Here is a 43,455-nt window from a genome sequence, read left to right as displayed (position 1 = left end):
CTCTACCGGTGGGCGACCCCGCGGACCGTGCACTCGTTAGGGGGGCCTGTGCCGTGGTTGCTCGCCCCCCTGTTCGGCGGGGTGGCGCCCCGGCGGCGGCCCCCCCGCCGCCGGCTGATGTTCGCCCTGGCCGCCTCCGTGGTCGTCGCCCTGGCCGGACCCGCGATCGCGATGATGGCGGGCGGCGACGACGGCGACGACCCGGTCCGGGTCACCGCGACCGACGAGAAGTCGGGCGTGTGGGCCGAGGTCACCGTGGAGGACGCGGCCTGGGGCAGCCAGATCGAGCTGAAGGTGAAGGACGGCGCGGGTCCGCGCCCCTGCCGGCTGGTCGCCATCGGCCACGACGGCACCGAACAGACCGTGACCAGCTGGAACGTTCCCCTGCACGACGCCCGCCCCAACACGATGCACGGCGGTGCCGCCTGGCACCCGGACGAGATCGCCCGGTACGAGCTGCGCACCGCGGCCGGGGAGCACCTGGTGACGCTGCCGTCCGACTGACGCCGGAGCGGAGTGCGTTCAGGTCACTCCGCCCCGGCGGGAGGCTACTTCAGCAGGCGGGACATCCTCCGGTCCGCCAGCGGCTTCCCGCCCGTCTGACAGGTGGGGCAGTACTGGAGCGAGGAGTCGCTGAAGGAGACCTCGCGGATGGTGTCGCCGCACACCGGGCAGGATTCGCCCGTGCGGCCGTGGACCCGCAGACCGCTCTTCTTCTCGGCCTTCAGCCGCCCGGCGGCCAGCCCCCGGGACCGGTCGACCGCCTCGGTGAGCGTGGTGCGCAGAGCCTCGTAGAGGGTGTGGGTCTCGGCCGGGGTGAGGGAGGCGGCGAGCTTGAACGGGGACATCCGGGCCGCGTGCAGGATCTCGTCGCTGTAGGCGTTGCCGACGCCCGCGATCAGGCTCTGGTCGCGCAGGGCGCCCTTGAGCTGACGGCGTTCGCCCGACAGCAGTGCGGCCAGACGCGCCTCGTCGAAGTCGGCGGCCAGCGGGTCCGGGCCGAGCCGGGCGACGCCGGGCACCTCCCGAGGATCGTGGACGATGTACACCGCCAGCCGCTTCTGGGTGCCGGCCTCGGTGAGGTCGAAGCCCTCCCCCGTCTCCAGGGCGACCCGCAGGGCGAGGGGGCCCTTGCCGGGGCGGGGCGGGCCGTCGGGCAGCCGGTCCTTCCACTGGAGCCAGCCGGCCCGCGCGAGATGGGTGACGAGGTGCGGGCCGTCGCCGGTCGCCAGGTCCAGGAACTTGCCGTACCGGCGCACCGACGTGACCGCGTGGCCCTCGACGGCGGTGAGGGGAGGGTCGTACGTCTTCAGGACGCTGATCGCCACCGGCAGGACGCGCACGATCTCACGGCCGACGACGTGCTCGGCCAGGAAGTCCTTGAGCGCTTCGACCTCGGGGAGTTCCGGCATACGTCCAGAGTGCCACGAGGGGTCAGTGGTCCTCGCGTACGACGAACTCGCACCACACGCACTTGCCGCCGCCCCGCGCCTCCACGCCCCAGACGTCCGTGAGCAGGTCCACCAGGAGCAGGCCGCGTCCGGAGACCCCCGACTCGCCCGCCTCGCGGCGGCGCGGCAGGGCGCTGGAGGAGTCCTCGACCTCGACCCGCAGCCGCCGGTCGCCACCGGTGAGCACCCGCAGGGTGACGATCGCGGCGCCCTCGGTGTGCATCAGGGCGTTGGTGATCAGTTCGTCGGCGACCAGCTCGATCTCGTCGGCGCGGTCCCGGGCGCCCCAGGCGCGCACGGCGGCGCGGATCATGTGCCGGGCCTCGGTGAGGGCCTCCGGGTCGCCGGGCGCCACGTGCTGCTGGAGCCGGCCGCCGGTCTGCGGGGTGTCCAGGCCCCGCCGGCGCATCAGGAGCAGCGCCACGTCGTCGTCCCCGCCGCGCTCCTCGGCGACGTCGATCAGCTGGTCGGCGAGTTTCCACACGTCGTCGGGGCCCGCGGTGATCAGGGCGGCGAGGCCGCGCATGCCGTCGTCGAGTTCGATGCCGGGCTGTTCGACCAGGCCGTCGGTGCACAGCAGCAGGGTGTGGCCGGGGTCCAGTTCGACGGTGCCGACCGGGTACTCGAGGCTGCCGAACTCGGCGGAGAGCCCGAGCGGCAGCCCGCCGGGGACGGGGACGCGCCGGCAGGTCCCGTCGGGGTCGCGCAGCAGCGGGTCGATGTGCCCGGCGCGGACCACCTGGACGACCCCGGTGGACAGGTCGGCCTCCGCGTACAGGCAGGTGGCGAAGCGGTCGGTGTCGAGTTCGTGCAGGAAGACGGAGGCGCGGGCCATCACCGTGGCCGGGGTGTGGCCCTCGGCCGCGTAGGCCTTCAGGACGATGCGCAGCTGGCCCATGACGGCGGCCGCGTGGGTGTCGTGGCCCTGGACGTCGCCGATGACCGCGCCGACCCGGCCGCCGGGCAGCGGGATGACGTCGTACCAGTCGCCGCCGATGTCCCGGCCGTGGGAGCCGCCGATGGTCGCGGCGCGGTAGCGGACGGCGATGTCGGCGCCGGGCACGCCGGGGATGGTGCGCGGCAGCATGGCCTGCTGGAGGCCCTGCGCGATGTCCTTCTCCTGCTCGTAGAACATGGCCCGCTGAAGGCTCTGGGCGATGCTGCTGCCGAGGGCGACGAGGATGTTGCGCTCCTCGGGGGTGAACCCCGCGCGGTTGCTGTAGAGCAGGCCCATCGCGCCGATCGGGCGGGCCTGGACGATGAGCGGCAGATAGGCGGCCGAGGTGATCCTCAGATCGGTGATGTGCGGCCACAGCACGGGGTAGCCGGCCGCGAACTCCTCGGGCGACTCGATGAACCGGGGGGTGAGGGTCCGTACGACCTCGCTCATCGGGTACGGCTCGTCGATCCGGGTGACGAGGGTGCCGGGGACGAAGCTGCCCTCGGGTCCCTCGGCGATCAGCCGGATCCGGCCCGCCTCGACCAGACCCATGACGAGACTGGTCGCGCCGAGGTGGGTGAGGCCCTGGGTGTCCTTGAGGACGTCGATGACGTCCTGCACGGTCCGGGCGTGCGCCAGGGCGGCCGTGGTGAGCTGGACGACGTTGGTCTGTTCGCGCCGGGCGTCGTCCTCGTCGGCCTCGTCGCGGCGGGCGGCGAGGTCGCTCAGCTCGTCGGTGGCGTCGCGGACGATGCCGACGATCCGGCGCGGGCGGCCGGTCCCGTCGCGCCGGATGTAGCCCTGCGTGTGGGTCCAGCGCAGGGTGCCGTCGCGCAGTCGCATGCGGAAGTAGGCCCCGTAGTTCTCGCTGCCGTCCTTGATGGCCTGGGCGACCAGCGCGTCCAGCCGGGTGCCCTCGGTCGCCGGGACCCGGATCCCCAGGGAGACAGGGTTGCCGTCGTACTCGTCGGGCCTGAGGTCGAAGATCTCGTGCGCCCGGGCATCCATGTGGAACAGCCCCGAGTCCAGGTCCCAGTCGAAGGTGCCCATGCGGTTGAGCGCCAGGATCGGATCCGGGCGGGCGGGCCAGTCGTCCGGGACTGACAGGGCGCTCGCTCCCCGATCAACCATGGGGCCACCTTGCCAGGGTTTGCCCGATTCTTCGACCGGGGAGCGACCTCGGGTCACCGGCCGCCGGTGAGGGCGTCGGCGGGACTGCCGAAGACGGTGTCGAAGGAGGCGGGGGCGCCGTCGTCGGCCTCCGCGGGCTCGCCGGGCGCCGCGGGTTCCCGCGGGGCGGCGTCGGGACCCTCCGGGACCCGCCCGTCGGCGTCGGCCGTGTCGGACTCGTCGGGCCCGTCCGGGATCAGACCGCCGCCGTCGGGCAGGTCCGGGATCTCCGGGACGGTCTCGGGGCCGAGACCGTCGGGGCCCAGGCCGTCGGGGCCGAGCCCGGATTCGAGGTCGGAGCCGAAGGGGTCGGCCAGGGCGTCGCGCGCCTCGCCCGCCGGGACGACGAGGCGGGTGCCCGGCGTCGGGTCCGTGCCCGCGTCGCCCCGTTCGGCGATGAGCAGCGTCGCCGCGAGCGCGCCGCCGGTGAGGAGGACTGTCGTGGGTAGTCGCACCGCGTTCTCCCATATCACCCGGTGTCAGTTCGTCCACTATTGTCTGCTTCACCCACCAGGGTTACGCAAACGGAGGACAGGAACACCCACGGTGACGGGGCCAGAATGGAACGAAGGAGCGCACGGCCGTGGAGTGGTTCACCGCACCCGATTACTGGCTGAGCCGGCTGGTCTTCCAGCGGGCGCTGGCCGCCGTGTACCTGGTGGCGTTCCTGACGGCGGCCCTCCAGTTCCGCGCGCTGCTCGGGGAGCGCGGGATGCTGCCGATCCCCCGCTTCACGGCGCGGGTCGACTTCCGGCGGGCGCCGAGCCTGTTCCAGCTGCGCTACTCCGACCGGCTGTTCGCGGGATGCGCCTGGACGGGGTGCGCGGTGTCGGCGGCGCTGCTGGCGGGGCTGGACGGCCTGCTGCCGCTGGGGGCCGGGATGCTGCTGTGGGTGGTGCCCTGGGTGCTGTACCTGTCGATCGTCAACGTCGGCCAGACCTGGTACGCGTTCGGCTGGGAGTCCCTGCTCCTGGAGACCGGTTTCCTCGCGGTCTTCCTCGGCAACGACGAGGTGGCCCCGCCGGTCCTGGTGCTCTTCCTGCTGCGCTGGATCCTGTTCCGGGTGGAGTTCGGCGCGGGTCTGATCAAGATGCGGGGCGACGAGTGCTGGCGGAAGCTGACCTGTCTGGACCACCACCACGAGACCCAGCCGATGCCGGGCCCGCTGAGCTGGTTCTTCCACCACCTGCCGAAGCCGCTGCACCGCGTCGAGGTGGCCGCCAACCACGTCACCCAGCTGGTCGTGCCGTTCCTGCTGTTCACCCCGCAGCCGGTGGCGACCGCCGCCGCGTCCCTGATGATCCTGACCCAGCTGTGGCTGGTGCTCTCGGGCAACTTCTCGTGGCTGAACTGGATCGCCATCGTCCTGGCCGTCCCCGCCCTGGCCCTGCCCTCAGGGGACCGCTCCTTCCCCTCGACCCCGCTCTGGTACGAGGTGGTGGTGCTCGCCGTGGCCGCGCTCCTCGTCCTGTTGAGCTACCACCCGGTGGTGAACATGCTCTCCCGCCGCCAGGTCATGAACCGCTCCTTCGACCCGCTCCACCTGGTCAACACCTACGGCGCGTTCGGCAGCGTCAGCCGGATCCGTTACGAGGTGGTCGTCGAGGGCACCCTCGACGACGTCCCGCGCGAGGACTCCGAGTGGCGGGAGTACGAGTTCAAGGGCAAGCCGGGCGATCCACGGCACTGGCCGCGCCAGTTCGCGCCCTACCATCTGCGGCTGGACTGGCTGATGTGGTTCGCCGCGCTCTCCCCCGCGTACGCCGGACCGTGGTTCGGGGCGCTGGTGGAGCGGCTGCTGGAGAACGACCGGGACACGCTGAGGCTGCTGCGCCGCTCGCCGTTCCCGCCGGACCGGCCGCCCCGTCATGTCCGCGCCCGGCTCTTCCGCTACCGCTACACCAGCTGGCGGGAGCTGCGGGAGACGGGCGCCTGCTGGGAGCGGACGTATGTGCGCGAGTACCTGCCGCCGACCCGGCTGGCGGCGACGGTGCAGAGGCCGTAGATCAGAGGCCACAGATCAGAGGCCGCAGATCAGAGGCCGTAGATCAGAGGCCGTAGACGCGGGTGGCCGTCCCGTCGAACACCTCGGCGCGCTCGGCCGCGTCCAGGCCGGACGTCAGCTCCCGGGCGGCGGCGGCCACCTCGCCGTAGGAGGCGGCGAGCGTGCACACCGGCCAGTCCGAGCCGAACATCAGACGCCCGGGGCCGAAGGCGTCCAGGACCGTGTCGGCGTACGGGCGCAGGTCGTCGACGGTCCAGGAGGCGGGGTCGGCCTCGGTGACCAGGCCGGAGAGCTTGCAGACGGTGTTGGGCAGGGCGGCCAGCGCGCGCAGGTCGGACGCCCAGGGTTCCAGGGCGCCGGAGGCGACGGGCGGCTTGCCCAGGTGGTCCAGGACGAAGGTGAGGCCGGGCAGGGCCGCGGCCGCCTCGGCGCACGCGGGCAGCTGGTGCGGAAGGACGACCAGGTCGTAGACCAGGCCCGCCTCGGCGACGGCGGCCAGGCCCCGGGTCACCTCCGGGAGCAGCAGCCACCCCGGATCGGGCTCGCCCTGGACCTGGTGCCGGACGCCCTTGAGATAGCGGCCGCCGGGGAGTGCGCGCAGACGGGCCAGTTCGCCGGCCACGTCCGGGCGGGTGAGGTCGGTCCAGCCGACGACGCCGGCGACCAGGTCGTGCGCGGCGGCCAGGGCGAGGAACTCCGGGGTCTCCTCGGGCACGGTGACCGTCTGGACGAGCACCGTGCGGTCGACTCCGGCCGCGCGGGCCTCGGGGGCGAGGTCCGCCGGGGTGAAGTCGCGCCGCAGCGGGCTGTCCGCGTCGATCCAGCCCTGGTCCCGGACCGAGAGGTCCCAGACGTGATGGTGGGCGTCGACGGTCACGGCAGCTCCCGGACGACGGGCAGGCCGGCGGCCGCGCCCTCGTCGGTGTAGTCGTGCACCACGTCGAGCAGGTCGGCCATACGAGCCTGACAGGCCACATTGACCGGCAGCTCCTCCAGCTCGGCGAGGAGCCGGGCGTAGTCCTCGCACTCCAGGACGGGGAACAGGTCGGTTCCTCCCCCTCGCTCAGCTGCGCTCGCGCGGGGGGACCCCCACCGCCAGATCGTCCAGGAGGTGGCGCCGACGGCCCGGATGGCGTCGGTGAGTTCCTCCGGGACCTCGCGGTGGGCGGCCTCGTAGGCGTCGATCCGGTCGGCGCGGACCGTGGTGTGCAGGGCGACTCTCATGACGGCTCCTCCGCCGGCAGCAGTCCGGCGTCCCTCAGCTCCGCCCAGAGGGCGGCGGGGACGGGGACGGCGAACTGTTCGGCGCAGTCCTCGGCCTCGGCCGCCGAGCGGGCGCCGACCAGGACGCTCGCGACCGCCGGATGGGCGGCGCAGAAGGCCAGCGCGGCGGCGCGCAGGGTGGTGCCGTGGCGTTCGGCGACCGCCTTCATGCGCAGAGCGGTCCGGAGCAGCTCGGCCGGCGCCTGGGCGTAGTTGTAGGTCGCCTCGGGCCCGGGGTCCGCCAGCAGACCCGAGTTGAAGGCACCGCCGATGACGACCGAGACGCCCCGCTCGACGGCCGCGGGCAGCAGGTCGGCGCGGGCGCGCTGGTCGAGGAGGGTGTAGCGGCCCGCGCAGAGCACCACGTCGACGTCCGTCTCGCGGACGAACCGGGTGAGCATCTCGGCCTGGTTCATCCCCGCGCCGATCGCGCCCACGACGCCTTCCGAGCGCAGCCGCTCCAGGGCGGGGTAGCCCTCCCGGAACGCCTGTTCGGCATGGTCGTCCGGGTCGTGCAGGAACACGACGTCCACGTGGTCGAGGCCGAGTCGTTCGAGGGATGCCTCCAGGGAGCGCCGTACGCCGTCGGCGCTGAAGTCCCACACCCGCCGGTGCGTGGCGGGCACCGCGAAGCCGTGGGCGAGGTCGTCGCCGCCGTCCGCGGAGGGTTCCAGGCGGCGGCCCAACTTGGTCGACACGGTGTACTCGGTGCGCGGGTGTTCCCGCAGGGCGGCGCCGAGGCGTTTCTCGGACAGGCCCAGCCCGTAGTGCGGCGCGGTGTCGAAGTAGCGCACGCCGCGTCGCCAGGCGGCGGCCACGGTGTCGTACGCCTGGTCGTCGGTGACCTCGGTGAAGAGGTTGCCGAGCGGGCCGGCGCCGAGGGCCAGGCCGGTGACCTCGACGCCGCTGCGGCCCAGGGCGGTCATCGGGTGGCCGCCGGGCGCAGGCGCAGGCCCTGCATGCCGCCGTCGACGGCGAGGGAGGTACCGGTGGTGGCGCCGGACAGGGGGCTCGCCAGGTAGGCGATGGCGCCCGCGACCTCGGCGGCGCTGACCAGCCGGCCGGTGGGCTGGCGGGCTTCGAGGGCGGCGCGTTCGGAGGCCGGGTCGTCGGCGGCGTCCAGCAGCCGGCCGACCCACGGGGTGTCGGCGGTGCCGGGGTTGACGCAGTTGACGCGGATGCCCTCGCGGACGTGGTCGGCGGCCATGGCGAGGGTCAGCGCGTACACCGCACCCTTGGTCGCGCTGTACAGGGCACGCCGGGGCAGGCCCGCGGTGGCGGCGATGGAGCAGGTGTTGACGACGGCCGCGTGGGCGGAGGCGCGCAGATGCGGCAGCGCGGCGCGGGCCACGCGGACCATGCCGACCACGTTGACGTCGAGGACGCGGTGCCACTCGGCGTCGTCGTTGTCCTCGACGGTGCCCTGGGCGCCGATGCCCGCGTTGTTGACCAGGACGTCCAGCCCGCCGAGGTCGGCGACGGCGGCCGCGACGGCGGCCCGTACGGAGGCGTCGTCGCTGACGTCGGCGCGGTGGCCGAGCAGGGGCTTGTCGACGCCCGAGGGGTCCAGGTCGAGGACGGCGACCCGGGCGCCGCGCGCGGCCAGCAGTTCCGCGGTGGCCCGGCCGATGCCGGAGGCACCCCCGGTCACCAGGGCCGTCAGCCCTTCGAAGTCGCTCACGCCGCCTTCTCCTTCCGGGGGTCCGGTCACGGGGTCGCGATTGCGGGGTCGCTGTTGCAGGATCGCGGTCGCCGCTTCGCATATTTATCAGACCACTTCCCTCCTCGAACACCCTCAGAGCGCCCACTGGCGTGTTTCCGGACCCAGTGGTGACCCAGTGGTCCGACCACCTCCGTGGTTAGACTGCCGCGCACCGGCGACAGGAGAGGCCACGTGGAAGAGACCCCGCGCAGCGCGCCCGCCCCCAGGGGCACGGTGACACAGCGCGCCATCGAGCAGATCAAGGCGATGATCGGCGAGGGGCTGCTGGAGCCGGGCCAGCGGCTGCCGACCGAGCGTGATCTCGCGGCCCAGCTGGGCATCTCCCGCAGTTCGATGCGCGAGGCGATCCGGGCGCTGACGGTGCTGGGGGTGCTGGAGGCCCGGCACGGCTCCGGGATCTATGTGACCGCGCTGGAGGCCGGGGACCTGCTGGAGACGTTCGGGGTGGTCGCCGACCTCTCGCGCGGGCCGCGTCTGGTGGAGCTGATGGAGGTCCGGCGGATCCTGGAGTCGACGGCGACCGCGCTGGCCGCCGCCCGGATCACCCCGGAGCAACTGGCGGACGTGGCGGAGCACTTGGCCGCGATGAACGCCACGGACGACCCGGAGGAGATCCTCGCCCACGACCTCGCCTTCCACCGGGCGATCGCCGCGGCGGCCGGCAACGAGACGGTGGCGGCGATCCTGGAGGGCCTGTCCTCGCGCACCTTCCGGGCCCGGGTCCGGCGTGGCTACCGCGAGGAGGGCGCGTTCGCCCGGACCCGGCGCGAGCACGCGGCGATCCACCGCGCCTTGGCCGCCCGTGACCCGGAGGCGGCCCGGGCGGCGGCGGCCGCGCACGTGGGCGAGGTGGAGGAGTGGCTCAGGGCGCAGGTAGGGATCTGAGCGCCGCGCGACGGCCTCTGGACGCGGTGCCTCCCGACGCGGCGGCCTCTCGACGCAGGGCGCCCGGCGGGGCACAGTTCTCCCTACGTACTCACGAGTAGTGCACGCACACCGAGGGAGCTGCCGTGACCAGCTGGGTCGGCCGGACCGCCGTCGAGATCGCCGCCGCCGTACGGGCGAAGGAGGCCACGCCCCGGGAGGTGGTCGCCGAGCACCTGGCGCGGATCGAGCGGCTGGACGGGCGGATCGGGGCGTTCCGGGCGGTGCGCGCGAACGCGGCGCTGGCCGAGGCCGACGAGGTGGCCGCCCGCGCCGACCTGGCCGAACTCCCGCTGGCCGGCGTGCCGGTGGCGGTCAAGGACAATCTCGCCGTACGGGGTGAGTCGACGCGGATGGGCTCGGCCGCGACCTCGGACACGCCCGCCGACGCCGACCATGTCACGGTGGCCCGGCTGCGGGCTGCGGGCGCGGTGGTCGTGGGGCTGACGAACGTGCCGGAGCTGTGTGTCTTCGGGACCACCGAGGGCGTGCACGGCACCGCCCGCAATCCGTGGGACACCTCGCGCACGGCGGGCGGCTCGTCCGGCGGCAGCGCGGCCGCGGTGGCCGCTGGGATGGTGCCGATCGCGCTGGGCAACGACGGCATGGGCTCGCTGCGCATACCGGCGGCCAACTGCGGTGTGGTGACGATCAAGCCGGGCCGGGGCGTGGTGCCCGCGGGGATCGGCGAGGGCGACTGGTTCGGGATGTCGGAGAACGGCCCGCTGGCCACGACGGTGGCGGACGCGCGGCTGATGCTGTCGGTCCTCGCGGCCACCGGCGCCCCGGGGCCCGAGGAGCCCGGCGCGCTGCGGATCGCCGTCTCCGCGCGGAGCCCGCTGGCCGGGGTCACGGTCAGTGCCCCGTACGCGGGCGCGGCGCGGGACGCGGCCGGGGTGCTGATGCGGGCGGGGCACCAGGTGCGGCGGGCCGAGCCGCCGTATCCGCTGTCGCTGGGGGTGACCTCGCTCGCGCACTGGACGGCGGGCACGGCGGTGGACGCGGCGCGTCTCGACGCGCGGCTGCTGACCCGGCGCACCCGGGTGCACGCGGCGCTCGGCCGGCGTTTCCTGAAGGGGGTGCGCGGCGGTTCGGCGCGGGAGGAGCTGGTGCGGCGGCTGGAGCCGTTCTTCGCGGAGTACGACGTGCTGCTCACCCCGGCGCTGGCGCGGCGTTCGCCCCGGTCGGAGCCGTGGCACGAGCGGGGCTGGCTGCGCAATGTCCTGGTGAACACGTACTACTCGCCGCTGACCCCGCCGTGGAACCTGACCGGCTGGCCGGCGATGGCGGTGCCGTTCGGCACGCTGCCGTCCGGGACGCCCGCCGCCGTGCAGCTGGTGGGGCGGCCGGGGTCGGAGGGCGAACTGCTGCGGCTGGCGGAGCAGTTGGAGGCGCTGCGGCCGTGGCGTCGGACGGCGCCGCTGGACTGAGCGAAGAGCGTCGGAGGTCTGCATGGGCGTGGCTTGCGCACGCGCACGCCCATGCGGTGGGCGATCGCGAGGGATCCCGCCGGCGGGATCAGTCCACGCTGGGGAGGATGTGGGGCTCGGCGAGGTCGTCCTCGTAGCCCGCCAGGCGGATCGGGGCGGAGCGGGCCCACACGTCGAGGCTGCGGATCTCGCCGGGCCTGCGGCCGGCCCGCTCCGGGCGTTCCTTGGGGCGTTGCTCGCGATTCGTCTTCTCCGGTGTCACCGCGCACTCCTTATGTGTCGGGTCACCCTCGGGGCGTGCCGGTCAGTCTGCGATCCGGCGCTGAACGCTCCCTGGGGTCTGGCTGGAGTCGGTGGCGACGCGGTCGTGCCCGGTGACTCCGAGGAGAGCTGGCCGTTGTGAACCGGCTTGTCCCAGACGGACGGTGGGTGTGGGTGGCACTCCGTCCTGCTGTCCGTCCGCTACAGAGTAACCAAATGAGCAGGGGGCCGCTCGATAGGGCTGAAAATTTGAGGTAACCATGACGCGTCACCCGCATGTCCCCGCAGGTGAATTGAACCTTTTTTCCCACGAAAGCACCCCTTGGGTTCACCCGTCCGGCGTACACGGGCGGCCGACGCCACGTTCGTCGCGCAGTTCAAGTCCCGTTCGCCCCGTCGCAAGCAGGCCATGATCTGCTGACGTACCGAACGGCTGTCTCGCGGGAGGACTGACGCATGGAGCTGCGCAGCGTCGAGGAGCTGATGGACCTGCTGTACGCCTGCCGGGGCGTGCGGGACACCCCGGAGGGCTCCGCCGTCCCCGGGATCGATCTTCACGACCACGCGCTCCAGACGGCCGCGCTGCTGCGCCGAAGTCGCCCCGCGGACAAAGAACTCCAGCTCACCGGGCTGGTCCACCCCATCGGGCAGCTGCTGTGCCCCACCGACCCCGCGGGTCGCGCCGAGCGCGCCGCCGAGGCCGTACGACCGCTGCTCGGTGCCCGGGTCGCCCACCTGGTCCGCCTCCACCCCTGGCTCGCCGCACCGGCCGACGACGATCTGCTCCGGCTGCGCCAGGCCGACCAGGACGGCCGGTCCGCCGGGTTCGACGCGGGGGTGCTGGAGGACTGGCGGACGGTCCTGGAACTGGTCGTCGAGCGCAACTCACGTCTCGGGGCTGTCGATTGAGGGTCCGCCGTGAGACCGTACGCCGATGACGTCGTCGTACGGACTGCGGGGCAGGGCCGCCGTCGTCACGGGGGCCACGCGGGGCATCGGCCGGGCGGTGGCCCGGGCGCTGGCCGACGCCGGGGCGCGGGTGTGCGTGAGCGCGCGGGACGCCGACGAGGTGCGGCGGACCGCCGGTGAGCTGGGCGGGGTCGGGCTGGCCGGGAACGTCGGCGATCCCTCCCACGCGCGGGCGCTGACCGACCTCTGCCTGGACGCGTTCGGACGGCTGGACGTGCTGGTCAGCAACGCGGCGACCAACCAGCCGTTCGGCCCGCTCATGGACGCCGACCCGGACGTGTGGCGGGAGGCGTTCACGGTGAACGTCGAGGCGCCGCTGCGGCTGGTGCAGTGCGCGTGGCGGGGCTGGATGCGCGAGCACGGCGGGGCCGTGGTCACCGTCTGCACGGAGGGCGCGGGTCACGTCGGCCCCGGCGTCGGCGCCTACGGCACCGCCAAGGCGGCCCTGCTCCACCTCACCCAGCAGCTCGCCGGAGAGCTGGGACCGGGCGTCCGGGTCAACTCCGTCTCCCCCGGCCTCGTACGCACCGAGATGGCCCGGTTCGTCTGGGAGCCCGGAGAGACGGAGATCGCGGCGGGGCTGCCGCTGGGCCGGATCGGCGAGCCGGAGGACGTGGCGCGGGCGGTGCTCTGGCTGTGCTCCGACGACGCGGCGTGGATCACCGGCGCCGACCTACTGGTCGACGGCGGGACGCGGGTGCGCGCGGCGCGCACCCCGGCCCGTCACCACTTGCCCGGCGCGTAGTCCTTCATGAAGACGCCGTACAGGTCCTCGCCGGCCTCGCCGCGCACCACGGGGTCGTAGACGCGGGCCGCGCCGTCGACCAGGTCGAGCGGGGCGTGGAAGCCCTCCTCGGCGAGGCGCAGCTTGTCGTAGTGCGGGCGCTCGTCGGTGATCCAGCCGGTGTCGACCGAGGTCATCAGGATGCCGTCGGTCTGGAACATCTCCTGTGCGCTGGTCCGCGTGACCATGTTCATGGCGGCCTTGGCGGCGTTGGTGTTCGGGTGACCCGCGCCCTTGTAGCCGCGCCCGAAGACGCCCTCCATGGCCGAGACGTTCACGACGTACGCGCGCCCGCTGCTCGCCCGCCTGGCCGCTTCGGCCATGACCGGGCGGAGCTTGCTGATCAGGATGAACGGCGCCGTGTAGTTGCACAGCTGGGTCTCCAGCAGCTCCACCGGGGAGATCTGCTCGATGGTCTGCACCCAGGTGTTGGTGTCGACGACGTCGGGGACCAGACCGCCCGCGTCGATGGCGGTGCCGTCGAGATGCCGGGCGACGCTGGCGTTGCCGGCGACCAGGGCGAGGTCGGCGACCTGCTGCGCGTCCAGGCCGCTGGTGCCGAGGGGCAGCGCGGCGAGTCCGTCGACCGCGCCGGAGCCGAAGGCGCCGATGACGTGGTGGGCGGGCAGCTCGCCGGCGGGCAGCGGGGCGCTCTCGCCGCCGACCAGGGCGGCGTAGGCGGAGGGCAGGCGGCGTACGGTCTGCGTCGCGTTGTTGATGAGGATGTCGAGCGGGCCCGCCTCGGCGACCTGGTCGGCGAGCGCCACGGCCTGGGCCGGGTCGCGCAGGTCGATGCCGACGACCTCCAGACGGTGGATCCAGTCCGCCGAGTCGTCCATGGCCTTGAAGCGGCGGATCGCGTCCTTCGGGAAGCGGGTCGTGATCGTGGTGTGCGCGCCGTCGCGCAGCAGCCGGAGCGCGATGTACATGCCGATCTTGGCGCGGCCGCCGGTGAGCAGTGCGCGCTTGCCGGTGAGGTCGGCGCGGGCGTCGCGGCGGGCGCGGTTCTCGGCGGCGCAGTTCTGGCAGAGCTGGTGGTAGAAGTAGTCGACCTCGACGTAGCGGGTCTTGCAGGTGTAGCAGGAGCGGGGCCGCTGGAGTATCCCGGCGATCCGGCCCTCCTCGGTGATCGACGACGGCAGGATGCCCTCGGTCTCGTCGTCGATGCGCTGGGCGGAGCCGGTCGCGGTGGCCTCGGTGACCGACTTGTCGTGGGCGGTCTTGGCGGCCCGGCGCTCCTGGCGGCGGCGCTGCTTCACCGTGCGGTAGACGCCCGCGGTGGCCCGGCGTACGGCGATCGCGTCGGGGTGGTCGACCTCGAGCTTGTCGAGTTCCTCGAGCACGCCGAGGCAGACGGCGAGCCGCTCGGGGTCGATGCCGGGCCCGTACACGACGTCGTCCACGACCTCGCTCGTGATCGCCGAGCCGTCCTCTGTCACCGTCATCGCGCTGCCGTTTCCTGATCGCCGTGCGGCGCTCCGACCGCGCCCGCTTTCGAACGGGGAAGTCTACGGAGCGCCGGGCCCCTCCTCCAAACCCGATCGGGTCAGGAACGGCAGGCCGTGATGAGTGTCTCCATCTCGGCGGTCAGGGCGTACGCGAAACGGTCGAGATCCGGTACGGCCGCGGCGTCGGCGACCAGCCCGTAGTGGACCCGGCCGCGGTACGTGGAGACGGCGACCGCCAGGGACTGGCCGCGGGCGAGCGGGGCATAGGGGAAGACCTCGGCGACCTGGTTCCCGCCGAGCTTCAGGCCGAGGCTGGGCAGGGGGACGCTGGTGACGAGGATGTCGAACCAGAGCCGGGCGGCCTGGCCGACCAGCGGTCCGCCGAGGCGGTGGCCCAGCGCCGGGACGTGGTCGGCGAGCAGGGCGACGGCGCCCGCGCCCCGGCCGGGTCCGGCGTCCTTGTTGCGGTCCATGGCGGTGCGGACCTGGGCGAGCCGGCCGAGCGGGTCGGGGTCGTCGACCGGAAGCCGTATCAGGTACCCGGAGAGCCGGTTGCCCTGCGGGTGGGCGGCGCGCGGGCGGCGCTTGGAGACGGGGATCAGGGCGCGCGGCCGTACCCCCTCGCTGCCGTCGCCGCGCTCGTCCAGCCAGCGGCGCAGGGCGCCGGCGACCACGGCGATCAGGACGTCGTTGACGGTGCCGCCGACGACCTTGCGGACCCGCTGCACGTCGTCGAGGTCGAGGACCACTCCGGCCGTGCGGCGGGTGCCGGTGGACTCGGCGGTGAGCGCGGCCGACGAGCGCACCCCCAGGCTCGACACGGCGACGGAGGCGCCGATGTCGAGGGCGCGGCCCACGTCGGAGACGGCGCCGCGCAGCAGACCGGGCAGTCGGCGCACATCGGGGAGGAGTCCGCGGGCGGGCTCGGCGGGACGGGGGCGGGGCGCGGGCATGTCCATGGGGTCCAGGACGGCCGCGGCCAGGGTCAGGGCCCGCAGCCCGTCGGCGAGGGCGTGGTGGAACTTGAAGAGCACGGCGAAGGAGACGCCGTCCTCGCCGGGGAGCACATGCGCCTCCCACGGCGGGCGGCCGCGCTCCAGCGGGCGTTCCATGAGCCGGCCGGCCTCGGCCTGGAAGTCCGCGGTGGGCGGGTGCAGACAGACGTGGTGGAGGGGGTCGAAGTCCGGGTCGGCTTCCCGCACCGCGCGCCCGAAGGCGAGCGGCTGCCACATGTCCCGGATCCGCATGCGCAGACCGGGGACGGCGGCCGCGCGGGCGGCGAGCAGGTCCGCGGCGTGGGCACCCGCGGTGGGCGAGAGCGCCGAGAACACCCCGAGGGCACCCAGGTGCATCGGATGCTCGGGTGAGTCGATGCTCCAGAACGCCAGGTCGAGGGGTGCCAGCAGATCATCAGCAGTCAAGGGCTTGCCTCGCGTCGACGACGGGTGAGACGTCAGTCAACCCCGTGCCGGCGATTACGGTCAAGTATGATCAGGCTACGCACAGTTAACAGCGCATTAAGTTCACGGCACCTGCTGGCCCTTGCCCAGGGCGATCACGCCGCCCTTGGACACGGAGTACAGCTCGGCATCGCGTTCAGGGTTCACACCAATGGTCGCACCCGGCGGGACCTCGACGTTCTTGTCCAGGACGGCCCCGCGCACCACCGCGCCCCGCCCGACGCGCACGTTGTCGTGCAGGATCGCCCCCTGCACGACCGCGCCCGGGTCGACCACGACCCCCGGCGACAGCACGGACCGGGTGACCTGCCCCCGGATCAGACAGCCCGCACTGATGATCGACTCACTGGCCATGCCGCCGGCGTTGAAGCGGGCCGGCGAGAGCTGGTTGGAGTGGGTGTAGATCGGCCAGCTGCGGTTGAACAGGTTGAACGCGGGGCGCTCGGCGATCAGGTCCATATGGGCGTCGTAGTAGGCGTCGAGGGTGCCGACGTCCCGCCAGTAGCCCCGGTCGCGGCTGGTCTCGCCGGGCACGTGGTTGGCGCTGAAGTCGTACAGCCGGGCCTCGCCGCGGCCGGTGAGCTGGGGCAGGATCGAGCCGCCCATGTCGTGCACGGAGTGTGCGTCCTCGGCGTCCCGCTGGAGGGCCTCGATGAGGGCCTTGGTGGTGAAGATGTAGTTGCCCATCGAGGCGAAGACGGTCTCCGGGTCGTCCGCGAGGCCGGGCGGGTCGGCGGGCTTCTCCAGGAAGCGCTCGACGCTCTGCCCGTCGGAGCCCGGGGTGATCACCCCGAAGGAGGAGGACTCCGCGCGCGGGACGCGTATCCCGGCGACCGTCACCCCGGCACCGCTGTCGATGTGCTGGGTGAGCATCTGGCGCGGGTCCATGCGGTACACGTGGTCGGCGCCGAACACCGCGACGTACTCGGGCCGTTCGTCGTAGATCAGATTCAGCGACTGGAGGATGGCGTCGGCGCTGCCCAGGTACCAGCGCGGGCCGAGCCGCTGCTGCGCCGGGACGGGGGTGATGTAGTTGCCCAGCAAGCTGGACATCCGCCAGGTGGTGGTGATGTGCCGGTCCAGCGAGTGCGACTTGTACTGCGTCAGCACACAGATGCGCAGGATGTCGGCGTTGACGAGGTTGGACAGCACGAAGTCGACGAGACGGTACGTGCCGCCGAAGGTCACCGCGGGCTTGGCGCGGTCCGCGGTCAGGGGCATCAGGCGTTTGCCCTCACCGCCCGCCAGCACGATTCCGAGCACCGAAGGTCCACCACGACGCATGGCCGCTCCCCTCACCCTGGTTGAACCATGCTTGCCCCCGCCCCGGGGAACTAAGCCTGTTTGAGGATCTCCTCGTAGAGCCCCACCGTGCGCCGGGCGACAGCGTCCCAGCCGAACTCCCCCACCGCGCGCGCCCGTCCGGCCTCACCCATCCGGCGTCCGGCCGCCGCGTCCCCGAGGATCGCGTCCAGCGCCCGCGCGAGGCCCGTCTCGAACCCCTCGTCCACGGGGACGAGCGTGCCGGTGACGCCGTCCTCGACGACCTCCGGGATCCCGCCGACCCGGGAGGCCACGACGGGCGTGCCGCAGGCCATCGCCTCCAGGTTGACGATGCCGAGCGGTTCGTACACCGACGGGCAGACGAACACGGCCGCGTGCGTGAGGAGTTGAATCACCTCGGGGCGCGGCAGCATGCGCGGGATCCAGTGCACGCCGTCGCGGGCCCGGCTCAGCTCGGCGAAGAGGTCGCGGAACTCCTGGTCGATCTCGGGGGTGTCGGGGGCGCCGGCGCAGAGCACGACCTGGGCGGCCGGGTCGATGTCCCGTGCGGCGCGCAGCAGATGGGGGACGCCCTTCTGCCGGGTGATGCGGCCGACGAACAGCACGAAGGGGCGGTCCGGGTCGAGGCCGATCCGGGTGAGGGCGTCGGTGCCGTGGTCGGGCCGGTAGAGCGCGGTGTCGATGCCGTTGTGCACGACGTGCACCCGGTCCGGCGCGAGCGTCGGGTAGCAGGCGAGGATGTCCGCGCGCATGGCGCCGGAGACGGCGATCACCGCGTCGGCGGCCTCCACGGCGGTCCGCTCGGCCCAGCTCGACAGGGCGTATCCGCCGCCGAGTTGCTCGGCCTTCCAGGGGCGCAGCGGCTCCAGCGAGTGCGCGGTGACGACGTGCGGGACGCCGTACAGCTCCTTGGCGAGATGGCCGGCGAGGTTGGCGTACCAGGTGTGGGAGTGGACGAGGTCGCGGCCTTCGAGGGCGGCGGCCATGGCGAGGTCCACGGAGAAGGTGCGCAGCGCGTCGTTGGCGCCGTCCAGCGCGGACCACGGGCGGTGGCGCCGCACGCCCTCGGCCCTTTCCTTGAGGGACCCCTCGCCCCAGCAGTGCACGTCGAGGTCGACGAGGCGCCGCAACTCACGGGCGAGGAACTCCACATGGACGCCCGCGCCGCCGTACACGTCCGGGGGGTACTCCCGGGTCAGCAGTCCCACACGCACCCGGAACCCCCCATTCTCAGCGGCTGGTTCTCCTCATGGTCACCCAGACCGGCCGTGGGCGGAAGAGCGCGGGGGTCGTGCGAAGCAACAGTCGCCGCAGACGCCTCCGCCGGGCACCCGGTAGTACAGGCAGCAGCTGCGGCGCCGGAAGGAGAAGGGGGAGGCGGTGGAGGAGGAGGGGGAGGCGGTGGAGGAGGAGGGGGAAGGGGAGGGGGAAGGGGAGGAGGGGCCGGCGCTGGTGCTCGTGCCGGTGATCGTGCCGGTGCCGGTGTTCGCGAGGAGGGGGTGGGTGAACAGTTCGGCGGTGAGGGCACGCGCGTGTGCGGCGGTCTCCGGGCGGCCCTGCGCGCGGGCCCACTCCTGAAGCTGCCGGGCCGCGCCGGCCAGCGCCGATCCCGCGTTGCCCCACAGCAGGCCGGGGGCGAGCCGGTGGCGGGCGCGCAGGGCCGCCGAGAGGGGCTCCAGATGGCCGTGCAGGACGGTCGCGGCCAGCGTCGCCGCATCGCCGGGCAGCGGCCGGATCTCGTCCGGCCACAGGTCGTCGGGGGCGCTGCCGTCCGGGTCCCAGCGCAGCAGCCGGGGGTCGAGGTCGGGGATCCGGCCGTACAGGACGGCGCAGCCCAGCGTCACCGACCAGAGCCGGGCGGCGAGCCCCTGCTGGGCGATCGAGGCGGCGACCCGCTCCTCGGGGGTGCGCAGGGCCCCGGCCACTTTCCGGATGCGGAAAGTCAGGGAATCCCGGTAAACATCCGATGTCCGGTTTTCGTAGATCTGCGCGAGGGTCGGCAGCGGGTGCGGCGGATCTCCGGCCGGGCGTAGGACGAAGAAGCCGCCGAGCGGGCGGAGCGCCGAGAGTTCGGGGTCGAGGTCCACGACGGCCAGTAGTACCAAGGAGGGCAGGGTTCGTGATCAGGGGGATCCCTCAGAGGTCACCCCCCTAGGGGAGGACCGGGGGCCGGTCGTACTCCATCGGCAGTAGGACTCAATGCGTGCTCAGGTACGACGACGGGAACAGATCGACAGGGCATCGTGTTGGTTATGGAAGCCGACCGTTCGCCGCGCCGGGCCCTGCGTCCTGGCCTCACGCAGAGGAGCAGCTCATGAGCGCCCTCGCGTTGTCCGTGGTCCTGTCGCTGGTGTCCGCCGTCGCCTACGCCGCCGGCGCGATCGTCCAGGAGCAGGTCGCGGTCTCTTCCCCCGAGGGACAGTACGCGCCGCTGCGCCGTGCGAGCTGGTGGGCGGCGGTCGCGCTGAACGGCCTCGGCGGTCTGCTGCACGTGGTGGCGCTCGCCTACGGCCCCCTGAGTCTGGTCCAGCCGCTGGGCGCGCTGACCATCGTGTTCGCGCTGCCCATGGCCGCGCTGTTCGTCGGCCGCAGGGCCGGGGCGACGGCCTGGCGGGGCGCGATCATGGCAACGGTGGGTCTGGCCGGTCTGCTGTCGCTGGTCGGCGCCGCCGACGCGCAGTCCCTGAGCACCCCGCAGCGGGTGACGGTCGCCGTGGTCACCGCCGGCGCGGTGGTGGCACTGATGATCGCCGGGCGGGCCGCGCACCGGCACCCGGCGGTGCGCAGCGTGCTGCTGGCGACCGCGTCCGGCATAGCCTTCGGCATGTCCTCGGTGTTCACCAAGACCGTCGCGGTCGACTGGACCGGCGGCGTCTCGGCGGCCGACGTTCCCTCGCTCGCCGTGATCGGTGTGCTGGCCACGGCCGGCATCCTGCTGTCGCAGGCCGCCTACCGGGGCGCGGGCCTCGCGGCCCCGCTGGCCACGCTGACCGTGGTCAACCCGGTGGTCGCGGCCGCCGTGGGCATCACGATGTTCGGCGAGACGTTCCGCTACGGCACCACGGGCACCGTGCTCGCCCTGAGCTGCGGTGTCGTGGCGGCGGGCGGCCTGATCCTGCTGACTACCGAGCGCCTCCAAGGGACGCGCACGGAGCCCACGGAGTCGGGAACGGTGACGGCCGCCGACGCCTCGGAACCGGCGAACGGCACCCTCGAGACCGCCGATCCGGCCGTCCCGGCCCGCCTCGTCGACATGGTCGACCTCGTCGACCTGGTCGACCATGTCGACGCCCCGAGCGGCTCCGAACCGTCCGAACCGGTCCTTGTTCCGGGCGGCCTCCTGGGGGAGATCCCGGAGCAGCCGACCGCCGCGCGGGCGACGGACGCACGGGACGCGGACGCACGGAACGCGGACGTACGGAACGCGGAGCCGGCCGAGGCGGCGGAGACGGTGGCGGTGCGGGAGGACGTTCAGGCGGTGGTGCGGGAGGACGTCCCGGTCTTCTTCCACGGCTCGATCTACGGCGGTGCGTACGTCCCGATGCCGGTCGTCGTCGACCGGCATCGGGTGCGGGTCAAATCCTGACGCCGCCGCCCCGCAGGTACGCCAGCGGGTCGACATCCGTACCGAACCCGGGCCCCGTCCGCACCTCGAAGTGCAGATGCGGGCCCGTGCTGTTGCCGGTGGATCCGGACCGGCCGATGCGCTGGCCGCCGCTCACCGACTGGCCGTCCCGTACGGAGATCGCGGACAGGTGGGCGTACTGCGTGTAGCGGCCGTCGGAGTGCCGGATGACGACCTGGTACCCGAAGGAGCCCTCCCAGCCGGCGCTGACCACCGTGCCCGCGCCGACCGACTTCACGGAGGTGCCGGTGGGCACCGGGAAGTCGACGCCGGTGTGGTAGCCCTTCGACCAGGAGGAGCCGGTCGCGTGGTACGGCGTGCCGGTGGCGGCGCTGACCGGCGCGACCAGGGAGTGGCCGGTCTTCGTCCTCTCCTTGGTCTCCTTCTTCTCCTTGCTCTCCTTGCTCTCCTTCTTCGGAGAGCCGGAGGACGCCTTGCCGGGACGGGAGCCCGCGTCGCCCTTGGTGGCGGAGGTGCCGCCCGGGGCGTCCACGCGCAGCCGCTGGCCCGGGAGGATCAGGTCGGGATCGCCACCGATGGTCGTCCGGTTGGCGGCGTACAGGCCCCGCCAGCCGCCCCGGACGTCCTGCTCGTCGGCGATGCCGGAGAGGGTGTCGCCGCGGACGACGGTGTACATCTCCGCCGTGCCCGCGCGGGACTGGGGCGTGGACTGGGGCTGCACGTCCTCCAGGGAGGTCTTGGCGGACTTCCTGGCGCCCGTCGCCGCGCTCTTGGCGCCCGTGGCCGACTTCCCGGCGGACGCGGACGAGCCGTCAGGGTGGATGGCGGGCGCGTCGCCGCCCCGGGTGAGTCCGGCCCGTACCGAGCAGACCGGCCAGGCGCCGGGCCCCTGCCCCTCCAGGACCTTCTCGGCCACGGCGATCTGCTGGTCCCGGGTGGCCAGATCCGCGCGCTGCGCGTACTGCTTGCCGCCGTACGCCTCCCAGGTCGACTGGGAGAACTGGAGCCCGCCGTAGTAACCGTTGCCCGTGTTGATGTGCCAGTTGCTCGTGGACTCGCACGCGGCGACCTTGTTCCAGGTGTCCACGTCGGCCGCGTGGGCGACGCCGGTGCCGATCAGCGGTATCGCCATACCGGCGCCGCCCGCGGTGACGGTGAGCGAGGCCCGGTTGATCCTGTTCGGCTGATACCGGCGGTGCCGGCCGCGTACGGCCATGGAGATCCCCCTCGACATGCGTCAGGAGGGGCAAAAGTAAGGGCTGCTAACCGGCCAGGACAAGACGGCAACCAGCCGCTTGGGAGCCAACACGGCCGTGGGCGGACGGGGTTGTGCGCGGGGTGGGGCGAAGGGGACTTCTCCTGCGGTGGCGGGCCTGCGCGGGCACCATGGAGTACGGGATCCTTTTCCAGCCTTGAGGAGCCAGCCGTATGACCACGTCAGCCCAGATCGGCGTCACGGGACTCGCGGTGATGGGCCGCAATCTCGCCCGCAACTTCGCACGCAACGGCTACACGGTCGCGCTGCACAACCGGACGGCGGCGCGCACCCACGCCCTGGTCGAGGAGTTCGGCCACGAGGGCGCGTTCGTGCCCGCCGAGACGGCGAAGGAATTCGTGGCGGCGCTGGAGCGGCCCCGCCGACTGGTGATCATGGTGAAGGCGGGTGAGCCGACCGACGCGGTGATCCAGGAGTTCGCCCCGCTGCTCGAACCGGGCGACATGATCATCGACGGGGGCAACGCGCACTTCGCCGACACCCGGCGCCGGGAGCGCGACCTGCGCGAGCGGAACATCCACTTCGTCGGCACGGGCATCTCCGGCGGCGAGGAGGGCGCGCTGCACGGCCCGAGCATCATGCCGGGCGGCTCGTCCGAGTCGTACGGCTCGCTCGGGCCGATGCTCGAGCGGATCTCCGCGAAGGCGGAGGACGGCGCGCCGTGCGTGACGCATGTCGGCCCGGACGGCGCCGGTCACTTCGTGAAGATGGTGCACAACGGCATCGAGTACGCCGACATGCAGCTGATCGGTGAGGCGTACCAGTTGCTGCGGGACGTCGCCGGGTACGGGCCCGCGGAGATCGCGGACATCTTCCGCACCTGGAACACCGGGCGGCTGGACTCGTACCTGATCGAGATCACGGCCGAGGTGCTGTCGCACGTGGACGCGGCGACGGGCCGGCCGTTCGTGGACGTGGTGGTGGACGAGGCGGAGCAGAAGGGCACCGGCCGCTGGACCGTCCAGATCGCCCTCGACCTGGGCGTCCCGGTGTCGGGCATCGCGGAGGCGGTCTTCGCCCGGTCGCTGTCGGGCCACGCCGCGCTGCGGGAGGCCTCGCGCGAGCTGGCGGGGCCGACGCCGTCCCCGCTGGGCGGGGCGGAGCAGGGGGCCTTCGCGGACCGGGTGGAGCAGGCGCTGTACGCCTCGAAGATCGTGTCCTACACGCAGGGCTTCCACGAGATCGCGGCGGGCAGCGAGGAGTACGGCTGGGACATCGACCTCGGGGCCGTCTCGGCGATCTGGCGCGGCGGCTGCATCATCCGGGCCGCGTTCCTGGACCGGATCCGTGCGGCGTACGACGCCCGGCCGGACCTGCCGAGCCTGCTGTCCGACGAGACGTTCGCCTCGGAGATCGCGGCGGCGCAGGACGACTGGCGGGAGGTGCTGGTGTCCGCGACGCGTCAGGGTGTGCCGACGCCTGGCTTCGCGGCGGCGCTGGCGTACTACGACGCGCTGCGTGCGCAGCGGTTGCCCGCGGCGCTGACACAGGGACAGCGGGACTTCTTCGGGGCGCACACGTATCGGCGGGTGGACCGGGAGGGGGCGTTCCACACGCTGTGGGGTGGGGATCGGGCGGAGGTGGGGGCGTAGCGCCGGCCGCGGGGGGAGCGGGGTTGAGTACGGGTGCCGGGACGGGTCCGCGTGCGGGTGCGTGGGGCGCGCGGGCGTGAGTGCGGGTGCAGGTCCGAGTGCGAGTGCGGGTGCGTGGGGGTTGAGCGCGCAGTTCCCCGCGCCCCTGAGGGGGCTGCGGTGGGCGGTGGCTTCCAGGGGCCGCCCACCGGGCTTCACGTCAGGGGCGCATGCGGGTTGAGCGCGCAGGTCCCCGCGCCCCTGACAGGGCTGTCAGCGGGGGGCCGGGTTCCGGATTGGGGGTCGGTTCCGGGCCCGGGGGGATCGGGGACGGGGAGGGTTCCGGGGGCGGGCCGGGGACCGGAGGAGGCGGCGGGGACGGGTCCGGGCCCGGGGGCGGTGCGGGGGGCGGTACCGGGGTGGGGTACGGCTCCGGGGGGACAGGAGGTGGCGCGGGGTCGGGGTGCGGGGTGGTCATCGTGTCCTCCGGCCAGGGGTGGGTCTTGGCTCTGGACTACTCCCCCGCGTACCCGGCGGCGGACCGGCCACTCACTCGGGTCCCCCCGGGCGGCTCACCCCCGTGACGCCGCCCGTGCACCCGCAGCGAGGCCCGGGCGGGGGCTGGAGAGGACGGGGACCGGGGTCGTCGTCAGCTTTTGGGCGGGGGCCATGGAGGCCTGGGCGAGGACGATCACGTCGGCGTCGGCGTCGGCGACCGTGTCGGCGGCGGCCGCGACCAGACGGACGTACCCCTCGGTGTCACCGGCCGCGAAGCGGTCCCAGGCGCCGTCGACCAGCACGGTGCGGACCGTGACGGGGCGGCCCGCCCGGGCGGCCTCCTCCTCGATCAGCTCGGTGGTGGGCGCGAAGGTGCTCTCCACCGTCGCCAGGACGACGATCCGCTCCCCCGCGGCCACCGCGGCGGCGGCCATCGGGCGGTCGACGCGCAGGACGGGGACACCCGCCGACGACCCGGCCGCCTCCACCACCGCTCCGATGGTCGAGCAGGTGCAGAGCACCGCCCGGACGCCGCCGGCGGCCGCCCGGGCGAGGGCGGCGCGTACGTCGTCGGCGACCGCGTCGGGGCCCAGTTCACGTGTGCGGGACAACAGGTCCTCGTCGACGTGGTGCCGGAGTTCCAGGTCCGGGTGGGCCTCGTCGCGCAGGGCGTCGAAGACCGGGATGTGGACGGGTGAGGTGTGCAGCAGGGCGAGCATCGTCGGTCAGAACCGGCCCGGGTGCGCGCGCAGCCAGTCCTTGGCGGCGCTCAGCAGCTCGGGGTCGGCGACCGGGGCCTCCTCGGGGTGACGGGCGGCCCACTTCACGACGTACGGACAGAGCGGGGCGACCGGGACGCCCTCGCGCGCGGCGATGCCGTACAGCTCGCGCGCCAGGGACCCGGCGATGCCCTTTCCCTCGTGGGCCGGCTCGACGATGGTGTGCACCGGGACCAGGGCCGGGCGGGGCGACTCCAGAACGAAGTACGCGATGTGGCCCACGACCTCGCCGCCGTCCCCTACGGCTTCGAGGCGGCCCGCCGCCCGGTCGTCGCGGATCTCGATGTCGCTCATGGGCACTCCCGGTGCGATGCGTACGGTGTCCCGGTCAGGCGGTCACTGCCTGCGGGCTGCGCTCCTGGTCGGAGCCCGGCACCGGCTCCGAGGGGTCGGCACCCAGGGCCACGATCCGGTTGTCGCGGTCCACGTGCACGATCCGCGGCGCCAGCGTCCGCGCCTCGGCGTCGGTGACCTGAGCGTAACTGATGATGATCACCAGGTCTCCGGGATGCACGAGATGCGCGGCAGCCCCGTTGATCCCGACGACCCCCGACCCGCGCTCGCCCTCGATGACGTAGGTCTCCAACCGCGCGCCATTGGTGATGTCGACGATGTGCACCAGCTCCCCGGGGAGGAGATCGGCGGCGTCGAGGAGGTCCGCGTCGATGGTCACGGATCCCACATAGTGCAGGTCGGCCTGGGTGACGGTGGCGCGGTGGATCTTGGACTTGAACAGAGTACGCAGCACTTTGGACTCCTGGAAGACGGCTCCCTGCCTGCTTTCTGCAGGTCAAAGGCGTTCTTCACTCTACAACGGCACGCTAGGACTCGATGATTGTGAGAAACATCGCTCTACTCTGACGAGAAGGCTCCCTGCCTGCGGTTTCCGCGCGAACCGGGCTGGTGTGACGCCGCCGGTCAGACGCTGTTCGGACAACCGTCTCGGACTGCGCGGGAACTGATGCTGATGGGATGCCGACTTACCTGACGACTCATCAGGTGCGTGAAAGGCCCAGGACGAGTCGTTGCCCGGGAGTACCTAAGACCGAGTCCCATGTGGTGAGGTGTCGTTGTTCTGGTCATGGGGCGGGGCACGCGGAGTTGGATTCTTCCGGACGGACTGTGGGGGATCGCGAAGCCGCTGGTCCCTGCGCCGAGGGTGCGGCCGCAGGGCGGCGGAACGCAGGACACCCCTGATGAGACGCCATTCGCGGCCATCATCTCCGTCCTGGTCAGCGGCTGCGTCCGGCGTCAACCGCCGCCATGCTTCGGTATATCGAAGTCGACTGCCGACCTGCGGAAATGGTTACGCGGCAAGCGCATCGGAGTCCGGATCGCGCGCAAAGACATCGAGTCCAGCGAGCGATTGGGCTGCCGCCGCTGGGTGATCGAACGCACGATGTCGTGGCTGTCGGGCTACCGCAGACTCGGCCCCCTGCCACGAACGCAATCCCCGCAACTACCTGGCCTTTCTCGGACTCGCGCCGCCATCTGCTGCTACAAGCGCCTCGTCCGCCTCCCCTTGCGAAAATTAGCAATTCACCATCCGACTGCCGCCCTGAAAACCCTCCGCGGGCAGGTCAAGCCTTCTTGACCACAGTCGACTTCAGCTGCATGGCCCCGAAGCCGTCGACCCTGCAGTCGATGTCGTGGCCGTCGACCCCGTCGACGAGACGGATGCCACGCACCTGGGTGCCGGCCTTGATACCGGAGGGCTCCCCTTGACCTTGAGCGCCTTGACCACGACCACGGAGTCACCGTCCTGCAGAACGTTGCCGACAGCATCCCTGACAACGCGCTCGGCGGGAGCACCAGAATCCTGGGCACCCTCTGCGGGCACCCATTCATGGCCGCACTCCGGGCAGACCACGAGGGCGTTCATCTCGTAGGTGTACTCACAGGAGCACTTCGGACAGGGAGGAAGGTTCTAGATCACCCCGCCAGGAATTCCGGCCCCCTGCCTGCCCCGACCTGGCGAGAAACACCCCCGCAGCACCCGCCCGGATCCGCAGAGGCCCGTTCGCGGCTGGTCCGGCCCTGCCGTGTCCTCAACCAGGCCGAATGGGGGATACCCGGCACGACACCACCCCGACAGACCGTGTACACGTGCCGTGCCGTTCCGCGCACGATGGCCTCTCGCCGTCTCATCCCGTGACGGAGAGAGGCCATTCGGTTTCCCGCGGTGCCGAGGTGTGGAGGAAGTCACCTGACGTCCCGCCACGGCTCGACTCGCAGGAGATCGGGCCATCGAGTTGCCGACGGCAGAGCGCGTTCTCGCGCCGCACCACCTGTGACCTCACACTTGTCCTCTATGAGGCGGTCGGGATGAGTGAGTTGTGAAGCTCGACCACCTTTGTTTCGAACGGCGGCGCTCCGAGTTCCTTCGCGGCAGGGATGACTTTCTCTTCCAGGAACCGCCGGAACGCGTCTTCTGACTCCCAGGCGTCGATGACCTGCCAGCCCCCCGCCTTGCGGGGTGCCGCGAAGTGGGCGATGAGCCCGGCGGGCGGATTCGCAGGGTCCGGTATCGCCCGGTCGAAGGTCGCCTGGTAGAGGTCCTGTGTCCAGTCCGCACCCTCGTTGTGTACCAACACTGCCATGTCGTGTTCCTCCGATTCACGTTCGAGGACAGGCCGTGTCTGACGCTACGTATGTGTGCCGGTGACAGCGAGTGGAGACGGACGTCTCTGCGCCGTCCGGGGGAACGCTCCACATGCCAACCTCGTGGCGGAACGCTCCCCGGACCGCCGAGCTTCCGTGCGGATTGTTCGTGATGGGCGTGCGCCACGGTTACCCCACGATTCCCCACTCCTGACAGCCTGTGCCCTCGAGACCTCTGGTTGACCGTGCCCCGGGGCCGGGCCCTCGGTGCTGCCGTTGCCGATGACCGAGCCCCCGTATTCGACGGCCTCGCCGCCGCTGCCCGTCTTGAACCGGAGCAGCCCCAGCAGGTGGTTCCCCTCCTCCAGGGTGTCCGTGATACCGCGGACGTCATAGTCTCGACGTAGATGTCGTAGAAGGCGGGCAGGTCCTCGTAGCCGCCCTGGACGACCTTGACGCCAGCCTTCTCCGCCTTCTTGATGTTGCGGCGCCACTGCTGGTTCAGGCCGCGCTGGACATCCTCCAACGACCGCCTGGAAAAGGGGACTTGGAACACGTGGCGCGCCTGCCCCGCGGCGAAGCCGTCCTCGCCGCCGGGCTCGTCTGCTGCCGGGCCCGTCCGGCGCAGCGGGTCGGCGACAGTCGCCGGGTCTGCGGGTCGGCGATCGCGGATTTGACCGCCTCGGCACCCCAGCGACGGGCGACCACGGGCGGCCCCATCTTCACCGAGAACGCACCCTGCGACTTCAGATACGCGAGCATCGGCTCCAGCCACCGCTCCAGGTCCGGCGCGGCCCAGTCGATGACCGGCCCCTCAGGCAGGTAGGCGAGATCCATGAGTTGCCGAACTCGGCAACTGAGGTCGAGATCCTCAACCGGCTCAACTCCGCAGCCCAGCTTTCCGCAGTCGGGATCAGCCGGAGCCAGGAGCGATGCGCGGATACGAGGGCATCATGCCGAGCGCGCTGGTGCACCACTGAGGGCAAGCCTTCCTGAAGTAAGCGCCTGGCCCGGCCGGGGTGGGCACCGCATGGCACCCACCCCGGTTCGCGGTCGATGGGTCAGGCGGCGACGGGATGCGGGTCGGCGACCCGAGTCGTCAAACGCCCTGTGCGGTGCAGGCCGTACAGGGCTGCCGCGCAGGCGAAACCGAGTGCGCACAGGGAGATCCACGGCAGCGCGGGCATCCCCGCCTCACGGGCCGCGTCGAGTGCCGCGCCTGTGAGGAGGTTGCCCAGGGTGATGCCGATCCCGCAGATGGTGTTGTAGAACCCGTAGTGCGTGGCGACAAGGCGGTCACCGGAGAGACGGACGATGGTGTCCATCTCGAAGGGGTACGCGATCATCGTGCCGACCGCCAGCAGGAGCGCCGCGAGCGTGGGCGGTACCGCCGCCAGCAGCCACAGGCCGGCACCGGACTCGGGGACGGGCAGAGCGGTGGCCGGCAGCAGGGGCACGAAGGCCAGGCCCATGGCAGCCAGTCCTCGGGCCAGTGCCTGGCCCGGCTCGTAGTGGGCCTTGCACCAGGCGGTCACCCTGGTCTGGCCGACGATCGTGCTCAGCCCGGAGACGGCGAAGAGCATCGCCACCGCCGCCGTGCCGAACTGCCCATCCCCGCCGACCCGTCGCACTTCCAGCGGCAGTGCGAGATAGACCTGGAAGGAGAGGACGTATGAGCCGATCATGGCTCCGGAGAAGAGCAGGAACGGACGGTTGGCGATGATGCCGCGCCACTGGGTGAGGACGCCCTCACGGTCTTGTCCTTCCTCGCCCTTGGGGTCCTCAGCGCGCCGCGTGGGCAGCGCACGGATCTGCACGACGCTGAGCAGTGCGAAGATCCCGGCGGCGACCAGGCAGGTGATGCGGAAGTCCACCCCGGTCAGCACCATCCCGACAAGCGGGCCGAGCAGGATTCCGGCCTGGTAGAAGACGTTGAACAGTGCGAACGCCTCGACCCTGCGCTCCCCCGCGTCGGCGGCGAGATACGCCCGGACCGCCGGGTTGAACAACGCCCCGGCGAGCCCGGTGGCCGCGGAGGCGGCGATCAGCGCGGCCAGCGAGTCGACCAGGCCGAGCGTCGCGAAGCCGACCGTGCGCAGCACGCATCCGGCAACGATCAGCGGCTTGTAGCCGAACCGGTCGGCGAGTGTCCCGCCGACGAGGAACATGCCCTGCTGGCTGAAATTGCGGACGCCGAGGACAAGTCCGACGACCCAGCCGGCCAGTCCCAGCGTCCCGGAGAGGTGAGCGGCCAGGTAGGGCATCAGCATGTAGAAGCCCAGGTTGATGGTGAACTGATTGACCATCAACAGCTGGACGCTGCGTTCGTAGGTGCGTACCTGTGCGAGGGTGCCCTTCACCGGCTCTCCTCCACGGACTCCAAGGTGAGCGGATCGACCACGGTGGCGCACCGCGTCCAGTGAGCCACTTCCTTCTCGTCCACGCGCCCGATCACCTCGGGCTCGGGAGCGGGAGGGCCGTCGAGGAGGCCGTGTGCGGCGCAGTAGTCGTCGTCGAACACCGTCCCGAGGTAGCGCTGCGGGCCGTCGGGGAAGATCGCCGCGATCCGGGTGTCGGCGGGCAGGGTGCGGGCCAGCCAGCCGGCGACCAGGGCGACCGCCCCGACGCTCCACCCGCCGGTGGCGTAGTGCGAGCCCGCCAACTGGCGGCAGGTCCACACCGCCTCGGCCGGGGCCACCCAGTGGATCTCGGAGAAGGCGTCGTAGGCGACGTTGCGGGGATAGATGCTGGATCCCAGGCCCCGCATCAGCCGCGGCCGGGCCGGCTGGCCGAAGATCGTGGAGCCGATGGTGTCGACGCCGACCACCTCCAGCTCGGGATAGAGCTGCTTCAGCACCCGGGAGACGCCGGCGGAGTGCCCGCCCGTGCCCACGCTGCACACCAGGACGTCGATGTGGCCCAGCTCGGTGGCCAGTTCCAGGGCGAGCGGGGTGTAGGCGGTGGTGTTGTCCGGGTTGTTGTACTGGTCCGGGCACCAGGACTCGGGGTGCTGTGCCATCAGCTGCTGGACACGCTCACGGCGGGCCTGCTGCCAGCCGCCGGTGGGGTGCGGCTCGGAGACGACGTTGACCTGGGCGCCGTACGCGGTGAGCAGCCTGGTCATGGAGATCTCCAGGCCCGGGTCGGTGACCAAGGTGACCGGGTGGCCGTAGACCATGCCGGCCAGTGCGAGGCCGAGTCCGAGGGTGCCGCTGGTGGACTCGATGATCCGGGCGCCGGAGCGCAGGTCGCCGCGGGCCCGGGCCCGCTCCACCATGTGCAGACCGGGCCGGTCCTTGATGCCGCCCGGGTTGAAGCCCTCCAGCTTCGCCCAGAAGCCGCGGTCCGGGGGTGTCAGCGGCTGGGACACACGGAGTAGAGGCGTATTGCCCACCAGCGCCGAAAGGGCGGACCGGTCCGGCATGGCGGCGGTGTTGGTCATTGACTGCATGTCTTTCGCTCTCGCTCGATGAATGCGCGGTGCGTGCTCATCTCGCGCCACGGCCGCACGGCGGACGGTCCTTGTCCGTCCGAGGGTGTGGAGCCGTGGCGCGGCAGCCGTGCGATGTCGGCTGCGGGCGGGAGGTCTAGATGCGCCACCGCGAGGTGCGGACGAGCGCGGATCTGCCCGTATGCCGTGTACGGAAGCGATACGGCCGACGGTGAGCGGGCCGAGCGACCAGCACCCCGAAGACGCCGGCGGGCAGAGTCGCCCCGGTGTCGGGAGGGGGATGCTGAGCGGCCTGGGCCGTCGTCCGGACGGCCCCGTCCAGGGCGCAGTGCTCGTTCCCGTGGTGTGGGTGCGGCCCGTGGGGCACGACATCGCTCGTCACCGCCGGCCAGGCCGACGCCGTGGCTACGGCGGGTGCCGTGCGGTCCGGCTCCGCCGACTGCCCATGTGCAACGGCGCACAGGCCGATCACCACGAGCAGAACGCCGGACAACAGAGCAACGATCGGCCGCGGCAGGCGCGAATCGGGCACGGCCCGCAGGGGGTGCGCGGGCGTACGGGAATGGTTCGGCACAGGTCCTCCGTGCGCCGGCTCCCTCTTCGGTCATGGCGGCAACCACGGCGGAGGAAGCGGCAAGCAGGGGTGGGGGCAGGACGGCATCGACGATCCAGAGCCCGCGTCACGTCCATGGGCGCGGGATCGATTGCTCGTCGTGCGGGAGCCGGTGAACCGTCCCTTCACCCTGAGTCGGTGACGGGCGGGACCGGAACAGCCGGAGGATGCGGAGGAGTCGGCTTCTAGACCTGCTGAACCACGGACGATCTCACCGCTGTCGACGACGTGGCAGACAGCGCCGACTCGTTGGAACCCGGCTTGTCCAAGACGCGCCCGACAGTGGCCGATTCACTGACCGACACCGCAAAGCACGGCGGCGGCAGCACCGGGCCCTGCTGCGGCTGCCCGGAAACGCATTGCTCGCTCGAATGCGAGGAGCCGTGGCCTTCGTCCGAGTCACCTATCGCGACCAGCCGGGACACCGCCCGTTCACCCTCGGCCTCGGCCTCGGCCTCGAGAACCTTTTCGTGCGCTGTCACAGCAGGCGCTGCCGCGCTGGTCACCAGGTGCCCTTTGACGCTCTCGGCACTCAGCCCGTGCGTGAACACGACGCCGAACAGCAGTACAGCCATGGCCGACACACGGAGCAGCGGGCCCGCGGAAACACGGGCCCGCACCATGCGCGGGAGTGACCAAGCCGTAATCACGCCGTGATACTAGCGGTTCATAGACCTTGATCCGCCGACTCCCGCGCACCATCGCGCTAACGAGCCAAGCACATGACCGATTTGCTTCGGCGAGTACTCCAGAGGGGCAACCTCTTCGGGCACGGACGGCCTTCGGGCACTAATCTGCTTAGCAGATACTGAGTCCTTCCCCACCCCGATGCGTACTAGGTCCTAGCCGCCGAACACCTGCGCGGCTCAGTGGGACGCACATGGAAGGGTGGACATGGGAACTCTGGCTCTGAGCTGGTCCATAGCGGGGGTCGCCGCACTGGTCGCCGCCGTCAGCGCGGTCCGGGTCGTGACCACGAGCGGCGCGGGCCGGTACGCGGCGGGCGGCGATCTGCTCATGGGAGTGTGCATGGCCACGATGGCCCTGCCCGCGACGGCCGCCTGGTACGGGGGGTACGGGTTGTGGTGGGCGGCGGCGTTCGCCCTTCTCGGCCTCGGCGCGGTGGCGCTGGCCGTCAAGCACGCGCGCGAGAGCGGCTGGAAGGAAGGCCGCCATTGGGTGCACCTCATGGTCGGCAGCGCCGGCATGGTGATCATGACGTTGGCCATGACGACGACCTCGTCCGGGCCGGTCCTCGCGCTGGGGCACGGACACGGTTCCTCGATGCCGGGCATGCCGGGGATGGAGGACGCCGCGAGCACGCAGCACACCGGCGGGACGGAGGGCATGGCCGGCATGGAGTCCATGCCGGGGATGGACATGGCCGACATGAGTGCGCACACGTCCGTCGCCGGAGCGGACGCGTCGTCGTCGCCTTCCGTCTGGCGTCTGGTGATCGCCGCGCTCGCCGTCTACTTCCTGCTGTCGATCGCCGCTTCGGTCTGGACGCGCATCCGCGGCACCGAACGGACCGGTCTCACGACCAGCCGCGAGAACGGCCGGCGCCGCAGCTGGAGCCACTGGCTGCTCTCCATGCCGGACACGGTCGTGGTGTTTCTCGCATCGCTGACGCTTTCCGTCTGGGACAAGGCCCGCCCAGCGGAACGGGGCCGCCACGGCGGTCGTCGCCGCAGGGCCGGCGCCACCCCAGAAGCCGCCCTCGCGGCTCACATCGGCATGGGCGGAACCATGTCCGCCATGCTGCTGATGATGGTCGCGTAACGGTCGAGATCCCCAGAACCCCACAGCAGCCACCAAGGGCCGGGAAATTGCGGGCATCCTCACATCCTCGCGATACCCCTAGGGGGTATATTGTCGACTCGCCCGGGAGGAGCGGGGATGAGCCCCTCCCGGAGCGTCGTCCACGCATCGACCCCCGAGGATGAAAAGCCATGACCGACCAGAAGAACTCCGGCTCCTGCTGCTCCACCGACGGCTCGTGCCACTCCAGCGCCGCAACCGACACTCAGACCGACGGGGTCACCACCGTCTACAAGGTGTCCGGCATGACCTGCGGGCACTGCGAGGGCGCGGTCTCGCAGGAGATATCCGAACTGGACGGCGTCACCGCGGTCACGGCCGTCGCCAAGACCGGTGAGGTGACGGTCACCTCTGCCGCCCCGCTCGACGAGGAGGCCGTCCGCGCCGCCCTCGACGAGGCGGGTTACGAGCTCGTCGACGCGGCGTGAGCCGGTCCGGGGTCAGACAGCCCCGGACCACGCGTTTCCCTCCCCGCCGGGACGTGCCGCTCCGCTGATACGGACGCCGTACGTCCCCGGCCTTCCCCAGGAGAGCCTCCATGACCAGCACGGTTCCCGAGATGACACGTCCCGGTGAGGCGCCCCCGTCGGCGCCTGCCTCCGAGGTCGAGCTGTCCATCGGCGGTATGACCTGCGCCTCGTGCGCGGCACGCATCGAGAAGAAGCTCAACCGTATGGACGGTGTGACGGCGACCGTCAACTTCGCCACAGAGAAGGCGAAGGTCTCGTACCCGGGTGGGATCGAGGTCGCCGACCTGATCGCCACCGTCGAGAAGACCGGATATACGGCCGAGGAGCCGCCGCCCCCGGCTCCCCCGGCCGGCGAGGAAGGCGACGTGCGGGCGGCACACCCTGCCGCGGACGGGGAGTTGCTCTCCCTGCGGCAGCGTCTGTTCGTGTCGCTCGCGCTCTCGGTGCCCGTCGTCCTGATGGCGATGGTCCCGGCCCTGCAGTTCGACAACTGGCAGTGGCTGTCGCTGGCTCTCGCCGCTCCGGTCGTCGTCTGGGGCGCGTACCCGTTCCACCGGGCCGCCTGGACGAACGCCCGCCACGGAGCCGCGACCATGGACACGCTCGTGTCCATCGGTACGCTCGCCGCCCTGGGCTGGTCACTGTGGGCGCTGTTCTTCGGGCACGCCGGCATGCCGGGCATGCGGCACGGCTTCGAGTTCACCATCTCCCGTTCCGACGGCTCGTCCTCCATCTATCTGGAGGCCGCGGCCGGGGTGACCACCTTCATCCTCGCCGGGCGCCATCTGGAGGCGAAGTCCAAGCGCAAGGCGGGTGCGGCGCTGCGAGCGCTGCTGGAACTGGGCGCGAAGGACGTGGCGGTGCTGCGGCGCGGCACGGAAGTGCGCATCCCCGTCGCGCAGTTGGCGATCGGCGACCGCTTCGTCGTACGCCCGGGCGAGAAGATCGCGACCGACGGGATCGTCGTCGAGGGCGCGTCGGCGGTGGACGCCTCCATGCTGACCGGCGAGTCCGTGCCGGTCGATGTGGGCGTCGGGGACGCCGTGACCGGGGCGACCGTCAACGCCGGCGGGCGGCTCGTCGTCGAGGCCACGCGCGTCGGGGGCGACACCCAGCTCGCCCGCATGGCGAGGCTCGTCGAGGACGCGCAGAACGGCAAGGCCGAGGTGCAGCGCCTCGCCGACCGGATCTCCGGCGTTTTCGTCCCCGCAGTGCTGCTGATCGCCGCGGCCACCCTCGGGGGCTGGCTGGGCGTCACGGGTGACGCGGCCGCCGCCTTCACGGCCGCTGTGGCCGTCCTGATCATCGCCTGCCCGTGCGCGCTCGGGCTGGCGACGCCCACCGCCCTCATGGTCGGCACCGGCCGCGGTGCCCAGCTCGGCATCCTCATCAAGGGCCCCGAGGTGCTGGAGTCGACGCGCCGCGTCGACACCGTCGTCCTCGACAAGACCGGCACGGTCACCACCGGCCGGATGCAGCTCCAGGACGTGTTCACCGCACCGGGCGTGGACAAGGACGAACTCCTGCGGCTGGCGGGCGCGCTGGAGCACGCCTCCGAGCACCCGATCGCCCGGGCCGTCGCGGCCGGCGCGGTGGAGCGGGCCGGCGGCCTGCCGGTACCGGAGAGCTTCGAGAACGTCGCCGGACTCGGCGTACGGGGCGTCGTCGACGGGCACGCCGTACTCGTCGGCCGCGAGAAGCTCCTCGAGCTGGGGGTCCCCCCGCTCGAGCGAAGCCGAGAGTGGGGAAGGGTGATCGAGCTGCCCCGCGAACTGGCCGAGGCCAAGGCCGCGGCGGAGGCCGAGGGGCGTACGGCGGTCGCCGTCGCCTGGGACGGCGAGGCTCGCGGTGTCCTCACCGTCGCCGACGCCGTGAAGGAGACAAGTGCCGAGGCGGTGGCCGAGCTGCGCCGACTGGGTCTGAAGCCGGTTCTCCTGACCGGCGACAACCAACGCGTAGCCGAGTCGGTCGCGCGCGCTGTCGGCATCGACGAAGTGATCGCCGAAGTGCTGCCTCAGGACAAGGTCGACGTGGTCAAGCGGCTGCAGGCCGAGGGCCGTACCGTCGCGATGGTCGGCGACGGCGTCAACGACGCGGCCGCCCTCGCCACGGCCGACCTCGGCCTCGCCATGGGAACCGGCACGGACGCGGCCATCGAGGCGGGAGACCTGACCCTCGTACGAGGTGACCTGCGGGTGGCCGCGGACGCGATCCGTCTGTCCCGCAAGACCCTGGCCACCATCAAGGGCAACCTCTTCTGGGCCTTCGGCTACAACGTCGCGGCCCTGCCGCTCGCCGCCGCCGGCATGCTCAACCCGATGATCGCCGGTGCCGCGATGGCCTTCTCGTCGGTCTTCGTCGTCACGAACAGTCTGCGCCTGCGGTCCTTCAAGTAGGCCCTTCGAGCCGTCCACCCGCCGCCTGGCCTCTGTCCGCGAAGGGCATGGGCCGGGCGGCGAAGGCATGTTCAGGCCGCGAGCAGCCGGGGCAACGCCGGATCAGGGCCCGCACGCCACCACGAGCGGCAGCAGCGGCGCCGCGACAGTGGCCGCGACCACGCCCAGCCAGGTCGCGCGGTGCGGCCGGGGCTGCGGCGTGAGCACGCGCCGCAGCCGGACCAAGGCACCTGCCCCGCCGGCCCCCAGAGCCACCGGCGGCACCCGACCCGCTGCCACCTCGCACATCGCGGTGGCCAGCGTCTCCCGCGGATGGAGTCGCAGGGCGTGGTCGTCCGCGATCATCTCCACCAGCAGCGCCGTCTGCTCCTTGGCGTGGCGGGCCAGCGGCAGACCGGGGAAGGCCCGGGAGAACGCGTCCGCCAGGAGGTGGAGCAGGTGGTGCCTGCCGTCGATGTGCGCACGCTCGTGCTCCAGGACGGCCCACAGCTGTTCCTCGGACAGGGCGTCCAACGCGCCTCGGGTGATGACGACTCGACAGTGGCGGCCAGGCAGGCAGTAAACGGCCGGGGTTTTGTGGTCGACGACGGTGGCACCGTACTCAGGTGCCGGGTCGCCCACGAGGGTGAGCAGGTCGAGGTGGCGCTGCCGTGCCCTGCGTGCCCGCCAGGAGCAGGCGACGAACCAGCCGAGCGGCAGCAGCACGATCGCAGCGGGCGTGGCGAGCGCCAGGACCTGAGGCAGCGAGGGCGCGGGCCCCGCCAACGGGGCGCCCACGGCGAGACCGCAGGCGCTGAGCAGCCCGACGAGGCCGCCGTGGACGTGATGATCGGCAAGAAGCAGGTGATACACCGCGAGCATGGCGGTGAAGACGAACGTGACCATGAGCCCCTGCCACGCGAGGACCGCGAGGACCGGAGCGCGATGCGCCCACGCCGCCCGGGACAGCAGAGACGGCACGAGGGCGCCCACCACAACGGCGTATCCGACGAGGACCGCGGCTGTGCTCACGCTTCGCTCCGCCTCTTGACCGCTCGAAGCGCCGAGCGCAGGGCGTCAGCCTCGTCGGGCGTCATCTGTTCCACGAAACTGACCAGAGTGCCGGCCGGGTCCGGATTGCTGCCGAGGGCCTGCTGCATCAGCGCCGCCGTGTACTGCTGCCGGGTGCAGGTGGGCTCGTACACCCAGGCTCTGCCCTCCTTGTGCCGTTTGAGCATCCCCTTGTGGTGCAGGATGTCGGCCACGGTCTTGACGGTGCTGTAGGCGAGCGGCCGCTGCTTGTTGATGTCGGTCAGTACGTCGCGTGCGGTCGCCGGACGCCCCCAGGCCCACAAACGGTGCATGATCTCCGCCTCCAGCTCACCCAGCTGACGCACGGCCACTCCCTTCCAGTACCTTGAACACCAATCAGCCTAGTAGATCAGCGGAAGTTCGACCGTCTCGCACCCGACCTCGTCCTGGCCACCACGGCCGACGGAGTGGCCCGCAGCACCGACGGCGGCAAGAACCTTCGCAGTCGGCAAGCAGCCTGTGACGGCCTTCCTCTCCTGGCCGACGAAGGATGCGCTGTACGGCATCGACACCACGGGCGGCCACGAGTTCGTGGCCTGGCTCGCGAAACGCGGGCGGTGGCTGTCGTATTCGGTCGGCCGTCCAGGTCCACGGTCACAGAGCCGGTCGCATCCGGCGCCGTCTGCCCGGCCGGCGTCCACGACGGCGAGGGCGTCTTGTAACTCCTCGCCCCGGCGCGACGGTGAGGATGACCGGGTGCCACCCCGGGCGGCGGCCCGACCCGCGACGCGACCGGGCTCGCTCCAAGCAGCGCTCGACCAGCGCGGACTGCTGGCCCACCGGATCGAGGAACTGCTGGAGGCCCACCCTCTGGGCTCCGTGGCCGTGGCCCTGGCCGTCGCGGAAGAACGGCCTTCGAGCCGCGAGGACTGCGCGTCGGGAGCCATCACGACCTCGCCCGCAGCATCGACGATCTCTGCGATCCGTCGCACCACGATGCGCGGCACTTGCCTTGGCGCGTGCCGGGTCCGGTCGCGAGGGCGCGGCCTGTCAGGTGCATCAGACTCGTGTTCGGCCGAGCACGGCGTATGGCGACCACCGCTTGATCTGTGGCGACCACTCCGGGCACGTGCCTCTCGGAGCCGCCCTGGCAACCTCCGTGAGACGGCCAGGTTCACCTCGGCAGCGACGACCGGACGTAGGCTCCCCGTCTGCGTTCGTGCAGGTCAAGGGCTATTTCGCCCTACAGCGAGTCGCGCGTTCGGGCAGCTTTCCCCATGGGTGAGGGCGAGTCGGGCCGGAGCCGGCGGCGCCATTCGCTCGGTGTGATGCCGTAGAACTCCCGGAAGCGGCGGGAGAAGTGGCTGGGGTGGGTGAAGCCCCAGGCGCGGGCGATCGACTCGACGGTGCGGTCGGCGCAGGCCGGGGCGGCCAGGTCGGCGCGGGCGCCTTCGAGGCGGCTGCGGATGATCCACTTCTCCAGGCTCAGGCCGTTCTCCTCGCACAGCCGGTAGAGGGTGCGCACGGAGACGCCATGGGCCCAGGCGATACGTTGCGGGGTGAGGTCCGGTTCGGTCAAGTGCGCGCGGACGTATGCCAGGACACGCGTGAGAAGCGTCTCCTGGGCCACCTCCCTGCGGGTGTCGTCGCGTCCGGCGACCGACACGATCAGGGCGCGGGTGAGCTGCACGCCGGCGGCACCCAGGGCATCCGCCTCAGGGCCGCCGCTCACCTGGTCCGCGTGCCGGCGCAGCCCGCGGATGTGCTGCACCAGCAGGGATTCGACGGGGCTGTGCCGGAGCAGGGGGATCGCGGCGCGCACCGTGTCGACCGGCAGGGCGAGATCGGCGATCGCGACGGAGAAGGCCACGGAGCAGCCGGTTCCCGACCACCCGTACTCATGTGACGCGACCATGTGGGGCGTCAGCCCCACCCCGTCAGGTCCCAGATGCCGCTGATATCCGTCACAGCCGAACGCGCCCGTGCCGAACCCTTCGGCCTGAGTCATGATCGAGACGTTGTCGACCAGTTCGCGGCGGGTCTTGCGGTAGGACCGCACGAAGCGCACGCCCGTACCGCGCGTGTCGAACAGGGTCAGGGGTCCGATGTGCCAGACCTCGAGCCGCTTCCACATGCCGGCCGCCGGCTCGTTCTCCTCGACCGTGTCGACTCCTCCCTCCCGGGCGACCACGTTGCGGAGGGCCTCGTGGCGGTCGGTGACGGGAAGGTCATCGGTGTCGAGCACCAGCACGGCGCCTCCCAGGCTCCGGTGGCGGCCCTGTGGCCGCGGCTTTCCCGGGAGCAGTCTCCGCCGAGCCGGGCGGTCCCGGCAAAGCTGTGTGCATCAGGCACCTGACTCCCGGGTTCCGGCATGCGTCCGGTACGCGGCCGACTCACGCGATGCCCTACGAGGGCCGTGGCACACAGGAGTCAGGCTCTGGCGCCCACGGTCAGGCCGGCGGCGTACGCCCGTGACAGGCTTCCTTCACCGGGGCCTCACCACAACTGGCCCCCGCGAGGGGTGTTTCGTGTGCGTTTGGTAGGACGTTCCTCGGAGCGGCGGCAGCTCGACGGCCTCATCGCCGAGCTGCGTCGGGGAATGAGCGGCGTGGTGCTGCTGACGGGCGACGCGGGTATCGGCAAGACGGTGCTGCTGGACCACGCGGCCGCCGAGGCCGCGGACCTGCGTGTGCTGCGAGTGGCGGGCGTGGAGGCGGAGGCGGGTTTCGCCTTCGCGGCGCTGCACCGGCTGCTCGTTCCCTTCCTGGACGGACTGAAGGAGCCGGGAACGCTGCCCTCGGCGCAGCGTCAGGCGCTGCGGGTGGCGTGCGGGCAGGCCGAGGGCATGCCCGTGGACCGGTTCCTGGTGGGGCTCGCGGTCCTCACCCTGCTCGCGGAGACAGCCAAGGAGCGCCCGCTGCTGGCCTGTGTCGACGACCTTCAGTGGCTGGACCGGGATTCCCTGGAGGTGCTGGCCTTCGTCGGCCGCCGGGTGCAGGCCGAGAGCGTCGGTCTCGTCCTCGCCGCGCGCACGGGCTTCCGCGCTCCGGCCGGACTGCCCGTCACCGAGGTCGTCGGCCTGGACGAGGCGCCGGCACTGGAACTGCTGCGGTCGGTGGCCGCGGGGCCGCTGGACGCCGGGGTCGCGCAGCGGATCGTGGCCGCGACGGACGGCAACCCGTTGGCGCTGGCCGACCTCGGCCGGGAACTGTCCGTCCGGCAGCTGTGCGGCGCGCTCGCGCTGCCCGAGCCGCTTCCCGCGGGCAGCCGGCTGGAGGAGCACTACCGGCGCCAGGTGGACAGGCTGCCCGCGCGGACGCGCGCCTGGTTGCTGCTGGCGGCCGCGGAGCCGGCCGGCGCGCTCGACTACATCGCGGCGGCGGCCCGCCGGCTGGGGATCGGTGCCGATGCCTGCGCACCGGCCGAACTCGCACGCCTGGTGGTGATGCGGACATCCGTCGTCTTCCGGCATCCGCTGGTGCGTTCCGCGGTCCATGCGGGCGCCACGAGCGTGGAACGGCGTCGGGCGCACCGCGCGCTGGCCGAGGTGACCGATCGTCCCGCCGACAGCGATCGGCGGGCCTGGCATCGGGCCGCGGCGGCGTCCGGCCCCGATCCGGCCGTCGCCGACCAGGTCGAGCACGCGGCGGACCGGGCCGGCGCACGGGGCGGCCACGCGGCCCGGGCCACCTTCCTGGTGCGGGCGGCGGAGCTGACCCCGCGGGACGACGTGAGAGCCCGGCGGCTGCTCGCCGCGGCGGAGTCGGCCTTAACAGCCGGAGCCCATCTACAGGCCAAGACATTGCTGGACGCCGTCGACGCGGCATCGCTGGACGACCTCACCCGGGGCCGTGCCCTGCTGGTGCGGGCCGGTGTCCTCAACGGTCTGGGGGAACCGGAGTCCCACGCCAGGGCGGCGGGTCTGTGCCTGGCCGCCGCGACGGCCTTCCGGGACCGGCCACCGGCGCGTGAGGCGCTGCTGCGTGCAGCGCAGTGGGCGCTGACCGCGGCGCACCGGGCCCCGCCCGGCACAGCCGCCGAGATCGCGGCCGCGGTGAAGGCCCACCCCTCGCATCCCGCGTCGGCGACTCCCGTCGATCACCTGCTCCACGCCTTCGCCGCACTCGCCTCCGACGGCTTCGAACAGGCGGTTCCCCACCTGCGCCGGGCCATGGACGCGCTGCTCGCGCCGGACACTCCCGACGACACGGTCCTGCGCGGACACCTGCTGGGCGTCTGGTTCTCCACGCTGCTGTGGGACCACGAGACCCGCGACGCACTGCTGCGGCGTGCCGACGCCGCCGCACGCCGCGCGGGCGCCCTGTGGGATCTCAACGCCGTCCTGTTCTGCCGGTGCATGGCCGCGACCACACTGGGGCACCTGCCCGCCGCCGACGACCTGGTGACCGAGAACCAGCAGATCCTCACCGCCACGGGCGTGGGCACCTCACGCGCACAGCTCTACCAGAACCCCGAGCTGATCGCCTGGCACGCGGACCGGCCCGACGTACACGAGCTGGTACGCCGCTCGCTCGGCGCGGCAGAGGCGCTCGGCAACGGTGCGATGGAGTCCCTCGCACGAAGTGGCGCGGTGGTTCTCGCACTGGGAAACGGCGACTACGCCGCGGCCCTGCCCGTCGCCCGGGAGCTGATCCTGCAGGACGCGCTGGGGCTGCACTCCCGGCTGCTGCCGTCCCTGGTCGAGGTCGGTGTCCGCGGCGGTGACCGCGTACTGGCCGCAACGGCGCTGCGGACGCTCGCCTCCCGTGCGACGGCGGCCGGAACGCGCTGGGCCCTGGGCGTGCTGGCACGCTCACAGGCACTGCTCGCCCCGGCGGACAGCGCCGAGCCCCTGTTCCGCCGGGCTGTAGAGCTGTTGTCCGACACGGACACCGACTCCGACCTCTCCGTCGCCCACCTGCTCTACGGTGAGTGGCTGCGTCGGCACAAGCGCCGCAGGGACGCCCGAGAGCACCTGGGTGCCGCCCTGGCCATGTTCCGCGCGATACGTGCGACGGCGTACGCGGACCGCGCCGCGCGGGAGCTGGCCGCCACGGGAGAGCGTGTCGTTCCGGCACGGGCGGGGACGACCGGCCCGCTGACCCCGCAGGAGCTGACGATCGCCCGGCTCGCCGGGGGCGGCGCGACCAACGCCGAGATCGCCGCACGGCTGTTCATCAGCGCCAGCACGGTCGATTACCACCTGCGGAAGGTCTTCCGGAAGCTGGATGTGACCTCTCGGCGCCGGCTCGCCCCTGCCCTGGAGGCCCGGTTGGGGTCGTGACCACGTGCCGCACGTCGTACTCGGCCACGGCCGCAGGGCGGAGTCCTCCACTCGCGTCGCCCTGCGCGCCGTGCTCCCCTCAGCTCCCCTCCTTGAGCAACCAAAGGTTGCACATTATCGAGGCAGCCCCTACCCTGATACGCAACCAAAGGTTGCGAAAGGAGGGCCGACGGATGGAGTACGGCAGCATCGAGCGGGAGATCTACATCGAAGCCACACCCGAAGTGGTCTACGAGGTGATCAGCACGCCCGAACACCTGCGGGAGTGGTGGCCCGACGAGGCGGACCTGGAGCCGGTGCCCGGCGCCACCGGGGTCATCTCGTTCGGCGACCCGACCACACCGGACGCGAAGATCGCGCCGCTCACGGTGGTGGAGGCGGACCCGCCCCGACGGTTCTCCTTCCGCTGGGTGTACGACGAGGGCGCGATCGCGGCCCCCGGCAACTCGCTCCTGGTGACCTTCACCCTCGTCCCCCGAGGCGCGGGCACGCTGCTGCGCTTCACCGAGGCCGGATTCCGGGAGAAGGGCTGGGAGGCGGCCGTCCTCGAGGAGAGTTACCGCGAGCACGTCAGCGGCTGGGACCACTTCCTGCCGCGCCTGGTCGCCTACGTCGCGCGGCTGGTGTCGGCGCCATGAGTGCCACCGTCGACGACGAGCTCTGGTCGGCCGTGGGCGACCCCATCCGCCGGCGCATGCTCGACCTGCTGCTGACCGGGGGCGGGGGCACGGCGACCACGCTGAGCGAGCACCTGCCCGTCACGCGGCAGGCGGTGGCCAAGCACCTCGGCGTGCTGGACCGGGTCGGGCTCGTCCATGTCACGCCGTCCGGACGCGAGCGCCTCTACCAGGTCGACGAGGCTCAACTGGCACGCGCGGTAGCACAGTTGGCGTCGGTCGGGGCGGCCTGGGACGCCCGTCTCCAGCGCATCAAGCGGATCGCCGAGGCGATCCAGCGGACTCAGGACGACTGAGCCCGCGCGTGCC

At 72.2% G+C, this 43,455-nt stretch carries 38 protein-coding genes and 3 pseudogenes; 15 read left to right on the top strand and 26 right to left on the bottom strand.

Annotated elements, in window-relative coordinates; all coding sequences use genetic code 11:
- Positions 1-504, top strand: a 504-nt coding sequence (locus ACZ6D7_RS36580; RefSeq protein WP_469500405.1) for a hypothetical protein, incomplete at its 5' end; no start/stop codon positions are given.
- A gap of 44 nt (positions 505-548) precedes the next feature.
- Here the strand turns inward: ACZ6D7_RS36580 and ACZ6D7_RS36575 are convergent.
- From ACZ6D7_RS36575 to ACZ6D7_RS36565, 3 genes are read right to left on the bottom strand one after another with little or no spacing between them, the layout of a single operon-like run.
- The gene (locus ACZ6D7_RS36575; RefSeq protein WP_469500403.1) at positions 549-1,412 is read right to left on the bottom strand and encodes an Fpg/Nei family DNA glycosylase; all 864 of its coding nucleotides are present in this window, start codon (positions 1,410-1,412) and stop codon (positions 549-551) included.
- Positions 1,413-1,434: 22 nt separating this feature from the next.
- Positions 1,435-3,522, bottom strand: coding sequence for a SpoIIE family protein phosphatase (locus tag ACZ6D7_RS36570; RefSeq protein ID WP_469500402.1), 2,088 nt, complete (start codon positions 3,520-3,522; stop codon positions 1,435-1,437).
- Between the two features lie 53 nt (positions 3,523-3,575).
- Positions 3,576-4,016, bottom strand: a complete 441-nt coding sequence (locus tag ACZ6D7_RS36565; protein ID WP_469500400.1) for a hypothetical protein — start codon at positions 4,014-4,016, stop codon at positions 3,576-3,578.
- A 128-nt stretch (positions 4,017-4,144) separates the two neighbouring features.
- On the opposite strand from ACZ6D7_RS36565, the gene ACZ6D7_RS36560 reads away from it, so the two are divergent.
- Complete coding sequence (locus tag ACZ6D7_RS36560; protein WP_469500398.1) at positions 4,145-5,566, top strand: lipase maturation factor family protein; 1,422 nt, start codon at positions 4,145-4,147, stop codon at positions 5,564-5,566.
- A 43-nt stretch (positions 5,567-5,609) separates the two neighbouring features.
- Here the strand turns inward: ACZ6D7_RS36560 and ACZ6D7_RS36555 are convergent, their stop codons facing one another.
- From ACZ6D7_RS36555 to ACZ6D7_RS36540, 4 genes are read right to left on the bottom strand one after another with little or no spacing between them, the layout of a single operon-like run.
- Complete coding sequence (locus ACZ6D7_RS36555) at positions 5,610-6,443, bottom strand: amidohydrolase family protein (protein WP_469500396.1); 834 nt, start codon at positions 6,441-6,443, stop codon at positions 5,610-5,612.
- Positions 6,440-6,790: an L-rhamnose mutarotase gene (locus ACZ6D7_RS36550; RefSeq protein ID WP_469500394.1), complete on the bottom strand. Its 351-nt coding sequence runs from the start codon at positions 6,788-6,790 to the stop codon at positions 6,440-6,442. Before ACZ6D7_RS36550 ends, ACZ6D7_RS36555 begins: the two co-directional genes overlap by 4 nt.
- Complete coding sequence (locus ACZ6D7_RS36545) at positions 6,787-7,755, bottom strand: aldo/keto reductase (protein ID WP_469500392.1); 969 nt, start codon at positions 7,753-7,755, stop codon at positions 6,787-6,789. Before ACZ6D7_RS36545 ends, ACZ6D7_RS36550 begins: the two co-directional genes overlap by 4 nt.
- Entirely contained in the window at positions 7,752-8,510 is a 759-nt protein-coding gene (locus ACZ6D7_RS36540; protein ID WP_469500391.1) for an SDR family NAD(P)-dependent oxidoreductase, read from the bottom strand. The genes ACZ6D7_RS36545 and ACZ6D7_RS36540 overlap by 4 nt, the downstream gene beginning before the upstream one ends.
- Positions 8,511-8,723: 213 nt before the next feature.
- Between ACZ6D7_RS36540 and ACZ6D7_RS36535 the strand changes: the two genes are divergently transcribed.
- Both ACZ6D7_RS36535 and ACZ6D7_RS36530 read left to right on the top strand, forming a co-directional pair.
- Positions 8,724-9,437 (top strand): FadR/GntR family transcriptional regulator, encoded by a 714-nt coding sequence (locus ACZ6D7_RS36535; RefSeq protein WP_469500389.1) that lies wholly within the window; start codon positions 8,724-8,726, stop codon positions 9,435-9,437.
- Positions 9,438-9,562: 125 nt separating this feature from the next.
- Entirely contained in the window at positions 9,563-10,906 is a 1,344-nt protein-coding gene (locus tag ACZ6D7_RS36530; protein ID WP_469500386.1) for an amidase, read from the top strand.
- Positions 10,907-10,994: 88 nt separating this feature from the next.
- Here ACZ6D7_RS36530 and ACZ6D7_RS36525 read toward each other — a convergent pair whose 3' ends face one another.
- Positions 10,995-11,168, bottom strand: coding sequence for a hypothetical protein (locus ACZ6D7_RS36525; protein WP_189706228.1), 174 nt, complete (start codon positions 11,166-11,168; stop codon positions 10,995-10,997).
- Positions 11,169-11,623: 455 nt separating this feature from the next.
- Here ACZ6D7_RS36525 and ACZ6D7_RS36520 point away from each other — a divergent pair, with 455 nt between their 5' ends.
- Both ACZ6D7_RS36520 and ACZ6D7_RS36515 read left to right on the top strand, forming a co-directional pair.
- Positions 11,624-12,076 (top strand): hypothetical protein, encoded by a 453-nt coding sequence (locus ACZ6D7_RS36520; RefSeq protein ID WP_469500384.1) that lies wholly within the window; start codon positions 11,624-11,626, stop codon positions 12,074-12,076.
- Between the two features lie 25 nt (positions 12,077-12,101).
- Positions 12,102-12,881: an SDR family oxidoreductase gene (locus tag ACZ6D7_RS36515; RefSeq protein ID WP_469500383.1), complete on the top strand. Its 780-nt coding sequence runs from the start codon at positions 12,102-12,104 to the stop codon at positions 12,879-12,881.
- Here ACZ6D7_RS36515 and ACZ6D7_RS36510 read toward each other — a convergent pair.
- The 5 genes from ACZ6D7_RS36510 to ACZ6D7_RS36490 all read right to left on the bottom strand — a co-directional run bounded on the left by ACZ6D7_RS36510 (position 12,860) and on the right by ACZ6D7_RS36490 (position 19,217).
- Positions 12,860-14,365: an SDR family NAD(P)-dependent oxidoreductase gene (locus ACZ6D7_RS36510; RefSeq protein ID WP_469500381.1), complete on the bottom strand. Its 1,506-nt coding sequence runs from the start codon at positions 14,363-14,365 to the stop codon at positions 12,860-12,862. The two genes, ACZ6D7_RS36515 and ACZ6D7_RS36510, sit on opposite strands and share 22 nt — an antisense overlap.
- A 101-nt stretch (positions 14,366-14,466) precedes the next feature.
- Positions 14,467-15,789, bottom strand: coding sequence for a wax ester/triacylglycerol synthase family O-acyltransferase (locus tag ACZ6D7_RS36505; protein WP_469500379.1), 1,323 nt, complete (start codon positions 15,787-15,789; stop codon positions 14,467-14,469).
- 102 nt (positions 15,790-15,891) lie between these two features.
- Entirely contained in the window at positions 15,892-17,112 is a 1,221-nt protein-coding gene (gene glgC / locus ACZ6D7_RS36500; RefSeq protein WP_469500378.1) for a glucose-1-phosphate adenylyltransferase, read from the bottom strand.
- Positions 17,113-17,162: 50 nt separating this feature from the next.
- On the bottom strand, positions 17,163-18,326 hold the full coding sequence (gene glgA, locus ACZ6D7_RS36495) for a glycogen synthase (RefSeq protein WP_469500377.1): 1,164 nt from the start codon (positions 18,324-18,326) through the stop codon (positions 17,163-17,165).
- A 39-nt stretch (positions 18,327-18,365) separates the two neighbouring features.
- Entirely contained in the window at positions 18,366-19,217 is an 852-nt protein-coding gene (locus ACZ6D7_RS36490) for a (2Fe-2S)-binding protein (RefSeq protein ID WP_469500375.1), read from the bottom strand.
- Between the two features lie 209 nt (positions 19,218-19,426).
- Between ACZ6D7_RS36490 and ACZ6D7_RS36485 the strand changes: the two genes are divergently transcribed.
- Complete coding sequence (locus ACZ6D7_RS36485) at positions 19,427-20,698, top strand: DMT family transporter (protein WP_469500374.1); 1,272 nt, start codon at positions 19,427-19,429, stop codon at positions 20,696-20,698.
- Here ACZ6D7_RS36485 and ACZ6D7_RS36480 read toward each other — a convergent pair.
- Positions 20,688-21,914, bottom strand: coding sequence for a transglycosylase family protein (locus ACZ6D7_RS36480; RefSeq protein WP_469500372.1), 1,227 nt, complete (start codon positions 21,912-21,914; stop codon positions 20,688-20,690). The genes ACZ6D7_RS36485 and ACZ6D7_RS36480 overlap by 11 nt on opposite strands.
- A gap of 212 nt (positions 21,915-22,126) precedes the next feature.
- Here ACZ6D7_RS36480 and gndA point away from each other — a divergent pair, with 212 nt between their 5' ends.
- A complete protein-coding gene (gene gndA, locus ACZ6D7_RS36475) occupies positions 22,127-23,566 on the top strand; it encodes an NADP-dependent phosphogluconate dehydrogenase (protein WP_469500371.1) in 1,440 nt (479 codons plus the stop codon).
- A gap of 551 nt (positions 23,567-24,117) precedes the next feature.
- Here the strand turns inward: gndA and ACZ6D7_RS36470 are convergent.
- From ACZ6D7_RS36470 to panD, 3 genes are read right to left on the bottom strand one after another with little or no spacing between them, the layout of a single operon-like run.
- Positions 24,118-24,762: an aspartate/glutamate racemase family protein gene (locus ACZ6D7_RS36470; RefSeq protein ID WP_469500369.1), complete on the bottom strand. Its 645-nt coding sequence runs from the start codon at positions 24,760-24,762 to the stop codon at positions 24,118-24,120.
- 6 nt (positions 24,763-24,768) lie between these two features.
- Positions 24,769-25,116 (bottom strand): GNAT family N-acetyltransferase, encoded by a 348-nt coding sequence (locus tag ACZ6D7_RS36465; protein WP_469500367.1) that lies wholly within the window; start codon positions 25,114-25,116, stop codon positions 24,769-24,771.
- Positions 25,117-25,150: 34 nt separating this feature from the next.
- Positions 25,151-25,570 (bottom strand): aspartate 1-decarboxylase, encoded by a 420-nt coding sequence (gene panD, locus ACZ6D7_RS36460; protein ID WP_469500364.1) that lies wholly within the window; start codon positions 25,568-25,570, stop codon positions 25,151-25,153.
- A gap of 561 nt (positions 25,571-26,131) precedes the next feature.
- Here panD and ACZ6D7_RS36455 point away from each other — a divergent pair.
- A pseudogene (locus tag ACZ6D7_RS36455) lies at positions 26,132-26,251 on the top strand (IS5/IS1182 family transposase); the annotation flags it as partial.
- Positions 26,252-26,402: 151 nt separating this feature from the next.
- Here ACZ6D7_RS36455 and ACZ6D7_RS36450 read toward each other — a convergent pair.
- The 6 genes and pseudogenes from ACZ6D7_RS36450 to ACZ6D7_RS36425 all read right to left on the bottom strand — a co-directional run.
- Positions 26,403-26,749: pseudogene (locus tag ACZ6D7_RS36450) on the bottom strand (zinc ribbon domain-containing protein YjdM); the annotation flags it as partial.
- 382 nt (positions 26,750-27,131) lie between these two features.
- Entirely contained in the window at positions 27,132-27,422 is a 291-nt protein-coding gene (locus ACZ6D7_RS36445) for a hypothetical protein (protein WP_469500362.1), read from the bottom strand.
- Between the two features lie 291 nt (positions 27,423-27,713).
- Positions 27,714-28,254: pseudogene (locus tag ACZ6D7_RS36440) on the bottom strand (peptidoglycan bridge formation glycyltransferase FemA/FemB family protein); the annotation flags it as partial.
- 230 nt (positions 28,255-28,484) lie between these two features.
- Positions 28,485-29,783: an MDR family MFS transporter gene (locus ACZ6D7_RS36435; protein WP_469500361.1), complete on the bottom strand. Its 1,299-nt coding sequence runs from the start codon at positions 29,781-29,783 to the stop codon at positions 28,485-28,487.
- Positions 29,780-30,874, bottom strand: coding sequence for a PLP-dependent cysteine synthase family protein (locus tag ACZ6D7_RS36430; RefSeq protein ID WP_469500359.1), 1,095 nt, complete (start codon positions 30,872-30,874; stop codon positions 29,780-29,782). The genes ACZ6D7_RS36435 and ACZ6D7_RS36430 overlap by 4 nt, the downstream gene beginning before the upstream one ends.
- A 798-nt stretch (positions 30,875-31,672) precedes the next feature.
- Positions 31,673-32,062 carry a hypothetical protein gene (locus ACZ6D7_RS36425; protein ID WP_469500357.1) on the bottom strand — a complete coding sequence of 130 codons (390 nt, stop codon included), beginning with the start codon at positions 32,060-32,062 and terminating at the stop codon, positions 31,673-31,675.
- 319 nt (positions 32,063-32,381) lie between these two features.
- Between ACZ6D7_RS36425 and ACZ6D7_RS36420 the strand changes: the two genes are divergently transcribed.
- The 3 genes from ACZ6D7_RS36420 (at position 32,382) to ACZ6D7_RS36410 (ending at position 36,174) form a co-directional block, all read left to right on the top strand.
- Positions 32,382-33,269: a DUF5134 domain-containing protein gene (locus ACZ6D7_RS36420; RefSeq protein WP_469500355.1), complete on the top strand. Its 888-nt coding sequence runs from the start codon at positions 32,382-32,384 to the stop codon at positions 33,267-33,269.
- A gap of 170 nt (positions 33,270-33,439) precedes the next feature.
- Positions 33,440-33,736, top strand: coding sequence for a heavy-metal-associated domain-containing protein (locus ACZ6D7_RS36415; protein WP_469500354.1), 297 nt, complete (start codon positions 33,440-33,442; stop codon positions 33,734-33,736).
- Between the two features lie 110 nt (positions 33,737-33,846).
- Positions 33,847-36,174: a heavy metal translocating P-type ATPase gene (locus ACZ6D7_RS36410; RefSeq protein ID WP_469500353.1), complete on the top strand. Its 2,328-nt coding sequence runs from the start codon at positions 33,847-33,849 to the stop codon at positions 36,172-36,174.
- Between the two features lie 102 nt (positions 36,175-36,276).
- On the opposite strand, the gene ACZ6D7_RS36405 is transcribed toward ACZ6D7_RS36410, so the two are convergent.
- The 3 genes from ACZ6D7_RS36405 to ACZ6D7_RS36395 form a co-directional block, all read right to left on the bottom strand.
- Complete coding sequence (locus ACZ6D7_RS36405) at positions 36,277-37,185, bottom strand: M56 family metallopeptidase (protein ID WP_469500352.1); 909 nt, start codon at positions 37,183-37,185, stop codon at positions 36,277-36,279.
- On the bottom strand, positions 37,182-37,550 hold the full coding sequence (locus ACZ6D7_RS36400; protein ID WP_327318683.1) for a BlaI/MecI/CopY family transcriptional regulator: 369 nt from the start codon (positions 37,548-37,550) through the stop codon (positions 37,182-37,184). The genes ACZ6D7_RS36405 and ACZ6D7_RS36400 overlap by 4 nt, the downstream gene beginning before the upstream one ends.
- Before the next feature lie 878 nt (positions 37,551-38,428).
- Positions 38,429-39,436 carry a helix-turn-helix domain-containing protein gene (locus ACZ6D7_RS36395; protein ID WP_469500349.1) on the bottom strand — a complete coding sequence of 336 codons (1,008 nt, stop codon included), beginning with the start codon at positions 39,434-39,436 and terminating at the stop codon, positions 38,429-38,431.
- 279 nt (positions 39,437-39,715) lie between these two features.
- Here ACZ6D7_RS36395 and ACZ6D7_RS36390 point away from each other — a divergent pair, with 279 nt between their 5' ends.
- The 3 genes from ACZ6D7_RS36390 to ACZ6D7_RS36380 all read left to right on the top strand — a co-directional run bounded on the left by ACZ6D7_RS36390 (position 39,716) and on the right by ACZ6D7_RS36380 (position 43,442).
- On the top strand, positions 39,716-42,469 hold the full coding sequence (locus ACZ6D7_RS36390; RefSeq protein ID WP_469500348.1) for a helix-turn-helix transcriptional regulator: 2,754 nt from the start codon (positions 39,716-39,718) through the stop codon (positions 42,467-42,469).
- 173 nt (positions 42,470-42,642) lie between these two features.
- Positions 42,643-43,107, top strand: a complete 465-nt coding sequence (locus ACZ6D7_RS36385) for an SRPBCC family protein (RefSeq protein ID WP_469500346.1) — start codon at positions 42,643-42,645, stop codon at positions 43,105-43,107.
- Positions 43,104-43,442 (top strand): ArsR/SmtB family transcription factor, encoded by a 339-nt coding sequence (locus ACZ6D7_RS36380; protein WP_469500345.1) that lies wholly within the window; start codon positions 43,104-43,106, stop codon positions 43,440-43,442. The genes ACZ6D7_RS36385 and ACZ6D7_RS36380 overlap by 4 nt, the downstream gene beginning before the upstream one ends.
- The last annotated feature ends 13 nt before the right edge of the window (positions 43,443-43,455 follow it).

The sequence above is a fragment of the Streptomyces sp. NPDC041784 genome, assembly GCF_055591025.1.
Note: the sequence above shows the minus strand (reverse complement) of the source record. Positions and strands in the feature narration are given on the sequence as shown.

Coding starts and splice junctions, on each gene's coding strand:
- ACZ6D7_RS36575 (WP_469500403.1), bottom strand. CDS start 1,412: ATGCCGGAACTCCCCGAGGTCGAAGCGCTCAAGGACTTCCTGGCCGAG.
- ACZ6D7_RS36570 (WP_469500402.1), bottom strand. CDS start 3,522: ATGGTTGATCGGGGAGCGAGCGCCCTGTCAGTCCCGGACGACTGGCCC.
- ACZ6D7_RS36550 (WP_469500394.1), bottom strand. CDS start 6,790: ATGAGAGTCGCCCTGCACACCACGGTCCGCGCCGACCGGATCGACGCC.
- ACZ6D7_RS36545 (WP_469500392.1), bottom strand. CDS start 7,755: ATGACCGCCCTGGGCCGCAGCGGCGTCGAGGTCACCGGCCTGGCCCTC.
- ACZ6D7_RS36520 (WP_469500384.1), top strand. CDS start 11,624: ATGGAGCTGCGCAGCGTCGAGGAGCTGATGGACCTGCTGTACGCCTGC.
- ACZ6D7_RS36515 (WP_469500383.1), top strand. CDS start 12,102: ATGACGTCGTCGTACGGACTGCGGGGCAGGGCCGCCGTCGTCACGGGG.
- ACZ6D7_RS36510 (WP_469500381.1), bottom strand. CDS start 14,365: ATGACGGTGACAGAGGACGGCTCGGCGATCACGAGCGAGGTCGTGGAC.
- glgC (WP_469500378.1), bottom strand. CDS start 17,112: ATGCGTCGTGGTGGACCTTCGGTGCTCGGAATCGTGCTGGCGGGCGGT.
- ACZ6D7_RS36485 (WP_469500374.1), top strand. CDS start 19,427: ATGAGCGCCCTCGCGTTGTCCGTGGTCCTGTCGCTGGTGTCCGCCGTC.
- ACZ6D7_RS36480 (WP_469500372.1), bottom strand. CDS start 21,914: ATGGCCGTACGCGGCCGGCACCGCCGGTATCAGCCGAACAGGATCAAC.
- gndA (WP_469500371.1), top strand. CDS start 22,127: ATGACCACGTCAGCCCAGATCGGCGTCACGGGACTCGCGGTGATGGGC.
- ACZ6D7_RS36470 (WP_469500369.1), bottom strand. CDS start 24,762: ATGCTCGCCCTGCTGCACACCTCACCCGTCCACATCCCGGTCTTCGAC.
- ACZ6D7_RS36465 (WP_469500367.1), bottom strand. CDS start 25,116: ATGAGCGACATCGAGATCCGCGACGACCGGGCGGCGGGCCGCCTCGAA.
- ACZ6D7_RS36445 (WP_469500362.1), bottom strand. CDS start 27,422: ATGGCAGTGTTGGTACACAACGAGGGTGCGGACTGGACACAGGACCTC.
- ACZ6D7_RS36430 (WP_469500359.1), bottom strand. CDS start 30,874: ATGCAGTCAATGACCAACACCGCCGCCATGCCGGACCGGTCCGCCCTT.
- ACZ6D7_RS36425 (WP_469500357.1), bottom strand. CDS start 32,062: ATGGCTGTACTGCTGTTCGGCGTCGTGTTCACGCACGGGCTGAGTGCC.
- ACZ6D7_RS36420 (WP_469500355.1), top strand. CDS start 32,382: ATGGGAACTCTGGCTCTGAGCTGGTCCATAGCGGGGGTCGCCGCACTG.
- ACZ6D7_RS36415 (WP_469500354.1), top strand. CDS start 33,440: ATGACCGACCAGAAGAACTCCGGCTCCTGCTGCTCCACCGACGGCTCG.
- ACZ6D7_RS36410 (WP_469500353.1), top strand. CDS start 33,847: ATGACCAGCACGGTTCCCGAGATGACACGTCCCGGTGAGGCGCCCCCG.
- ACZ6D7_RS36385 (WP_469500346.1), top strand. CDS start 42,643: ATGGAGTACGGCAGCATCGAGCGGGAGATCTACATCGAAGCCACACCC.
- ACZ6D7_RS36380 (WP_469500345.1), top strand. CDS start 43,104: ATGAGTGCCACCGTCGACGACGAGCTCTGGTCGGCCGTGGGCGACCCC.